The 55,905-nt window shown below is 62.6% G+C and carries 53 protein-coding genes and 1 pseudogene (2 of these 54 cut by a window edge); 28 read left to right on the forward strand and 26 right to left on the reverse strand.

The genetic code is table 11. The features are described 5' to 3' along the window. Positions 1-1,234, reverse strand: partial view of a sulfatase-like hydrolase/transferase gene (locus tag KVP10_RS14445; RefSeq protein ID WP_217965319.1) — the 5' portion only. The gene continues 338 nt to the left of window position 1, outside the view; only the first 1,234 of its 1,572 coding nucleotides appear in the window; it begins with the start codon at positions 1,232-1,234; the stop codon falls past the left edge of the window. A 225-nt stretch (positions 1,235-1,459) separates the two neighbouring features. On the opposite strand from KVP10_RS14445, the gene KVP10_RS14450 reads away from it, so the two are divergent. After that, positions 1,460-2,398, forward strand: coding sequence for a bifunctional helix-turn-helix transcriptional regulator/GNAT family N-acetyltransferase (locus KVP10_RS14450; RefSeq protein WP_217965320.1), 939 nt, complete (start codon positions 1,460-1,462; stop codon positions 2,396-2,398). 20 nt (positions 2,399-2,418) lie between these two features. On the opposite strand, the gene KVP10_RS14455 is transcribed toward KVP10_RS14450, so the two are convergent. Both KVP10_RS14455 and KVP10_RS14460 read right to left on the reverse strand, forming a co-directional pair. After that, positions 2,419-2,967, reverse strand: a complete 549-nt coding sequence (locus tag KVP10_RS14455; RefSeq protein WP_217965321.1) for a GNAT family N-acetyltransferase — start codon at positions 2,965-2,967, stop codon at positions 2,419-2,421. Positions 2,968-2,992: 25 nt separating this feature from the next. After that, a pseudogene (locus tag KVP10_RS14460) lies at positions 2,993-3,262 on the reverse strand (cupin domain-containing protein); the annotation flags it as partial. 69 nt (positions 3,263-3,331) lie between these two features. Between KVP10_RS14460 and KVP10_RS14465 the strand changes: the two are divergent. Further along, positions 3,332-4,255, forward strand: coding sequence for an alpha/beta hydrolase family protein (locus tag KVP10_RS14465; protein WP_217965323.1), 924 nt, complete (start codon positions 3,332-3,334; stop codon positions 4,253-4,255). Positions 4,256-4,441: 186 nt separating this feature from the next. Here KVP10_RS14465 and KVP10_RS14470 read toward each other — a convergent pair whose 3' ends face one another. The 5 genes from KVP10_RS14470 to KVP10_RS14490 form a co-directional block, all read right to left on the reverse strand. Continuing rightward, entirely contained in the window at positions 4,442-5,437 is a 996-nt protein-coding gene (locus tag KVP10_RS14470) for a Bug family tripartite tricarboxylate transporter substrate binding protein (protein ID WP_217965324.1), read from the reverse strand. A gap of 126 nt (positions 5,438-5,563) precedes the next feature. Continuing rightward, entirely contained in the window at positions 5,564-6,610 is a 1,047-nt protein-coding gene (locus KVP10_RS14475; protein ID WP_217965325.1) for an iron-containing alcohol dehydrogenase family protein, read from the reverse strand. Positions 6,611-6,612: 2 nt separating this feature from the next. Further along, positions 6,613-6,954, reverse strand: coding sequence for a MaoC family dehydratase (locus KVP10_RS14480; protein ID WP_343218746.1), 342 nt, complete (start codon positions 6,952-6,954; stop codon positions 6,613-6,615). A gap of 10 nt (positions 6,955-6,964) precedes the next feature. Then, complete coding sequence (locus KVP10_RS14485; protein WP_246600695.1) at positions 6,965-7,327, reverse strand: hotdog family protein; 363 nt, start codon at positions 7,325-7,327, stop codon at positions 6,965-6,967. Between the two features lie 106 nt (positions 7,328-7,433). Further along, positions 7,434-8,615, reverse strand: coding sequence for a CaiB/BaiF CoA transferase family protein (locus KVP10_RS14490; protein ID WP_217965328.1), 1,182 nt, complete (start codon positions 8,613-8,615; stop codon positions 7,434-7,436). Between the two features lie 245 nt (positions 8,616-8,860). Between KVP10_RS14490 and KVP10_RS14495 the strand changes: the two genes are divergently transcribed. Beyond that, on the forward strand, positions 8,861-9,622 hold the full coding sequence (locus tag KVP10_RS14495) for an IclR family transcriptional regulator (RefSeq protein WP_217965329.1): 762 nt from the start codon (positions 8,861-8,863) through the stop codon (positions 9,620-9,622). Between the two features lie 94 nt (positions 9,623-9,716). Here KVP10_RS14495 and KVP10_RS14500 read toward each other — a convergent pair whose 3' ends face one another. After that, on the reverse strand, positions 9,717-11,171 hold the full coding sequence (locus tag KVP10_RS14500) for an efflux transporter outer membrane subunit (RefSeq protein WP_217965330.1): 1,455 nt from the start codon (positions 11,169-11,171) through the stop codon (positions 9,717-9,719). Positions 11,172-11,439: 268 nt separating this feature from the next. Between KVP10_RS14500 and KVP10_RS14505 the strand changes: the two genes are divergently transcribed. From KVP10_RS14505 to KVP10_RS14515, 3 genes are all read left to right on the forward strand, one after another. After that, positions 11,440-11,955 carry a MarR family winged helix-turn-helix transcriptional regulator gene (locus tag KVP10_RS14505; RefSeq protein ID WP_217965331.1) on the forward strand — a complete coding sequence of 172 codons (516 nt, stop codon included), beginning with the start codon at positions 11,440-11,442 and terminating at the stop codon, positions 11,953-11,955. Positions 11,956-12,156: 201 nt separating this feature from the next. After that, a complete protein-coding gene (locus tag KVP10_RS14510) occupies positions 12,157-13,236 on the forward strand; it encodes an efflux RND transporter periplasmic adaptor subunit (RefSeq protein ID WP_343218747.1) in 1,080 nt (359 codons plus the stop codon). Positions 13,237-13,248: 12 nt separating this feature from the next. After that, entirely contained in the window at positions 13,249-16,404 is a 3,156-nt protein-coding gene (locus KVP10_RS14515; protein WP_217965333.1) for a multidrug efflux RND transporter permease subunit, read from the forward strand. Positions 16,405-16,562: 158 nt separating this feature from the next. On the opposite strand, the gene KVP10_RS14520 is transcribed toward KVP10_RS14515, so the two are convergent. Together KVP10_RS14520 and KVP10_RS14525 are read right to left on the reverse strand one after the other, a co-directional pair. Beyond that, the gene (locus KVP10_RS14520; protein WP_217965334.1) at positions 16,563-17,423 is read right to left on the reverse strand and encodes a class I SAM-dependent methyltransferase; all 861 of its coding nucleotides are present in this window, start codon (positions 17,421-17,423) and stop codon (positions 16,563-16,565) included. Positions 17,424-17,482: 59 nt separating this feature from the next. Further along, a complete protein-coding gene (locus KVP10_RS14525) occupies positions 17,483-18,670 on the reverse strand; it encodes an MFS transporter (RefSeq protein ID WP_343218750.1) in 1,188 nt (395 codons plus the stop codon). Between the two features lie 263 nt (positions 18,671-18,933). Here KVP10_RS14525 and KVP10_RS14530 point away from each other — a divergent pair, with 263 nt between their 5' ends. Beyond that, on the forward strand, positions 18,934-19,509 hold the full coding sequence (locus tag KVP10_RS14530; protein WP_217965336.1) for a TetR/AcrR family transcriptional regulator: 576 nt from the start codon (positions 18,934-18,936) through the stop codon (positions 19,507-19,509). Here the strand turns inward: KVP10_RS14530 and gph are convergent, their stop codons facing one another. Then, positions 19,510-20,235: a phosphoglycolate phosphatase gene (gene gph / locus KVP10_RS14535; protein ID WP_217965337.1), complete on the reverse strand. Its 726-nt coding sequence runs from the start codon at positions 20,233-20,235 to the stop codon at positions 19,510-19,512. It lies immediately after the preceding gene. A gap of 267 nt (positions 20,236-20,502) precedes the next feature. Here gph and KVP10_RS14540 point away from each other — a divergent pair, with 267 nt between their 5' ends. After that, on the forward strand, positions 20,503-21,582 hold the full coding sequence (locus KVP10_RS14540; protein WP_217965338.1) for an Ldh family oxidoreductase: 1,080 nt from the start codon (positions 20,503-20,505) through the stop codon (positions 21,580-21,582). Between the two features lie 109 nt (positions 21,583-21,691). On the opposite strand, the gene KVP10_RS14545 is transcribed toward KVP10_RS14540, so the two are convergent. The 3 genes from KVP10_RS14545 to KVP10_RS14555 are packed head-to-tail and all read right to left on the reverse strand — an operon-like array spanning position 21,692 to position 23,315. After that, positions 21,692-22,708: an aldo/keto reductase gene (locus KVP10_RS14545; RefSeq protein WP_217965339.1), complete on the reverse strand. Its 1,017-nt coding sequence runs from the start codon at positions 22,706-22,708 to the stop codon at positions 21,692-21,694. A gap of 27 nt (positions 22,709-22,735) precedes the next feature. Continuing rightward, positions 22,736-22,963 (reverse strand): tautomerase family protein, encoded by a 228-nt coding sequence (locus tag KVP10_RS14550; protein ID WP_217965340.1) that lies wholly within the window; start codon positions 22,961-22,963, stop codon positions 22,736-22,738. Positions 22,964-22,988: 25 nt separating this feature from the next. Further along, positions 22,989-23,315 (reverse strand): carboxymuconolactone decarboxylase family protein, encoded by a 327-nt coding sequence (locus KVP10_RS14555; protein WP_217965341.1) that lies wholly within the window; start codon positions 23,313-23,315, stop codon positions 22,989-22,991. Positions 23,316-23,574: 259 nt separating this feature from the next. Here KVP10_RS14555 and KVP10_RS14560 point away from each other — a divergent pair, with 259 nt between their 5' ends. The 5 genes from KVP10_RS14560 (at position 23,575) to KVP10_RS14580 (ending at position 28,744) form a co-directional block, all read left to right on the forward strand. Continuing rightward, positions 23,575-24,468 carry a LysR family transcriptional regulator gene (locus KVP10_RS14560; RefSeq protein WP_217965342.1) on the forward strand — a complete coding sequence of 298 codons (894 nt, stop codon included), beginning with the start codon at positions 23,575-23,577 and terminating at the stop codon, positions 24,466-24,468. A 536-nt stretch (positions 24,469-25,004) separates the two neighbouring features. Next, on the forward strand, positions 25,005-25,781 hold the full coding sequence (locus tag KVP10_RS14565) for an enoyl-CoA hydratase/isomerase family protein (protein WP_217965343.1): 777 nt from the start codon (positions 25,005-25,007) through the stop codon (positions 25,779-25,781). Between the two features lie 44 nt (positions 25,782-25,825). Further along, positions 25,826-27,037, forward strand: a complete 1,212-nt coding sequence (locus tag KVP10_RS14570; protein ID WP_217965344.1) for a CaiB/BaiF CoA transferase family protein — start codon at positions 25,826-25,828, stop codon at positions 27,035-27,037. A 29-nt stretch (positions 27,038-27,066) separates the two neighbouring features. Beyond that, on the forward strand, positions 27,067-27,507 hold the full coding sequence (locus tag KVP10_RS14575; RefSeq protein WP_217965345.1) for a MaoC family dehydratase: 441 nt from the start codon (positions 27,067-27,069) through the stop codon (positions 27,505-27,507). A gap of 40 nt (positions 27,508-27,547) precedes the next feature. Beyond that, positions 27,548-28,744, forward strand: a complete 1,197-nt coding sequence (locus KVP10_RS14580; protein ID WP_217965346.1) for a CaiB/BaiF CoA transferase family protein — start codon at positions 27,548-27,550, stop codon at positions 28,742-28,744. 124 nt (positions 28,745-28,868) lie between these two features. Here the strand turns inward: KVP10_RS14580 and KVP10_RS14585 are convergent, their stop codons facing one another. Further along, a complete protein-coding gene (locus KVP10_RS14585; RefSeq protein WP_217965347.1) occupies positions 28,869-30,014 on the reverse strand; it encodes an acyl-CoA dehydrogenase family protein in 1,146 nt (381 codons plus the stop codon). A 185-nt stretch (positions 30,015-30,199) separates the two neighbouring features. Between KVP10_RS14585 and KVP10_RS14590 the strand changes: the two genes are divergently transcribed. Next, on the forward strand, positions 30,200-31,870 hold the full coding sequence (locus KVP10_RS14590) for an FAD-binding protein (protein WP_217965348.1): 1,671 nt from the start codon (positions 30,200-30,202) through the stop codon (positions 31,868-31,870). Between the two features lie 37 nt (positions 31,871-31,907). Here the strand turns inward: KVP10_RS14590 and KVP10_RS14595 are convergent, their stop codons facing one another. Beyond that, on the reverse strand, positions 31,908-32,663 hold the full coding sequence (locus KVP10_RS14595) for a FadR/GntR family transcriptional regulator (protein WP_217965349.1): 756 nt from the start codon (positions 32,661-32,663) through the stop codon (positions 31,908-31,910). A 390-nt stretch (positions 32,664-33,053) separates the two neighbouring features. Here KVP10_RS14595 and KVP10_RS14600 point away from each other — a divergent pair, with 390 nt between their 5' ends. The 7 genes from KVP10_RS14600 to pyrF all read left to right on the forward strand — a co-directional run bounded on the left by KVP10_RS14600 (position 33,054) and on the right by pyrF (position 41,084). After that, positions 33,054-34,169: an ABC transporter substrate-binding protein gene (locus KVP10_RS14600; RefSeq protein WP_217965350.1), complete on the forward strand. Its 1,116-nt coding sequence runs from the start codon at positions 33,054-33,056 to the stop codon at positions 34,167-34,169. A 7-nt stretch (positions 34,170-34,176) separates the two neighbouring features. Then, entirely contained in the window at positions 34,177-35,901 is a 1,725-nt protein-coding gene (locus KVP10_RS14605; protein WP_217965351.1) for an ABC transporter permease, read from the forward strand. 33 nt (positions 35,902-35,934) lie between these two features. Beyond that, positions 35,935-37,044 carry an ABC transporter ATP-binding protein gene (locus tag KVP10_RS14610; RefSeq protein WP_217965352.1) on the forward strand — a complete coding sequence of 370 codons (1,110 nt, stop codon included), beginning with the start codon at positions 35,935-35,937 and terminating at the stop codon, positions 37,042-37,044. A gap of 468 nt (positions 37,045-37,512) precedes the next feature. Next, positions 37,513-37,800 (forward strand): co-chaperone GroES, encoded by a 288-nt coding sequence (locus tag KVP10_RS14615; protein ID WP_217965353.1) that lies wholly within the window; start codon positions 37,513-37,515, stop codon positions 37,798-37,800. Between the two features lie 29 nt (positions 37,801-37,829). Then, positions 37,830-39,470, forward strand: a complete 1,641-nt coding sequence (groL, locus tag KVP10_RS14620; RefSeq protein ID WP_217965354.1) for a chaperonin GroEL — start codon at positions 37,830-37,832, stop codon at positions 39,468-39,470. A 217-nt stretch (positions 39,471-39,687) separates the two neighbouring features. After that, the gene (locus KVP10_RS14625; protein ID WP_217965355.1) at positions 39,688-40,071 is read left to right on the forward strand and encodes a diacylglycerol kinase; all 384 of its coding nucleotides are present in this window, start codon (positions 39,688-39,690) and stop codon (positions 40,069-40,071) included. Positions 40,072-40,268: 197 nt separating this feature from the next. Continuing rightward, positions 40,269-41,084 carry an orotidine-5'-phosphate decarboxylase gene (gene pyrF, locus KVP10_RS14630; protein ID WP_217965356.1) on the forward strand — a complete coding sequence of 272 codons (816 nt, stop codon included), beginning with the start codon at positions 40,269-40,271 and terminating at the stop codon, positions 41,082-41,084. Here pyrF and KVP10_RS14635 read toward each other — a convergent pair. The 6 genes from KVP10_RS14635 to ribBA all read right to left on the reverse strand — a co-directional run bounded on the left by KVP10_RS14635 (position 41,068) and on the right by ribBA (position 45,466). After that, positions 41,068-41,574 carry a CinA family protein gene (locus KVP10_RS14635; protein ID WP_217965357.1) on the reverse strand — a complete coding sequence of 169 codons (507 nt, stop codon included), beginning with the start codon at positions 41,572-41,574 and terminating at the stop codon, positions 41,068-41,070. The genes pyrF and KVP10_RS14635 overlap by 17 nt on opposite strands. Continuing rightward, positions 41,571-42,098, reverse strand: coding sequence for a phosphatidylglycerophosphatase A family protein (locus KVP10_RS14640; protein WP_217965358.1), 528 nt, complete (start codon positions 42,096-42,098; stop codon positions 41,571-41,573). Before KVP10_RS14640 ends, KVP10_RS14635 begins: the two co-directional genes overlap by 4 nt. Before the next feature lie 70 nt (positions 42,099-42,168). After that, positions 42,169-43,131, reverse strand: coding sequence for a thiamine-phosphate kinase (gene thiL, locus KVP10_RS14645; RefSeq protein ID WP_246600697.1), 963 nt, complete (start codon positions 43,129-43,131; stop codon positions 42,169-42,171). A gap of 145 nt (positions 43,132-43,276) precedes the next feature. Next, positions 43,277-43,774 carry a transcription antitermination factor NusB gene (gene nusB, locus KVP10_RS14650; protein WP_376810991.1) on the reverse strand — a complete coding sequence of 166 codons (498 nt, stop codon included), beginning with the start codon at positions 43,772-43,774 and terminating at the stop codon, positions 43,277-43,279. Beyond that, entirely contained in the window at positions 43,758-44,273 is a 516-nt protein-coding gene (ribH, locus tag KVP10_RS14655) for a 6,7-dimethyl-8-ribityllumazine synthase (protein WP_217965360.1), read from the reverse strand. The genes nusB and ribH overlap by 17 nt, the downstream gene beginning before the upstream one ends. Beyond that, positions 44,270-45,466, reverse strand: a complete 1,197-nt coding sequence (gene ribBA / locus KVP10_RS14660) for a bifunctional 3,4-dihydroxy-2-butanone-4-phosphate synthase/GTP cyclohydrolase II (protein WP_217965361.1) — start codon at positions 45,464-45,466, stop codon at positions 44,270-44,272. The genes ribH and ribBA overlap by 4 nt, the downstream gene beginning before the upstream one ends. A 138-nt stretch (positions 45,467-45,604) precedes the next feature. Between ribBA and KVP10_RS14665 the strand changes: the two genes are divergently transcribed. After that, the gene (locus KVP10_RS14665) at positions 45,605-46,459 is read left to right on the forward strand and encodes an IclR family transcriptional regulator (RefSeq protein WP_217965362.1); all 855 of its coding nucleotides are present in this window, start codon (positions 45,605-45,607) and stop codon (positions 46,457-46,459) included. A 137-nt stretch (positions 46,460-46,596) separates the two neighbouring features. Further along, the gene (locus tag KVP10_RS14670) at positions 46,597-48,276 is read left to right on the forward strand and encodes a CYTH and CHAD domain-containing protein (RefSeq protein ID WP_217965363.1); all 1,680 of its coding nucleotides are present in this window, start codon (positions 46,597-46,599) and stop codon (positions 48,274-48,276) included. A 67-nt stretch (positions 48,277-48,343) separates the two neighbouring features. Here the strand turns inward: KVP10_RS14670 and ftsY are convergent, their stop codons facing one another. After that, positions 48,344-49,639: a signal recognition particle-docking protein FtsY gene (gene ftsY, locus KVP10_RS14675; RefSeq protein WP_376810990.1), complete on the reverse strand. Its 1,296-nt coding sequence runs from the start codon at positions 49,637-49,639 to the stop codon at positions 48,344-48,346. A gap of 61 nt (positions 49,640-49,700) precedes the next feature. Here ftsY and KVP10_RS14680 point away from each other — a divergent pair, with 61 nt between their 5' ends. From KVP10_RS14680 to KVP10_RS14695, 4 genes are all read left to right on the forward strand, one after another. Then, positions 49,701-50,303 carry an RsmD family RNA methyltransferase gene (locus KVP10_RS14680; RefSeq protein WP_217965364.1) on the forward strand — a complete coding sequence of 201 codons (603 nt, stop codon included), beginning with the start codon at positions 49,701-49,703 and terminating at the stop codon, positions 50,301-50,303. A gap of 241 nt (positions 50,304-50,544) precedes the next feature. Continuing rightward, a complete protein-coding gene (gene coaD / locus KVP10_RS14685) occupies positions 50,545-51,054 on the forward strand; it encodes a pantetheine-phosphate adenylyltransferase (RefSeq protein ID WP_217965365.1) in 510 nt (169 codons plus the stop codon). Between the two features lie 145 nt (positions 51,055-51,199). Further along, complete coding sequence (locus tag KVP10_RS14690; protein ID WP_217965366.1) at positions 51,200-51,478, forward strand: YfhL family 4Fe-4S dicluster ferredoxin; 279 nt, start codon at positions 51,200-51,202, stop codon at positions 51,476-51,478. Between the two features lie 105 nt (positions 51,479-51,583). Continuing rightward, entirely contained in the window at positions 51,584-51,826 is a 243-nt protein-coding gene (locus KVP10_RS14695) for a hypothetical protein (RefSeq protein WP_217965367.1), read from the forward strand. Between the two features lie 36 nt (positions 51,827-51,862). Here the strand turns inward: KVP10_RS14695 and KVP10_RS14700 are convergent, their stop codons facing one another. Both KVP10_RS14700 and KVP10_RS14705 read right to left on the reverse strand, forming a co-directional pair. Then, positions 51,863-52,291, reverse strand: a complete 429-nt coding sequence (locus KVP10_RS14700) for an MOSC N-terminal beta barrel domain-containing protein (RefSeq protein ID WP_217965368.1) — start codon at positions 52,289-52,291, stop codon at positions 51,863-51,865. Continuing rightward, the gene (locus KVP10_RS14705; RefSeq protein WP_217965369.1) at positions 52,288-54,906 is read right to left on the reverse strand and encodes an AsmA family protein; all 2,619 of its coding nucleotides are present in this window, start codon (positions 54,904-54,906) and stop codon (positions 52,288-52,290) included. The genes KVP10_RS14700 and KVP10_RS14705 overlap by 4 nt, the downstream gene beginning before the upstream one ends. A gap of 273 nt (positions 54,907-55,179) precedes the next feature. On the opposite strand from KVP10_RS14705, the gene KVP10_RS14710 reads away from it, so the two are divergent. Continuing rightward, positions 55,180-55,905: the 5' portion of a bifunctional O-acetylhomoserine aminocarboxypropyltransferase/cysteine synthase gene (locus KVP10_RS14710; protein WP_217965370.1), read on the forward strand. The gene runs 552 nt beyond the window's last position; the window shows 726 of its 1,278 coding nt (coding positions 1-726); the start codon lies at positions 55,180-55,182; its stop codon lies beyond the right edge, outside the window.

The raw sequence follows: 55,905 nt of genomic DNA on the forward strand, positions 1-55,905 counted from the left end.
CGCGCCATGCCTCGGGCGCGTCGCCGCGGGTAAGCGGCAGCAGCGAGCACCCTTCCACCCGCTCTTCGCGGCGCAGCAGGCCCAACGCCTCGAGCACTGTCGGCACGGTGTCGATAGCCTCGACGAAACGTTCTTCACGCGTACCGCGGCGGGCATCGGCCGCCGGATCGGGGTCATAGAGCAGGTACGGCACGCGCTGCACGGTGTCATAGAAATGCTCTTTCTCGCCCAGCCAGTGGTCGCCGAGAAAATCGCCATGATCGGAAGTAAAGATCACCAACGTGTCTTTCCACCGGCCCAGCTTTTCCATGGTTTCCCACAAGCGGCCGAGCTGGTCGTCGATTTCCTGCACCAGGCCGGTATAGCGGGGCCGCACCTGGGCAATGACCTCGTCGCGCATGAAGTTGATGTTCTCTTCCTGCTGTCGGTAGGCGGCCAGCACCGGATGCTGGTGCGCCAGCTCGTCGGGATGGCGCGACACCGGCAGGCACTGGTCCAGCGTATACATGGCGTGATAAGGCGCCGGCGCGATATAGGGCCAGTGGGGCTTGATGTACGAAAGGTGCAGCGCCCAGGGCTCGTCGCCGCGTGCGTTCAGGAAATCGATGGCGGTGTCGGTGATGTAGGCGGTCTCGGAATGTTCCTTGGCGATGCGCGCCGGCAGGTGGATGTTGCGCAGGCGATGGCCCGAGACGCGCTCGCCGTGCTCGTCCAGCGCGCTGGTGACGAAATCGTTCCAGGGATTGGCGCTGTCGTAGCCATGGGCGCGCAGATAATCGGCATAGCCCGATTCCTTGCCGGGCTCGACGTGCCCGTCGTAGCGGTCGATTTCGACGAAACCGCCCGCACCCAGCATCCGGCCCAGGGCCGAGTCGCCTTCGATAGACAGTCGTCGCATCGCCGCGGTGTCGGCGCGCCAATGAGTCTTGCCGGCCAGGGCCAGCATGCGGCCGCTGTCGTGCAGGTATTCGCCCAGCGTCAGCTCGCCGATAGGCAGCGGCACGCTATTCCAGGTGGCGCCGTGCGACGAGGCATAGCGCCCTGTATAGAACGACATGCGCGAGGGCCCGCACACCCCGGACTGCACGAAGGCATTGCGGAAGTTGACGCCGCGCGAGGCCAGCCAATCGATATTGCGTGTGCGCAGATAGGGATGGCCGTTGCAGCCCAGGTGGTCGAAGCGCAACTGATCGCACATGATGAACAATACGTTGCGGAGGTGCGCGGACGGCATGGCTTTACACCTGCTGGATTTGGCGGTGAGGCGAAGGGGGAAATCCGACGCGGGAAGGATCGCGACATTGTATCCCGCGCCTGGCCAGCCCCGCGGGACGCCCCTGGGCCACAGCGAATGGAAATGCTCGCCTTTATGGCTTTTATGGCTCGTAAATTGTCCGCCATTCCGCACGGTGGCCAGACCGCTATTGACAGCGCATATTTATCTGACTAATGTCAGATAATGGGCACGCACGACGAACAGCTACAGCAAGTCCGCCGCTTCAACCGGACGGTTACGCGCCGGGTAGGCGCGCTCGATCATGACTACCTCGGCAGCGGCCGCCCGCTCGCCGAAGCCCGCCTGCTGTTCGAGATCGGCGCGCAAGGCGCCACGGTGCGCGAACTGCGAGCGCGGTTCGGCCTGGACTCCGGCTACGTCAGCCGGCTGCTGCACAAACTGGAAAGGCAAGGCCTGCTTGCGACGCGGCCCGATCCGGGCGACGGGCGCGTGCGCCGCGTCGGCTTGACACCTGCCGGGCGCAAGGAATGGCGCAGGCTCGACCGGCGCTCCAAAGACCAGGCGGCCGCGCTGCTGTCCACCCTGGGTGCCTCGCAGCGCACGCGCCTGCTTGCAGCGATGGCGGAGGTGGAGCGCCTGCTGCGGGCGGCGGCCGTCACGATCGAACCGGCCGACCCTGCGGGTCGCGAAGCCCGGGCTTGCCTGCAGGCATACTTCGATGAGCTGTCGCAGCGCTTCGAACAAAGCTTCGACCCGGCGCGCGGCCCGTCGGCCGATCCGGAATCGCTCGTGCCGCCCGCAGGCCTGTTTCTCGTGGCCAGGCTGGACGGCATGCCGGTCGCCTGCGGCGCGATCAAGCTCATGGATGCAGGCTTCGGCGAGATCAAGCGCATGTGGGTGGACCCGGCCGCGCGCGGCCTGGGCATCGCCCAGCGCTTGCTCGAAGCCCTGGAAAAACACGCCGTATCGGCGGGGCTCAATGTCTTGCGGCTGGACACCAACCGCAATCTCACCGAGGCGCGCGCGCTTTACGCCAACAACGGCTTCGTCGAGATCGCGGCATACAACGACAACCCTTACGCCCACCACTGGTTCGAAAAACGAGGCTTGCGGGGCAATCGGGCCGTGCGCCCCACCACTCGCCAGCGGGCCGATCGCTGACGCAAACCTCGGCTGTCGGCTCAGCCGTCCTGCGGCTGCCGCGGCATCTGCAAATTGAGTTGATAGAAGGCAGCGTCCAGCCAGCGTCCGAACTTGAAACCCGCCTGCTCTATGGTGCCGGAGTGCTTGAAGCCCAGGCCGGTATGCAGGCGGATGCTGGCGGAATTGGCGGCGTCTATGCAACCCACCAGGACATGCACCTGCGCCTCGCCGGCCCGGCGTATCAATTCATGCATCAAGAGCTTGCCCAAGCCGTGGCCGCGCTGCCCGGGATGCACGTATACGCTGTGCTCCACCGTGTACTTGTAGGCGGGATACGCGCGAAACGTGCCCCAACTGGCAAAGCCCAGCAGCTCGCCCGAAGGATCCACCGCCCCCACCACGGGAAAGCCGTGGGCGCGCTTCGCGGCAAACCAGTCCGCCATGGCCTGCGCAGGCCTGGGGACATAATCGTACAAAGCCGTCGAATTGACGATAGCCTCGTTCAGAATCGCCAGAATCGACGAGGCATGTTGCGCCTCGTCGCAATCGATCAGGCGCACGCCATCTACCGATGCAGGGGAAGTCATGGAAAGTCCTGTGAGTCGCGGAAAGTCAGGTATTGCCCGTGCCGCCCGCCGCTTGTCCATCGCAGATGGCCACGATGTAGTGCGCCGGCACGGACGCCGGGTTGCTGAACAGCAGCGGCTGGCCCAGGCGCATGGCTAGGCAGTCGCCTTTATGCAGCTCGTAGCGCTGGTCGCCGAGCGTGACATCGATGCGGCCCCGGATAACCCAGAGCTGTTGCTGCACCGACGCTTCCCTGGCGCCGGTTTCGTAGGCCACGCGCGCGCCCGGCGGAAACTCGACTTCCACCAGTTGAATAATAATAGATATTAAATCAAGCAATTTCCCTCCAGCACATCGCTACCCGGCAAGCCGATTCATCTATTCATGACCGCCATCTCCATTCCCGCGACGGACGGCTATCCGCTGGGCGCGACGATACACAGCGCAGACAATGGCGGACATCCCACGAACGTGGCCATCATCAATAGCGCCACAGGGGTCAAGGCCTCGTATTACTCCAGGTACGCGCGTTTCCTGGCGGCACATGGCTACATCGCCATTACGTACGACTATCGAGGCATAGGGGCATCCCGCCCCGAATCGCTACGCGGACTGAAAGCCAGTAAATTCGACTGGGGCAACAAGGATTTCGAAGGCGTGCTGAACTGGGCGGCACAGGAATTCCCTTCTGCCCGCATTGTGGTGGTAGGCCATAGCATAGGCGGCGTGGTGCCGGGATTCAGCCCATCCAACTCTCGTATCGACCGCATGCTGACAGTGGGCGCGCAATACGCGTACTGGAAAGACTATGCCCTGCCCGCGCGCTACTCGATGTTTCTGAAATGGCATGTCTTCATGCCCCTGCTGACTCGGCTGCTGGGATACTTTCCGGGGCGCCGTCTGGGCTGGCTCGAGGACCTGCCCGCCGGGGTAGCCTACGAATGGGCCTTTCGCAAGGCCACGCTCGAAGCACAAGCAGGATCGGGCCCAATTTTGCGCCCACACGTGCAACGCACCGCGGGCCTCACTCGCTACTTTCCTTCCTTGCGATGCCCCATGCTGGCCTACGGTATTACCGATGATCCGTATGCAACCCCGCCCGCGGTATTACGCCTGCTGGCGTACTACACCGGCTGCGAGCGTTCGTATGTGCAGGTGCGCCCCGACGAACTGCAACTGCCGCAAATAGGCCATTTCGCGTTCTTCCACGACCGCTTTCGCGACACCCTGTGGCGCGAAACGCTGGTGTGGCTGAACAGCGGCAAAGTGTCGCGCGCCGTCACCCGGCATTTTGCCGCCGGGCAATAAGTGACGACGGATCGGCGAGATCCAGCCAGAGAGGCGCGGAGCCCATTCCCCGCAAACCCCGACTGGATCGACAGCTCTCTCGGCAATCGAGAGTTGCGCACGCACTCTCCCGGGATGGAGCGCCGGCCGCTAATGTCCGCATAGCGAGCGGGCTGCATCCAGACGGCAATCGGCCCGCGCCACGCCTCAGTTCATATGAATGTTGGCAGCCTTGGCGACCTTGCCCCATTTCACATATTCGCTGTGGAAAAACTTGTCGAACTGTGCCGGGGTCCCGCCTTTCACCTCCATGCCTTGGGCAGCGATGGTTTTCCTGAAATTCGGTTCTGCCATTACCGCATCCAATGCGCGAGACAGTTTTTGAACTATCGCGTTGTCGGTTTTGGCAGGGGCCAGCAAGCCGAACCAGGTTTGCGCGTCAAAGCCCTTGATGCCCGCTTCGCTCATAGTCGGTATGTTGGGCAATTCCGGCACCCGGCTTTGGGACGTCACTGCCAGCGGCACGAGCTTGCCCGCCTGGACCAGAGGCAGAGAAGTGACGAGCACATCGAACATCATGTCGATTTGTCCGGCCATCAATGCCGTCAAAGCGGGGGCGCTTCCCTTGTAAGGGACGTGAACGATATTCACCTTGGCCAGAGACTTGAAGAGCTCTCCCGCCAGATGCGCGGCGCTGCCCACCCCAAACGAGCCGAAGGTGAGCTTATTCGGGTTCTTCTTCGCATCGTTGATGAGCGCTTGCACATTCTTGATGCCCGACTTCGGGTTGACGACCAGCAACAGCGGAGCGGTAGCTACCAGCTTGATAGGCTTGAATGCGTGTAGCGGGTCATATGACAGCTTCGAGTAGCTATGAGGAGTGACGGTCAGGGGCCCCGCGGCGCTGAAAAGCAGGGTGTATCCATCCGCAGGCGCATTGGCCACATGGGCATGTGCGATCTGGCCTCCGGCGCCGGGCATGTTGACGACCACGAATGGCACGTTCAGCTTGTCGCTCAGCCCCTTGGCGACCAGCCGTGCGGTGGAGTCCGTGGAGCCCCCCGCAACATACGGCACTATGAGCCGCACCGGTCGATCGGGGTATTTCCCCGCCGCGGCTGCGGGCGTAGACATCCCGAACCACATCGCGCTGGCCAGCGCGAGCAATCTCACGTACTTTGAGACGGTATATGTATTCCACATGGTTGCTCCTTTGGTGATATGACATAGAGGGTGCCTTGGCCCCGCTCATCGACGCGACATCGAGGCGTGTCTTCGTGCCGATGTTGTGAAATGCCCGGCGGCCGAGGCATACTGCGGCGACATAGCCTAGGTGGATCCGGTAAATATGGCGTGCATCAGCTTGCTGGCGTGATCTTCGTCCAGCACCGCAGGGTTGTTTTTCAAGTGATGGGCCGTCATCAGCGCTTTTACCAAGGGCTCGACGAGGTCCATGGATACATGCAGCTCCTGCAGGCTTCGGGGTAACTCGAGCCTGGCGATCAAATCGCTCGCGCTCTGGATCAGATCGTCGACGGACAGGGCCTGTTCGGTGGCCCTGATTGCAGCGGGAGCGATTTCACGATTGAGGGCTAGCGTTTTGGGCAGCGCAATCGCATTGACGAGCCCATGAGTCAGCCCGGTCGCAGCCCCCACCACATGGCAAACCGCGTGGTGCAGGCCCAAGCCGCAAGCGTTGATGGCGAACCCTGCCAGGCTTGCCGCCTCGAATAGTGTTTCCGCCAAGGCCTGGTTCTGTTCGCCCGATTTGGCGGCCGTCAGCAACTCCGGCCACATGTTGCCGCCTCGCGCCGCTGCCGCTTTCCCGAACCAGTGCTGTTTTCGGCTATAGAACGCTTCGATGCAATGCGCCCAAGAATTTATTCCGCTCGCAGCGAGCTCCTGAAGAGGCAGGCTGGCCAGGAGGCCGGGATCGTAGATGACCTTTTTAGGCAGATACTTCAACCCGCCTTTGCCTTCTTTGGTACCCCGCTGAGTGCGGATACCATATACATTTGTCATTTCCCCGCCCCCTAGCGAGGTGGGTATGGCAATGAACTCGGCCGAGATGGAATCCAGCACTCCTTTTGCCAGATCGATGGCGCTGCCGCTGCCGATGGCAATCAAAGTATCGGGGCTGAAAGAATGCGCGATTGCCGAACACTGCGCCAATACTGCCTCGGGGCTGTGCGGCAATGAACCGTCGAATATGGCGACTTCTTTCCCGGGAAACAGGCCAGCCCAGTCGAACAACTCGGCGCTACGCTTAGAACCTATGACCAGAACCCGCTGCCCGCCCAGCCCATTTAACAATTCCGCGCAATTACCCCGCAGCAGGAGCTGCGGAGGGAAATGCATTTTGAACGGAGCATCCATTTTTATTGCTCCGCCAGCCTGGCGTGGCCCACCATGGTAATGCCCTGATCGACTTTTCCTTCGATCTCTCCGTCATCGCGCAAGCTAACGGTTAAATTGTCGCCAGGGCAGACAGGTGCAATCCATTTGGTGTAAAGCTCCCCCTTGGTGTACCAATCTGCGCCGTAACGCCGCGCCGCCAGGCCGGCGGCGTAGCCCATGACATTCAATCCATGCGCCAGCGTGCCCCGAAACCCTCGTCTGCTGGCGAGATCCGCGTCGTAGTGAATAGTGTCGTTGTCGCCATTGATCGCTCCGTATTGATCGATAATGGCCTGGGTCATTTTGATTTTCTTTTCCATCACAGGGGCCTCTTTATTCGGGTAGATTCAAGGTGTGCTGAGCGCTGGCTATGGGCTTGCCGTCCGCCCTTTCGAATTCCGCGGCGAACCGCAGCCATTTACGCCCGCGGCGTTCGAATTTTTCCGTCACCTTGCCTTTTGCCACTATTTCCGTGGTTTCATCCGCGAAAATGGGGTTATGCCAGCGCCATAGCTGGTCATAAACGACGATGCCCTGAATGGGGGGATAGCGCCGATACAGCACCGCCAGCAGATATACCGAGAGGACATTCGGTGCGCATACTTTGCGGCCATCCAGGACATAGCATTCGGCGTCCTGTTCGTCGATAGCCGCCAGATATTCGTCGTTGATCTCCGGGGTTATGGAAAATCTCATTTCCGGCAGAATTGCTCCCTCCTGGAAAGCCGAATAGGGCGTACCGGGCTGGTCTCCCTCACGGGGCTTGACTTCGCTTGGGCGTGTCATCTGTTTACCTCCTTGGTTAGAAAATGATTTCGTCTCTCTTCAATTGAAGAAGTCTCTCTTCGCTGTACCCGCACAAGTCCTTGAGGATTGCGTCGGTATCGCCGCCCAGTTTCGGGGGGTAGCCCAAGCATCGGGACTGCGAATATTTGAAAGGGTTGCCCATGAAGTCCATCGGCTGCCCCGATGCCTCATGCGTGAGGGTTTCGACCATCGACCGTAAAAGCGCCAATGGTTGCCCCAGGGCTTCTTCGACGTTCAAGACGGGGGCCGCCGGAATACGTGCTTCGAACAGCTCCGCTGCCCATGCATCACGTTCTTTTTTCTGGAATTCCTGGGCAAGCACCCGGGACAATTCCTCCACATTTTTTATACGGTCGGCTGCTTTGGCAAAACTCGGATCGTCACGCAGGTCGTCCCGGCCTATCGCTGTGCAGAAGCGGCTCCAGAACATTTCGCCCGTCGGGGATATGGCAAGCGGCTTGCCGTCCTTGCACCGGAAAGTTTCACTCGGCGCGATCATGGGATGGCGAGACCCATGCGCAGCAGGGACTTCCTTGGACAGGAAATAATTCTGCGCCTGCCAGGTGAGCAACGCGAGCTGGCAATCGAGCAGTGAAACCTGGATTGATTTGCCTTCTCCCGTACGAAAGGCCGACAGCAAGCCGGCCAGGGTTCCCAATGCCAGATAAAGCCCCCCCGCCAGATCCGCAATCTGGTATCCGCTGCGGACCGGCTCGCCTCCCTCTTCGCCGGTAATACTCATGAAGCCGCCCATGGCCTGCACTATCAAGTCGAAGGCGGGCGCATTTGCATACGGCGGCTGGTCATGAAAGCCGATTAGCTGGCCCACGACAATTTCTTTGTTTATCGATTTCAGCGACTCGAAATCTATTCCCAGCTTCTTGGGAACATCCGGGGCAAAGCCATAAATCACCGCGTGGGATTTCCGAACCAGGTCGTGCAAGACCGCCAGGCCGTCCTGCTTCTTCAAATTCAGGGCAATGCTTTGTTTGCCCCGATTCACGGATAGGAAAAACGACGAGTCATCATGGAAAAAATGCGGCGGAATATTCCGCGACATGTCTCCTTCCAATGGCTCGACCTTGATGACTTCAGCGCCGAGTTGTGCAAGCAACTGCCCGCCGAAAGGCCCGCCGAGGACCCAGCTCAGATCCAGTATCCGGATGCCTTCGAGCATGCTAGGACTCTCCTGTGATGAGAGGTTAATGAAGTGAAGCAGCGTGCCGTTCCCTCTTCATGGCGTTCTTGCGCCAGAGGGTATCGCGTTCGATGCCGGCGTATTAAATATTTCACTATATGAATTTTTATGAGACAATAGATCATCTTGAATAGCATGTCTCTTATTCATACTATAGCTGTGGCATAGCGTTTTCAATTAACGTTACAATGCTATATAGTGGAATATTAGATCGAGGCCATGTAATGACAGCATCTGGAGAAGTAGCAGGAACCCAAGTTGTGAGGCGTATCGGCCTTTTGTTGCGTGCGATTGCCACACGCAACCGAGACGGCGTCCGGCTGGTAGATCTCGTCAAGGCGGTAGAACTGGACCAATCCACTGCCCATCGGCTTTTGAAGGCCTTGGCGGTGGAAGGCATAGTGCGCCAGGATGCCGAGTCCAAGCGCTATCATCTCGGGGCTTTGATTTATGAATGCGGCTTGGCCATCAAGCCGGAGTTCGATATCCGGCTCGCGGCAAAAAACGCGCTCAGGCGCATCGCCGCGTTTACAGAGGACACCGTATATCTGGTCGCACGGAACCAGCATGAGTCGGTCTGCCTAGACCGGATAGAAGGCAACTATCCGGTCAAGGTACTCACCCTGGACACTGGAGGCAGGCGCCCTCTCGGTACAAACGCCTCCGGGCTGGCGATCCTGGGCTCTTTGCGGCAAGATGAAATCGACCTCATCATTGCGCACAACGAATCGGCTTATTCCAAATACGGAGACATGAACGCGCAGCGCGTGCGACGGGAACTGGAGGCCTTCTGGCAGCGTGGCTATGTGTCCATCACCATAGCCGCGGGTACCGCGACCGTGGGACTGCCCATTCTTGCACCTGGCGGCGACCCGCTCGCAGCCATTGCCGTTGCGGCGATTGAAAGCCGTATGTCACCAGAACGACAGGAACAAATCGCGAAATTCGTGCGCAAGGAAATCGCTGGCATTGGCGTCCCCGCGTAAACCGCGGGGATATGCCATCGAAGTCGCAGAATAGGACATGCCACTCACCGACTCGGCGCGGATGTCCGAATCGAAGCTGCCGGGCAAAGCGTATTCAGTGCTTCGCCTGGCTATCGCTCGCCAGGGCCAGGTGATCGGCCGACCAGCCGCCGCCCAAGTCGCCGATCAGCGAAACCGTATCGAGCAGGCGCTGCTGGTGCACGCTCAGGGCGGCTTGCTCGGTGCTCAGTTGGGTTGCCTGGGCGACTGCGACCGTGGTGAAGTCGGTCGTACCGGCCGCATATTCGTTGCGGGCGATCTCGGTGGCGCGCCTGGCGTCCTGCACGGCGCCGTCGAGCACTTCGGCCCGCTGGGCAAGGATGCGCAGGCCCGCCAAGTCGTCCTCGACGTTCCGGAACGCGGTGAGGACCGTGCCGCGATAGTTCGCCACTGCGGCTTCGTATTCGGCCTTGGCGGCGGCGACCCGGCCGTGGCGCGCGCCGCCTTCGAACAAGGTGACGCCCAGGTCGGCCCCCAGCGACCAGACATGGTTGGCGATGTTCAGCAGCCCGGCAATCGGCGATTGCGTAAAGCCGTCGGCCGCCGACAGTGACAGATTGGGGTAGTACGCCGCCACGGCGACGCCGATCGCGGCGTTTTGCGCGGCCATCTGGCGCTCGGCGATAGCGATATCGGGACGGCGCTGCAGCAGCGTCGAGGGCACGCCCACCGGAACATTCGGCAATGCGGGCAGCGCCGTGCTGTGCGGGATGTCGAGCTCTTCGGGGTTCTTGCCGACCAGTACGGCGATCGCATGCACGTACTGGGCGCGGGCAACGCCCAGGGCGATCAGGCTGGCCTGCGCGTTCTTGAGCTGCACGCGCGCGCTGATCACATCCGAGGGCGGCGCGGTGCCGGCCTCGCCCTGGTCGGTCACTACGCGCAGGGATTCGCGATAAGCGTCCACCGTCTTTTGCAACAGGTCGATATTGGCATCGGTGATGCGCAATTCGATCAACGCGGTCGCAAGTGCGATCTGCTCGGACAAAGTGGCATTGGCCAGCGTCGCGGCGCTCGCCTGAGCATTGGCCTTGTTCTCTTCCACGCTGCGGCGCACGCCGCCCCAGAGGTCCGGCGCCCAGCTCACTGCGCCTTCGATCGACCCGGAATTCACTACGGACGGGCCATTGCCCCCGCTGCGGCTCGATGTGCTGTTACTGCGCTGCCGGGAAACAGAGCTGGAAAGGCCTATGGTGGGGAACAGCGCGCTGCGCGCCACCTTGACTTCGGCCAAGGCCGCCTGGTAGTTGGCGTAGCTCTGCGCCACCGTCTGGTTCGAGACGGCCACTTGCGGCTCCAGCTCGTCCAGCAGCGGGTCGCCGAAAGCCGTCCACCAAGCGCCCTTGGGCGCCGCCGCCGAGGCCGGCGTGGCCTGGGTCCAGCCCGGCAGCTCTTTGTAGTGCGCCGGTGTGGCCACTTGCGGGCGTTGATAATCGGGACCAACCGTACAGCCTCCGAGCGCCAAGGCCAGTGCAAATGCGAGCGGCGCGCAGCAGATCTTCGTCTTCATGAAATCGTATCCAGGGGATGCTGTGGCCCATGCATAAGCCACAGGCAGAACCTTGCGTTCGCAGGCGAGCGCCCGGATGCGCCCTGTACAACCTGGACTCGTGCGCTGCCTACCAGCATCTTGTTTCGCGGCGGGATAGTAAATGTAGAAACGGGGAAGTCCCGCGTGGGAACTAGCATCCAAACCGACCGGTCAAAATCGACTTGACCGGTATACAAAGTGCTTAATATACTAACATTTCATTGGTTAAATATCTATCAGCTAAGCAATGAGCGATCTGGCGCTACATATGCAGAAGATGGAGGCCAGCCTGAACCTCGTCTCTCGCAATGTGGCGGATTTCCCATTGCAAGATGCGGCGCTGGGCGGTTGGCTGAATCTGGTTGCAGGCGGGCTGGCCGATTTGTCGAATGCGACATTGGGCCCCTACGGCATGCACCAAAGCGACTTTCGCGCGCTGGTATATCTGTTTGTCAATGCCGACAATCCTGTTTTTCCAAATGAGCTATCCGCTTATCTTGCGCAGACTCCGGCTAACGTCACCCGCATTGCGAACCTGCTCGTCAAGCGCGGGCTGGCAATGCGCAACAACTGCACCAAGGACCGGCGCCGGGTCGAATTGAGAATCACGCACAATGGCCGCCAATTCGTTCTCAAGCTTATGCCCCAATTCCTGCCGCGCTTGCGCAAGGCATTTTCCTGCTTCAGCGATACAGACAAGCACGAACTGCAACGCCTGCTGCAGCGGCTCGCCGAATCAATGGATACCGTGATTGGCTCCTGAGACGGACACGACACCCCACGCCGCCGACCTGAGCCAGTCACCCAGGCACTCTTGCCGAGCGGTCGGCCACACAATGACTTCATAACCCCCATGAAAAATTTTGCTTTACGCGCAGCCCCATTGTGTCTGGCGCTGCTGTTGACGGCCTGCGGCAAAAGCGGGAACCAGGCACCGGCGGCAACGCCGCCGATGGTAGGCGTGGTGACCGCACAGCCCGAGAGCACGCCGCTCGTCAAGAACCTGGTAGGCCGCTTGTCGGCGTTTCGCAGCGCCGACGTGAACGCCCGGGTCGCGGGCGTCCTGCTCAAGCGCGCCTATGTCGAAGGCAGCGAGGTAAAGAAGGGCCAGTTGCTGTTCGAGATCGACCCGGCCCCCCTCAAGGCGGCGCTGGCCAGCGCCCAGGCGCAACTGGCGAAAGACCAGGCGATCCTCGGCCAGTCGCGGGCGGACTTCGCCCGCTACCAGCGGCTGCACCAGCAAAAGTCGATAGCCGAACAGACCTACACCGACCAGAAGTTCCTGGTGCAGCAAAACGAAGCAACGGTCAAGGCAGACCAGGCCAGCGTGCAAACCGCGCGCATCAACCTGGGCTATGCCTATGTCACGTCGCCCATAGACGGTCGCGCCGGCCAGCAGCAGGTCACTGAAGGCGCTCTCGTGGGGCAAGGTTCCGCGACCCTGCTCACCACGGTAAGCCAACTGGATCCGCTGTATGTCAATTTCACCATCGGCGTGAATGATCTCAACGAGCTGCAAACGGCCGCCGAACGTGGCGACATCCAGCTCGCCGAGCCCAACAAGACCACCGTCAAGATCACGCTGCCGGACGGCACGCCCTATTCCGAGTCGGGCACGGTGGACTTTTCCGCCCCCACGGTCGATCCGTCCACGGGGTCGATCACCTTGCGCGCGCTGTTGCCCAACCCCAAGTTCAGGCTGCTGCCGGGCACTTACGTGACCCTGAAAATGGCGATGGGGGTACGCCACAATGCGTTCCTGATCCCGCAAGCCGCCGTGCAGCGCGACATCACCGGCACCTACGTATTGGTGGTCGGCAAGGACGGAACGGTCGCGCACCGCAACGTGACCACCGACGGCACTCACGGGGTCGATTGGGTCATCACTTCCGGCCTGAATGCGGGCGACCCGGTGATCGTGTCCGGATTGCAGACGGTGCAGATAGGCGGGAAAGCCAAGACCGAACCCTGGCAGCCTCCGTCGTCGGCCGCAAAAGCCAAGGGCGCCGCTGGCGCATCCGCCACAGCCTCCGGCAGCAAGTAACGGGATTTCCGCATGTCGAATTTCTTTATCGATCGACCCATTTTTGCGTGGGTGATCGCGATTCTGATCACTCTGGGCGGCGTGCTCGCGATCGACAACCTCGGCGTCCAGTCATACCCGAACATCGCGCCGCCGCAGGTTTCGATCGTCGCCCACTACCCCGGCGCAAGCTCCAGCACGGCCGAGGGCTCGGTGACCCAGGTGATCGAGCAGCAGCTCACCGGCATCGACAACCTGCTGTATTTCAACTCGTCCACGAGTTCCAGCGGCCGCGTGGCGATCACGCTGACCTTCAAGCCCGGCACCGACCCCGACATCGCTGCGATGCAGACGCAGAACCAGGTCACGCGCGCCGAACCACGCTTGCCGCCGGCAGTGCTTTCGCAGGGCATCATCGTCGCTAAGGCCAACCCCGACACGCTGATGGCCATTGCGCTGAGTTCGAGCGACCCCACCATCGGCCGGGACCGCCTCAACGACATCGTCGCTTCGCAGGTGCTGAACCCGATCTCGCGCATACCCGGCGTCGGCACCACGAACCAGTTCGGCGCCGAATACGCCATGCGGATCTGGCTGAACCCGGAAAAAATGCACGGCTACGGCCTGTCGGCAACCGACGTGATCAACGCGCTGGAAGCGCAGAACATCCAGGTGGCGGCCGGTACGCTGGGCGCCGACCCTGCGGTCAAGGGCTGGGGTTTCACCGCCAACGTGGCCGGCGAAGGCCTGTTCTCGACGCCGCAGCAGTTCCTCGGCATCATCCTGCGCGCCAACGCCGATGGCACCGTGGTGAAACTCGGAGATATCGCGACCGCGGACTTCGGGCCGCAAGGCTATGGCTTCAACACCCTCTACGACGGCAAGCCGGTCGGCGCATTCGCGATCCAGACCCTGCCCGGCGCCAACGGCCTGGCCGTCGCAAAGGCGGTGCGCGCCGAGATGGCGAAGCTGCAGGTGGGCTTCCCGGAAGGGGTGACCTGGTCCGTTCCCTACGACACCACGACCTTCATCACGATCTCGATCCACGATGTGCTGGTCACCCTGGTCGAAGCCCTGGTGCTGGTGTTCCTGGTGATGCTGGTTTTCCTCCAGAACTTCCGCGCCACCATTATCCCGGCCATCGTGATTCCCGTGGCGCTGCTCGGGGCGTTCATCGGCATGGACGCGCTCGGATTCTCGGTGAACCAGCTCAGCCTGTTCGGCATGGTGATGGCTATCGGCATCGTCGTGGACGATGCGATCGTGGTGATCGAGAACATCGAGCGCATCATGACCGAGCAAGGCCTTTCGCCCAAAGAGGCCGCGCGCAAAGGCATGAGGGAAATCTCGGGCGCCGTGGTCGCCATCACGGCCGTGCTGCTGGCGGTGTTCGTGCCCTCGGCCTTGCAGACAGGCTCGACCGGGATCATCTATCGTCAATTCGCCCTGACGATCGCGGTATCGATGTTCTTCTCGGCGTTCCTCGCCCTGACCTTCACACCGGCCCTCTGCGCGAAATACCTGCAGCCGGAACACGAACGCAAAAAGAACTTTTTGTTCCGCAAGTTCAACGACATATTCGACTGGACGCACAACACCTATGTCGGTCATGTGACGCACGCCGTGCGCCACGCCCCGCGCTGGATGATGGTGTTCGTCCTGGTAGTGGTGATGTCGGGCTTTCTCTACGTCAAATTGCCGGGCAGTTTCATACCGCAGGAAGACCAGGGCTACTTGCTGGCCATGGTGCAGTTGCCGCCGGGCGCCACCAAGCAGCGCAGCGAAGCGGTAATGAGCCAGATATGGAACACGCTCAAGAAAGACCCCGAGATCGAGCACATGATGCAGATCATCGGCTTCAGCCCCGTGGGCTCGGGCGAAAACAACGGCATGGCCTTCATACAGCTGACAGACTGGGAAAAGCGCAGCCTGTCAGCGGAACAACTGATTCCAAAGCTGAATGCGCAACTGCATAAAACCATCCGCGACGCGTCCATCGTCGTCGTCAACCTGCCCACGGTGCATGGCCTCGGCCAGTTCGGCGGCTTCGACATGTACCTGGAAGACACGGGCGGCCTGGGGCGTACTGCGCTCGACCAGGCGCTGAAAACCGTACAGGCCAAGGCCAAGGATAACAAGATACTGGTCAATGTGCGGGCCAACCAGTTGCCGCCGGCGCCGCAACTCGATTTCAAGATCGACCGCGTACAGGCAGCCTCGATGGGGCTTTCGGCGACCGACGTGGCCAATGCTGCCAGCCTGATGCTCGCCCCCACCCAGGTCGGCCAGATGTTCGCCGAAGGGCGCGTCAAGTTCGTGATGCTGCAGGCCGATGCGCCCTACCGCATGAGCCGCTCGGCGTTCAACGATTTCTACACGCCCAGCAGCACGCAGAAGAACGCGGACGGCACCCCGGCGATGATTCCGATTTCCAGCGTCATCAATAGCCATTGGGATCTGGTCTCGCCTTCGCTGTCGCGTTTCAACGGCAACCCGGCGATCGAAGTCGTGGGCGACGCCGCCCCCGGCTACGCCTCGGGCGAGGCGATGGACGAAATGCAGAAAATCGTGATGAACGACCTGCCGCACGGCTTCAGTTTCGACTGGGCGGGCGAGTCGTTCCAGGAAGTGGCGTCCAGCAGCGGCTCAACCATGCTGATGGCCCTGTCCATCCTGGTGGTGTTCCTGGCGCTGGCCGCCCTTTATGAAAGCTGGTCGGTGCCCATCGCGGTGCTGCTGATCGTGCCGCTCACGCTGCTGGGCACGGTGCTGTTCACGATGGGGCGCGGGCTTTCCAACGACGTGTTCTTCAAGATCGGCCTGGTGACCGTGATCGGCCTGGCCGCCAAGAACGCCATCCTGATCATCGAGTACGCCGTCGCGGCACAGGCGGAAGGCAAGACCTTGCGCGAAGCGATCCTGACCGCGGCCCGGCTGCGCTTCCGCCCCATCCTGATGACTTCGTTCGCCTTCATTCTCGGCGTGTTCCCGCTCTTCATCTCCACCGGCGCCGGTGCCAACGCGCGCCACGCCATCGGTACCGGCGTGATCGGCGGCATGCTGTTCGCCACGATTTTCGGGCTGCTGCTGATCCCGGTGTTCTTCGTGGTCGTGCGGCGCATAGCGGGCGACAAGCTCGACGGGACGCACGCGGCAAAAGACAAGCCACCGGAGACGCATCCGTCCTAGCGCAGTCGCCGGCTAGACGGTTTGTCTACAAGCAAAGGGGCCGAGTTTTGCTCGGCCCCTTTTGCGTTCGGCGCCAGCCTGCGCATGCGCTGCACGCAGGATCTTCACTCGGCCAGCCGGAACCCCTCGCGGCCAGCCGAATTCCCCTCGCCCCTCTTTCAGACCCTTGCCACCAGCAATTCCTCCGAATTCCTGGGTGGACGCAAATCATCCGCTCTCCCCGCAAAGTAGCGCTCCGCCAGGGCGGATGCCGACACGTGCTGCACTTTCTGGAACCCTGCCTCGGTGGCAAGAGCCATGATCTCGTCCGGCTTGAAGAAGCTGATCCAAGGCGTGCCGCTGGCCCGCGCACCTGCCGCGGCGCGCTCTACCCCGATGCGTATCTCGGGATCGAGCATCTCGATCGGGCACAGGAACGACATGACGAATATGGAGCCTGGCACAAACGCCGCAATCCGGCGCAGGGTCGCCATGACGGCGTCTCGAGTCAAATACATGCTGACCCCCGTCGATGCAATGACCGCCGGGCGCTGGACATCGAATCCCGAGGCGACCAATCGACTTAGCCAGTCGTCGCCGGCCTCGAAGTCCACGGGTACGAGCTCGAGGTTGCCGGCAATACCGAGGCCCGTAGCCACAAGGCGCTCGCGCTTCCATGCCTGGGACTCGGGCTGGTCCAGCTCGAAAATGCGCAGCCGGGATGCGAACTCGGGCCGGCGCTGAGCAAACGAATCCAGCCCCGCGCCGAGAAGAACATACTGGCCCACGCCGCGCGACACCTGCTCTTCGACCAGATCCTCGATGTAGCGAGCGCGCGCCAGAATGGCCGCGCGAAAGGGCTTGGTAAACGGACTCATGTCGGGGCGATCGCGCCAATCGTCATCGGGCGCGACCAGTTTCAATCCGACCTCGTCTTCGAATACATGCGGCGGCGCATCCGCCTGTACATGCAAGGCCCGCCACAGCGCAGTGCGTACGGCAGTGTTGTCCGGTATTTCAGCTTCCTTGTCGTGTGCCATGTTTTATCTCCTTTGATTGCCGGGCGATTCGCTCAGAGGCCGGCGGCGCATCGAGCCGGCTACTCTTTGCCGACGCGTGCCACGGTTGAGCCTTGCTTGTCGGCTGAGCCACGGCTTGTCCCCGGTTCCGTCAGCCAAAACAGGAAAGCAATGCCCCCGAAAGCGCCGCCCAGCCATGCAACAGCGGTCCAGCCGGCCAATTGATATAGATAGCCCGTCAGCACCGAGCCAATAACGCCGCCGAGGAAGAAACAAGTCATGTACGCGGTCGTGATGCGGCCGCGCATCTTCGGGTTCAGCTCGTACACCACGCTCTGGTTGAGAATGTGCTGGCCTTGCTGGCCGAGATCCAGCAAGACCACGCCCACGACGATCGCGGCCAAATAATTTTGGAAAAACCCCATGATGGCAAATGCAAGCACAATAACCGCCAAGAACACACCGGTGCCGGTGTGCGCTTTGCCGCGATCATGCAGCCGGCCGGCAGCCATGGCGCACATCGCCCCCGCCGCCCCAAGCAGGCCGAACAATCCGACGACAGTGTCGCCGTAGTTGTAGGGCGGCCGCGTGAGCAGGAACGAAAGGCCTGTCCACAGTGTCGTGAAAGCCGCGAAACCCAAAGCGCCATAAACAATGCGCCGCCTCAGCAGCGGCTCTTCGCGGAACAGTTGCACCACGGAAAGCAATAGCGGGAAATAGCGCAAAGATGTCTCGTTACGGAACTGCGGCAGCACACGCGACAAGACCCACGCCTGTATCACCATGAAAGCCGCCGCTATATCGAAGACAGCGCGCCAGCCCAGCACGTCGGCGACAAAGCCCGAGAACGTACGGGACAGCAGGATGCCAAGCAGCAACCCGGCCATTACACGGCCGACGACTTGCCCGCGCTGATCGTCCATGGCCAGGTGGGCGGCGAAGGGCACGAGCACCTGCGCGGCCGTTGCCGTGATCCCGATGATCATGGACGCCACAAGGAAAACGCCGATACTGGACGCCGCGCCGGCAAGCACCAAGGCCGCAGCGGTGCATGCCGAAAGCACGGTCACCAAGCGGCGCAGCTCGAAGAAATCACCTAATGGAACGACCAGCACCAGGCCGAAGGTGTAGCCCAGTTGCGTCATGGTCACGATCAGCCCTGCCGTGCCGGTCGAAACGAGGAAATGGCGCGCCAATGTATCCAGCAGCGGCTGCGCATACCAGATGTTGGCTGCCGCAATTCCCGTGGCCACGGCCATGACCTGCACCAAGGCCGAATTGCTTGCGACCGACCCGGCGCGGGCCAGCGCCTTGTAGCCGGTGCTACCCAGTTTTCCCATCAGAGAGTTCCCAATTTTGACTAGAATATTGTTCTAGATTTTTATTCTAGAATTAGAATAATATTCTAGTCAAGCATATAATCGCGTCGGGACAAGCAAAGAAATAGATCGAGATGACTCGCACATCAGCCACATCAGCCAGCAAAGCCACACTCAAGCACAATCGGCGGCAAGCGATCGGCGAAGTGGCAATGACCCTGTTTCGGGAACGCGGCGTTGCGGCCACACGTGTAGAAGATATCCTCGAACGTGCCGATGCCAGCAATGGCAGCTTCTATCACCATTTCGGCAGCAAGCTCAACCTGGCCGTCATCTTGTATCTGGAAACGCTGCAGCGCTTCCAGGGCGACCTGCTCGACGAGCTCGAGCGGCACGAGGGCGCCCGGGATGGCATCGAGAGCGTAGTGCGGCGTTATCTGCGCTGGGCGGCGGAAAACCCCACCGCGATGCGCTACATGATGCATTGCCGCGAGCCATCGGTCGCCAGCGCCTCGGAAGGCAAGGAAGCCGCGCTGAACAAGCAATTTTACGAACAGCTTATACGCTGGCTGCAACGCCATATAGATGCCGGCGAAATCGTAAGGCTGCTTCCCGAGCAGTACTACGCCTTGTGGATCGGGCCGGCGCACCAACTGGTGCGCAGCGCAATCAACGAACTGGACTACTTCGCCAAACCCGACCCCGAAAGCTACGTCCGGCATCTGCAGGAATCCGAGCAGCCCCTCGTGCACGCGGCCTGGCAGGTTCTCAAGAAGCCCGTCGGCTGATCAGGCCACCGCAGCACCGGGCTGCTGTTTCGCCACAGAGCCGTCCAACAGCCCAGCGCAGGCTTCCACCAGATCATCGAAGCGATGCAGCAGGAAGTCCGGCTTCAGTTCGGCAACGGGGATTTCGGTGTAGCCGAAATCGACCAGCACCACAGGCACTCCGGCAGCCTTCGCGGCCCCGGCATCGGCGTCGGAATCGCCCACCATGAGCGTGCGCGCGAGGTTGCCGCCTACGGCCTGCACCGCTTCGATCAAGTGCGCGGCATTGGGCTTGGCCGCCGTGACGGCATCGATGCCCACCACGCCTTCGAACAGCTCCAGCACACCCAGCTTGGACAACAGGCTGCGCGACAGCCCTGTGGGTTTGTTGGTGCAGACGACCAGCGTGGCACCTGCCGCCTTCAGGGTTTTCAGGGCATCGTCCACGCCCGGAAACAGCCTGCTCTGGTCTGCGACATGGTCGCCGTAATAGCTCAGGAAACGGTCGAAAACGGCAGTGGCGCGGGCGGCCGGGTCTTGTTCTCCGGCGAGCTCGAAGCCCCACTGCAGCATCCGCCGGCCTCCGCGGCTGATGAGGCGCCTGCCTTCGTCATAAGCCAAGGGCTGCACGCCTTCTTCGACCAGGATGGCGTTCACGGACCCGACCAGGTCGGGGGCCGACTCGACCAGGGTGCCATCGAGGTCGAAAGCTATGGTTGCTTCGTTAAAGGCGATGAGATCTGTCACAGCGTGGGGCTCCTTCCTGGGCCGAAGAGTTCGGCCCAATCATGCGCCATAGCTTAACGCTCGCAAGCGTCTTTGTCGCATACCGGATTCCTAGGTCGATTACGGCACGACCGCTTGCGGTTCGGACGCTGCGTCTTTGGCCAGGAGATGGGCAACAGCCCCTACCTGCCATAATTACACTATGGCCCATAGACTATGGCTCCGAACGCACTATAGCCTGCGGGTTTGCGCAGCGAACGGAACAGACATCCACATCAGGAAGACAGCGTGCAGAATTCAACAGCGCAGCAACCCGGCTACCGCCGGGTAGATCCCCAGAAACTGAGCACGTTCGTGAGCGAGGTCTATTGCAGCACCGGCGTGTGCCGGGCCGACGCCGCGGTCGCCGCCGACGCCCTGGTGCAGGCCGACCTCTGGGGGCACCAGTCGCACGGCGTTATGCGCCTGCGCTGGTATTACGACCGGCTCAAGTCCGGCGCCATGAAGACGGTCACCGACGTGCGCACGGTCGTCGACGCCAAGGCTGCCGCCGTGCTGGACGGCGGCGACGGGGTAGGCCCGGTAGTGGCCAAGCGGGCCACCGAAGAAGCGATAGCCCGGGCCCGCGAGTACGGCGTCGGCGCCGTCTCCGTGCGCTATTCCAACCACTTCGGCACATGCATGTATTTCTCGCGCATGGCAACCGAGCAGGGCTGCATCATGCTGCTGATGACCAACGGCGGCCCGGGCATGGCTCCATGGGGCGGACGCCGCAAGCTGGTCGGCACCAACCCCTGGTCGGTGGGTGCGCCGGCGGGACGTCATGCCCCGATGATCATGGACGTCGCCAACACCGGCGTGGCACGCGGCAAGATATTCCTGGCCAGGCAACGCCACGAGTCTATCCCCGAGGGTTGGGCCATCGACGCCGACGGCTATCCCACCACCGACCCGCGCAAGGCTCTCGAAGGCTTTGTTCTCCCCATGGCTGGACACAAAGGCTACGCCATAGGCGCCATGGTCGATGTCCTGTCCGGCGTCCTGTCGGGCAGCGGCATACTCGACGAGGTGCACAGCCCTTACGACCCGGTCAATCGCAGCGGCGCCGGCCATTTCTTCCTGGCGCTCGACATCGCCGCTTTCCAGCCGCTGGCACAGTTCAAGGCGCGCATGGAAGAGTACATCGCCAAGCTCAAGGCCGCCCCCGTGGCCGCGGGCCACGACGAGGTCTACTACCCGGGTGAAATCGAGGCGCGCAACGACCTGCGCCAACGCGCCGACGGCTTGTATTTGCCCGAGGACACCCTGGCAGACCTGCAAAAGACCGCCGAGGCCACCGGGGTGGATCTATCGCCTGTCTTTGGCTGATCTAGCCGCAGTTCCCACGATTTCAGCCGCGCTCGGGACTCATGCGGCCCAGGGGCAGGCGCGACACTCCAAGGCCAGCTCAAAGCCAGGCCGACATATGACAATGCGATCAGGCGCCTGCCTTGCCAAGCGGGGCCTCGCGCCCGACCATGGCCTGCTGCTGCGGGGAATAGCGCTCGCCTTCGATGGGAATCCGGGCGGCGGCGGCTTCGATGTCGCGAAGCTCCGCGGCCGAGAACTGGATCTTGGCTGCGCCGAGGTTTTCTTCCAGCCGATGCAGCTTGGTGGTGCCCGGGATCGGTGCGATGTAGGGGCGCTGAGCCAGCAGCCACGCCAATGCAATCTGTGCGGGTGTCGCACCCTTGTCGTCAGCAACCCGTTTCAGCAGCTCGATAAATGCCTGGTTCTTGGCCAGCGCTTCAGGCGAGAAGCGCAGCACCGATTTGCGGAAATCGCCATCGCCCAGTTTGAAGTCCTTGCCCATTGCGCCGGTGAGAAAACCCTTGCCGAGCGGGCTATAGGGCACAAGACCGATACCCAGCTCGTCGCACGCAGCAAGAATGCCGTTGTGCTCGACGGCGCGCCACCACAATGAATATTCGTTCTGCACGGCAGCAACCGGCTGCACGGCATGGGCGCGGCGCAGCGTCTGCACGCCCGGTTCGGACATACCGAAGTGCTTGACCTTGCCTTCGGCAATCAGCTCTTTCACGGTGCCGGCGACATCTTCAATCGGCACATTCGGATCCACACGGTGCTGGTACAGCAGATCGATGGCGTCGATGCCAAGGCGCTTGAGCGAGCCTTCCACCGCCTGGCGAATGCGCTCGGGGCGGCTTGAGACACCACGGTTCTCGCCGGTTTTGAAATCAATGTCGAAACCGAACTTGGTGGCGATCACCACCTGATCGCGCAAAGGCCGCAGTGCCTCGCCGACCATCTCTTCGTTGGTGAAGGGACCGTAGACTTCGGCGGTGTCGAAGAAGGTCACGCCGCGCTCGACAGCGGCGCGAATCAGCGCCACGCCATCTTTGGGCGATAGTTTTGTGGCATAGCTGAAACTCATGCCCATGCAGCCGAGGCCGATGGCGGAAACGTCCAGATTGCCAAGTTTACGTGTTTGCATTTTGTGACTCCTATGTGAGGTTGCGGTTCACATCGCGTAATCGGGTTTCTTGTACAGCCTTTCCACGTGTCCGACAATGTCCGGCCTATAAACCTTTTCGGCCCAGTCTTTGGCGTCGATTTCCTCCATCGCGACGGAAACGGATTCCTCGCCATAGCCGAAGACACGTGTGACGTCCTTGGTGATGGCATCCGCGAGCTGCTGCTTTTGCTGCTCGGACTTTCCGGGCCAAAGCTTGACGATGATGTGCGGCATGATGCCCTCCCGATGGCTTGCGCTGTTATGCGCCGGAGTCTTCGAACACGCGCCGCGCAATCTGGAGCGCGGTACTTGCGACTGGCCAACCCGCGTAGAACGCCATATGCGTGATCACCTCGATCAGTTCATCGCGGGTGACGCCATTTTCCAGCGCACGCTTGAGGTGAAAGGGCATTTCGTTGACGCGATAGAGCGCGACCAGACACGAAACGGTAACCAGGCTGCGATCGCGCGGCGAGAGTTGCGAACGTTTCCACACATCGCCGAACAACACCTTGTCGGTATAGTCGGCCAGCGCGGGGGCGATATCCGCAAAGGGATTACGCGGCGTGGACGCTTTGTCGATCATGACAATCTCCTTTTCAAATGGTCAAAGAGTCTGGACTCGGCTCGCACGAGAGCTCGCAAAGGCCAGAAAGGCGGCAACCAGCAACAGGATGGCACTCGCCGTGTCGCGGCTGACACTGTCGGCGCTCACGGGGACGTCACAGAGGGTAGTTGTCATTTCCATGGCCGACATTATCCCGGCCATGGATAACAATGACTAGCTACTTTAATCTTAATGGCGTTATAAGATAAGCTAATTAATTACTCATGGGCGCCGAATCGTGGCAAGACATAATCTCAACGAGCTGCTGTACTTCGTAACGGTAGCGCGCGAAGGCAGCTTCACCCGCGCCGCCGCCTCGCTTGGCGTGACCCAGTCGGCAGTCAGCCAGACCATCAGCGGGCTGGAGAAGCGCCTGCGCATCCGGCTGCTCACGCGCACCACGCGCAGTGTTTCGCCCACGGAAGCGGGTGAACGCCTGGTGCAGGCGATCGGCCGCCGCTTCGATGAAATCGAATCGGAACTGGACGCACTGACCGCCATGCGCGACAAGCCTGCCGGCACCGTCCGCATCACCTGCGGCGACCGCGTATTGAGCAGCAACATATTGCCGAAGCTCACGCCATTGCTGCGCGAATATCCCGACATCAAGATGGAGTTCGACGTGAGTTACGGATTCCGGGATATCGTCGCAGACCGCTTCGACGCCGGCGTGCGAATGGGCGAGAGCGTCGACAAGGACATGATTGCGCTGCCTATCGGCCCCAAGCTGCGAATGGCCGCGGTCGCCACAGCATCCTATTTCGCTGCGAACCCGGCGCCGAAAACGCCGCGTGACTTGCTGTCACATCGCTGCATCAACCTACGATTTCCAACCTACGGCGGACTCTACATCTGGGAATTCGAACGCCGCGGCCATCCGTTGAACGTCCATGTGGACGGGCAGCTTACGTTCAATACGTCGCCCGCGATCGTCCAGGCGGCGCTGGCGGGGCTGGGCGTGGCATTCCTGCCCGAAGACGAGCTCCTGCAGCATGTCGAACAAGGGAGCCTGGTTCGCGTGCTTGAAGATTGGTGTCCGCCCTTCCCCGGCTATCACTTGTACTACCCGAATCGCCGCCTGCCTTCGCCCGCCTTCAAATTGGTGGTGGAAGCGCTTCGGTACCGAGGCTGAAGGGCGCGGCCATGACATCGCTTCAGGCACTTCATCTATATTCGCGCTTTCGCCATCAAGGCATCTCACAGCGCCTGGTCATTCGCACGATCCAGCCTATGCGCTGAGATTCTGAAGCGGATTTGCCCCCATAACCCCGGCCCCGGCATTGACAATGCGAGGTTTGGATGTAGTATTACAACTTTACTAATAGTTGTCACCATCACGGCAGCGAGAGCGTAATTACGGACATCGGATCGGTCGGCGACCAGATCGAGGCAGATGCATTCGCTCAGCTCGAACTAGCGGATGGAAGATTGTTGTAGCATGGGAATGCCCACTGCGGCGTCAGATGACGGCGGCGCGCCAAAGCGCCGATTTTCAGCAGATGGACGATGCGCATTTGCTACAGCGTATAAGCCGGCGCCAGGCCGGCGATGGAAGACTGATTCAATCGATCACGCCGACTTATTGGGCAAGCCCGACGACGGAGTAGAGATCACGACGCGATCGCTCGAGAAAACTGTTTGAACCACGAGCATGCGGAGTCAACCAGCATGGCAGTATTGACCACGGAAAGGCGAGGCAGTGCGCTGATCTTGACGATGAATCGTCCGGATGCCCGCAATGCCTTATCCAGCGAGCTCGTGCACGCGCTGTTGGACGGCGTGCAAGCCGCGCAGTCCCAGCGGAATCTGCGCGGCATCATCATCACAGGGGCTGGCGACAAGGCGTTTTCGGCTGGCACGGACCTGAAGGAACGCGCCAAGCTATCTCAAGAAGGCAAAGCCGCCCAAAGCCAGGCGCTGTTGACCTTGAGCAAGGCCATCTGGCGCTCGCCCAAACCCGTCATTGCAGCCGTATTCGGCTGGTGCCTGGGCGGCGGCAGCGAGCTGGCGCTTGCGTGCGACCTGCGCATTGCCTCGGAAGACACGCGTTTCGGCTTCCCGGAGATGACGCTGGGCGCCTATCCCGGCAGCGGTGGGCCCGTCACGCTCACGCGCCTCGTGGGCGCAGCGCGCGCCAAGGACTTGCTGTTCACGGCAAGCGGCTTCGACGCGCGCCAAGCCGAGAAAATGGGCATCGTGCAGCGCGTGGTCAAGCGTAAAGAACTGATCGACGCAGCCGTGCAATGGGTCACCGAGATGGAAGCAACCAGCCCACTGGCCGTGGCTGCGCTCAAGCAGTCGATCAACCAGGGCCAGTCTATGTCGATGACTGACGCAGCCGAGCTGGACCAGCTTCTGCGGCGCCCGCTTGATGCGACACAGGATTATGCAGAGGGCATGCGTGCGCACTTCGAGAAACGCAAGCCGATATTCAAGGGCGAATAGGCATCCAATCTTCGCCCGCATCGTACAACAGGGATTTGCTCACCATGGATCAGCCCGCCACGACTGGCAAACCATTGTCCGGCATACGTGTCGTCGATTTTACGCGCTTCTTTGCCGGCCCCTACTGCGCGCAACTGCTCGGCGACCTGGGCGCGGAAGTCATCAAGCTGGAACTACCCGGCACCGGCGACCCGTTGCGCCTGCAGGGGCCGCCTTTCTTCGCCGGCAACGGCATTACCTGGTACGCAACCAATCGCAACAAGCGCTCGATCACTATCGATCTACAGAAACCGGAAGGCCAAGAAGTGGCGCGGGATCTGTGCCTCAAGGCGGACGTGGTACTGGAAAACTTCCGTCCGAACGTACTGAAGAAATTCGGCCTGGACTACGAAACCCTATCGAAGGAATCCCCGAAATTGATTTATGCGTCGATTTCCGGCTTCGGCCCCGACGGCCCTGATGCCGACCTCGGCGCATTCGACCTGACTATACAGGCACTAGGCGGCTACATGGCGATCACCGGCGACCGCGACGGCGCACCGATCAAACTGGGCACGTCGGCCTTCGACATGTTGGCCGGCATGAACTGCCAGTCGGCCATCCTCGCTGCGCTGTTCCAGCGAGCTTCCTCCGGAGCCGGGCAAAAGGTGGAGACCAGCCTGCTGGAAAGCGAAGTGGCGTTCCTGGCAAATGCTGCGCTCGAGTACCTGATCACAGGCAAGGAACCGCAGAAGTGGGGCTCAGAGCATGCACAGCAGGTGCCCTACAAGGCATTCAAGACATCCGACGGCTGGGCAGTGATCGGGGCGGGCTTCCAGAATTTCTACGAGGCCTTCGTAAAGATCCTCGGCTGCCCCGAACTCGCGACCGATCCACGCTTCAAGGAAATGAACGGGCGAGTTACGCATCGCGACGAGCTCTATGCACTGCTAGATGCCGAAGTGCTGAAGTTCACGACAGCAGATATCATCGCCAAACTGGAGGCGGCCCGCGTGCCTTGCGCACCAGTCAATAACATGGCCCAGGTGTTCGGGCATCGCCAGGTGAAGCATCGCAAGCTGGAGATGGACTTGAACCACCCGTCCTACGGCAAGGTGCCGACGCTGGGCCCGGCCGCATGCTATTCCTCTTTCGACATTACTGAAGGCTGGACTGCGCCCCCCGTACTGGGCGAGCATACCGATGCAATCCTCAAGGAATGGCTGGGCTATGGCGAGGATCGAATTTCCTCCCTGCACGAATCGAAGACCCTCTGACGATACAACTGACCGGTAGCGCGCACACCATGGAAGAACTCGAGTACTTCAAATCAGAGGCTGGCAAGATAGAGGAAGTGCCAATCGGCGCCAGCATCGTTTTCACCAAGACGGTGTCGGAGTCCGATGTCTATCTCTACGCGGGCATCACCGGCGATTTCTCGCCGAACCATATCGACCACGAATACATGAAGACTGGCAAATATGGCGAACGCATCGCACACGGCACGCTGCTGTTGGGTTTCATGTCGGCGGCCTCTGCGCGGATGCGCGTAGGGCGCACCGTATCGCTTGGATATGATCGGGTTCGTTTCACAGGGCCCGTGCGATTCGGCGATACCATCAAGACCACCTATACGTTGTCGTCGGTCGACCTCGCCAAGCGCCGTATTCATGCCGAAGTGAAGTGCGTCAACCAGCACGGGGAACTAGTCGCCACGGCCCTCAACATCCGTGCCTACGTGGGCTGATCCAGACAGCGCGTACGCCACCAGCAGCGATAGCCACGCCATGCCCAACAAGCCGTTGACTGGCATCAAGGTAGTCGACTTCACGCGCGTGCTCGCAGGTCCCTACTGCGCCATGTTGCTCGCCGACCTGGGTGCGGACGTGGTCAAGGTAGAGATGCCAGGTAGCGGCGACGCGATACGCCGCCAGGGCCCGCCTTTTTTTCATGGCAATGGCATGACCTATCTTGCCGCCAACCGCAACAAGCGCTCGCTCGGCCTGAATCTGAAAGCCGACCGCGGCAACGCGATTGCACGGCGGTTATGCATGGCGGCCGATGTGGTCATCGAGAACTTTCGCCCCGATGTGATGCCGCGCCTGGGGCTGGGCTATGACGAACTGTCGCAAAGCAATCCGCGCCTGATCTACGCGTCGATCTCGGGCTTCGGTGCGACGGGGCCAGACAGTGTGACGGGAGGCTTCGACCTGACCGTGCAGGCGCTGGGCGGCTATATGAGCGTGACGGGCGCGGCCGACGGCAGGCCGATCAAGCTCGGCACTTCCGCATTCGACCTCATCGCAGGAATGAACTGCCAGGCCGCGATCATGGCGGCGCTACTGCAGCGGATTTCGACAGGCCGGGGCCAGAAAGTCGAGACCAGTCTGCTGGAGGGGCAAGTAGTCTTCCTCGCCGACCAGGCGTTGGACTATCTGATGCATGGCACACTGCCGCGCAAGCACGGTGCAGCCCATGCCAACCGGGTGCCATGCAAGGTGTTCCGGGCTGCCGATGGGTGGCTACTGATCGACGCCTCCAGACAGGACCGTTTCGTAGCGTTGCTCGGGATACTGGGCCGCAGCAAGCTGGCCGACGATACCCGCTTTGCCGACGCCCTCGCCCGCTCACGCAACGCCGAGGCGCTCTATGAGATGCTCGATGCCGCGATCGCATCGCGGACCTGCTCGGAATTGCGGGGCGAGCTCGACGCGGATGCTGTGCCGTGCACACGAATCAATGACATTGAAGCCGCACTCGCGCATTGTCGCGCAACGCAACGCGACATGATCCATATTGTCCGGCATCCCGTCTATGGCGAATTGCCGCAGGTGGGCTCTGCGGCAAGCTATTCAGCGTTCGACATCCATGCCGGCTGGACAGCGCCGCCGCTGCCCGGCGAACACAGCGCGGAAGTGCTGCGAGACTGGCTGGGCATCAGCCAGAATGAGGTCGATGTGCTGGCGGCAGATCGGATCATCTGACCCTTTAAGCCAATCGGCCCGCTCGTTGCGCGGTTCCAGGCATCGCCGATGCCGCACATACACGGCGGCAGACGTCTCGGACAGCCAACGACGGAATACACGCTCGCGCACGGCATTGATTCGTTCAGTGGAAAGCATCGATGCCGGTTAAATAACGGCCGATTATTAGCTGGTTGATCTGCGTGGTTCCATCCGGGATCGTCAGCATGCGCGCATTCCTGAAATGGCGTTCGAGCGGCAGATCGCGGGCAATGCCGGCCGCGCCATGCACCTGGATCGCGCTGGATGTAATGCGTTGCGCGGCCTCAGTTGCAAATGATTTGGCAATCGAAGCCTCCAGATCGCATCGTCGCCCCTGCGACATAAGCGACAAAGCACGGTATACCAGCAATTGCGAGGCGGAAAAGTCGGTCGCCATCTGAGCCAGCAAACCCTGCACCATTTGATGGGCGGCAATAGGCTTGCCGAACTGCATTCTTTGCTTCGCATAATCAACCGAGGCATCCAACGCCGCCTTAGCGATGCCCAGCGCCAATGTCGAAACAAAACAGCGTGAACGGGCAAAGCCCTTCATCGTCTCACGCAGCCCCGCGCCGGGCGCACCCAGCATGTATTCCTCCGACACCAAGACGTCATCGAAGCGTATCTGCGCAAGCGGCCACCCGTTCAGGCCCAGCTTGTCGATTTCATGCACTTCAAAGCCATGCTTTTCACGATCGACCAGGAACATGGAGAACTCCTGGTCGGCTGTTTTCGCCATTACCAGAACGAAATCCGCCACAGCGGCATTCGAGATCCACAGTTTTTCGCCATTCAAGCGATAGCCACCACCTGAGCGGACGGCCGTCGTCCGCATCTCACGCACGCTCGAGCCGATACCGGGCTCGCTGATCGCCGAACAGCCGATTAGTTCGCCACCCATGATTCCTGGAAGATAGGCTTCCTTGATCGAGGGCGAGCCGTTGCTATACACCTTCAACGCTGCGCCTTCAGCGACCCAGGCCAGCCCAGCCACATCCGGAGATACATAGGCCAGCGCCTCGAACAGCAGGCCACTGGTCAGGAAATCCAGCCCCATGCCGCCGCCATCTTCCGGCAACCAGCCGGCACCCACCCCGAAAGGCACCATCTTCCTTATCAAGGCATGCGCCATCTCACGCGTCATGGCTTTATCGTGGAACGACCGCACTATGGGCGCGATTTCTTGGCCGATAAAGCGAGTCCAGCCATCGAGCGCTTGGCGTTGATCTTCGCTGATTTCAAAATCCATGGTCTTGTACAGTGTGAAGAATAGAATCGGAAGTTGTAATCGCCATTTTCAGCCCGTGAAAGGCCCTTCGGCGCCTGTGCATCTCTTCAGTATTCATGCTGTGCCCCGTCGTTGACAATGCATGGTGAGTATGACAAAGTCATCAATAAGTTGTTATACAAGCTAATTTGCCAGGAGGCCAGCAAATGAGCAATACCAGCGCCCGCCGAACGGCGCGAAAGCGTCGAGCCGTCGAGGTGCGTACGAGTGATGTGCTCGTTTTGGGCTGTGGTGCGGCCGGCTACCAGGCAGCGACCACAGCGGCGCGCTCGGGCGCCAAGGTCGATATCGTGGGGTGGGCGCGAGGGGCGTCGCCATTCATTCTCGGTTTCAATGCCAGCCTGCCGCAGGGCACGCCGGGAGATTCGATCGAACAATTCTACCGGGACACCTTCGAGGGCGGCTACAAATTGGGCGAGCCGGATATGATACGGGCGCTCGCCGAGCATGCCGCGGTAGCATTCGAGGAGCTTCAACGCCTGGGCGTGCCGTTCGAAATACGGGACAACGGCCCTGCTCTGCGGCATTTGTCGGGTTCCCGGTATCCTCGTTCTGTGTACGTGGCCAAGGGAACGGGCAATGCGGTCTTGCGCGTCATCACTGGCGAGGCGAAGGCTTTGGGCGTTGGCGAATACCTGGGGTTGAAAGTGTTGGCCCTGTTGGTGTTGGACGGGCGTGTATGGGGCGCGCTTGCTGCGGACTCACACACAGGCAAACTGACTGCATTCCTGGCCGCGAATACGGTTCTGGCTATGGGCGGCATAGGCGGCATTTATCGCGATTCAACCTATCCGGCGGATGTCGATGGCAGTTCCTACACGCTGGCACTCGATGCAGGCGCCGTATTGCGCGACATGGAGTTCGTGCAATTCGAGCCCACGGTGGTCGCGACGCCGCCTGGCGTGCGCGGAATGGAAATGCCCACAGCCATGATTGGCGACGGCGCCCTGCTGAAAAATAGCCAGGGGGAACGCTTCATGTGCCGTTACCACCCGGACGGCTGTGAAAAGCAAATCGAGAAGGCGCGAATGGCGCTTTTCATACAGAAAGAAATCGACGAGGGCCGGGGCACTTCAGCTGGCGCCGTCTATTTCGATGCAACCGCCCTCCGCCCCGAGGTTCTCAACGATTATGTGTCGCACCGCCGGCGTTTGCTGAAGGCCGGCATTGATCCGCAAGTGCAGCCGGTAGAGGTCCACCCCGCTGCACATAGCCTGATGGGGGGCGTGCGTATCGACGCCCAATGTCATAGCGATGTCCCGGGCCTGCTGGTTTGCGGCGAGGCGGCGGGCGGCCTGCATGGCGCCAGCCGCATTGCCGGCAATGGTGCGGCCGACGCCATCACTTTCGGCCGAATGGCGGGCATTTCCGCCTGCACAGGCGATATGCAGCTAAGCGCCACGCAACGAGCACGTATCGAGGAATTGGCGCATGGCCTCGCTGAAGGCACTGATGGCGCCAATGAAAACGGGGCTGCAGCGCAGCGATATGCCGACAAGGTGGCGGAAATCATGTCGACCGACTTCGGTATCCGGCGCACGGGCGCGTCCATGCAAGAAGGAGGAGATCGGCTGGAGTCCTTATACGAAGAGATCTGCAGCCGGTGGACTGGTTCGCTTTTTGACCCGCTCGCCCGGGCCCGCAGCGTAACACTGGTGGCTTTGGCAGTGGCGCGCTCGGCGATCGCCAGGCGGGAGAGCCGTGGCGCCCATTTCAGAATCGACTATCCCGAGCGGGATGAACTGCACTGGACGTGCTCGAACTTTGTGCGTTTGGCCGATGGCGGGCGCCTTACCATAAATACTACGGCGGGCTGATCGTCGGGCGAGCGGGCCTGCGTGCTGGGCCCGATATTCATGACTTGGTGTCAGGGTCAGGCTCGACGCTGTCGGTCAATACCCGGTTACGGGCGTTGTCAATATGCTTGCGCATGAGCTCCCTGGCCGCGACCTGGTCTTGCGTCTCGATGGCTTTGTAGATGGCCAGATGCTCTTTCTGCACCAGTTCGAGCCGCGCCAGATTCATCTGCAGCGAAAGCTTGCGCGCGACCGTCATGCCGGAAAAAATCAGTGTGGACAGAGAAGCCATGGTGGAGACGAACAGCTCGTTCTTGGTAGCGGCTGCGATAGCAGCATGGAAGTCTATGTCGGAACTAGTGGCGATGGTACGCGAAGCGACGGCGTTATCCATGTCGTGCAGCGCATCGCCGATCCGCTTGAGGTCGATATTTGTGCGGCGTCTCGCCGCCAGCCACGCGGCTTCCCCTTCGAGCGCGATTCGGTATTCGAAGCAGCGCACGAGGTCGGCCACGCCGCCCATAGGCGCAAAGTCGAAAAATTCTTTCTTGGGCCGCCGCAGGATGTAGGAGCCCGAACCATGTCTGGAAATGATGATTTCATCGGACCGCAGGCGCAGCAGGGCTTGACGGACGACGGGGCGAGACACGCCAAACTGCTTGGCCAGGCGTTCTTCTGAAGGAAGCCTATCCCCTTCTTTCAGATCCCCAAAAGTGATCCAGGACAGCATATTTTCGTAAAGCTTATCGGCCAATTTGCCGTGCGTGACAGGAACGGCGGAGATGTTCGCTGCGCTTACTGTAGGCGGTTTCATGTGCGTATGCGGTGTTGGTCAGGCCGATATTATGGGCTGTATACACGCTGCCGTGATGCTTGCTTTTTCCCCTTCAGGAACTATACTTGTAATAAAGTTGTTAAGGCAATAGAGACTGCCCTTCTACGTTGTAACTGTGCTTCAAAGTTTTTGCAAGGGACACACGGCGGCGGATTTTCTACATCAATGCAGGGGCTGTCCCGGGTCTCCCCCGAATCGCCCTCAGGCAATGAATGCGCCGTATACGACCCTCTACGCAATTTGTGACGCTCCAGACTCTGATGCACCTATGGTCATGCCTGCACCCGGCAGCGACAAAGGGGCAGGCCCTCGTGCAACAAGTTACTCAACGTTGTTGTTTGGTTGTGTGGATATCAGGAGGATGACAATATGAAACGCACAAATGTAGTAGATGTAGCGGATCAGGCTGGCAATGGCAGTGTGAACCGGCGGCGGTTTCTTACCACCCTGGGCGGCGGGGCCATGGTGCTCGGGTTCCCGTTCATCGCGACATCACGCAAGGCGCTCGCAGAGGGCACGGACAATGCACCTCTCGACATGAATGCCGCACGCAAAGAGGGCCCATTATTGCTCTGGCACGGCGACCAAGAGGCCGATGTCGTCAAGTTCAATAAAATCTTCACGGACAAGACCGGCATTCAAGTAAATCAGCAGCGCCTTCTGCCGGGAGCCGCGTGGCCCAAGCTGTATGCCGAATTGCGCGCGGGCAAGGCCGATGTCGACGTCTATGACACCTCCGACCTCGGCACGATGGACAAGATGCGCCAATTGGGACACTTGCTGCGCTACGAATTCGAGGACCTGGATGCCTACGATCCGCGTGCGGTGAGCAACCCTCGCGGGTACTGGGCAACCTATTACATCAATGCGGGGCCGATCATGTACGACCCCCGCTATGTCAAGAAAGAAGAGGCGCCCAAGTCTCTGGTTGATCTCCTGAATCCGCTCTGGAAAAACGGCATTGGCTTCCAGAATGCCGCTGCGGGTACTTCGTATGGGATGTGGTTCGTACTGCGCAATATTCTCGCGAAGGATTACTGGACCAAGTTGGCTGCACAAAAACCCAGGGGGTATTCGTCCTCGACGCAGATCATGAGCGACATACACCGCGGGGACCTCAAGCTGGGCGGGCGCGTCAGCATCTTCCAATACCTGAAGTCCAAGCGCGACAAACAGCCCATCGAGATGGTTTTCCCCACTGAAGGCACGCCGGCAGTGAATCAGGTCACAGCGGCCTTCAAGACAACGAAGCGCCCCAACGCTGCCAAGGCTTACGTCAAATTCCTGCTTTCCGCCGAAGGGCAGAAGATATGGAATGAAATCCAGGGGTCTTATTCCGCTCGCAAAGATGTCAACATCGAGGGCCTGCCACCCCTGTCATCCATCAAGCTGCTATTCCCGACGCCGAGCGAGCTAGCGGAATACGCGTCGGAAAAGCTGCATTCCGAATACCTGAAAGTCTGGAACAACATGGTCGGATTGTAAAAGAGCCATGGCTGCCAACACCCCTGCCCCGCGGGCACAAGGCCACGCTGTTTCCAGTCGCCCACGGGGGCGCTTCTCTCTTAGGGTGTGGTTGCCCCTGTTGTTCATACTGGCCTGCCTGGGCTACCCACTGCTACTGCTGATTACCAGTGCGTTCAATGTGGGTGACCCGCAGGCCCTTCCTGCGGTCGAGTATGGCCTGGCGAATTTCGCCGAACTGGGCAAGCACCTCGACTGGATCGGCAATACCCTGCTGGTATCGTCGCTGGCTACAGTGCTGGCCACCGCCATTGCAATCATACTGGCGTGGATACTGTATCGGACCACAGTCCCGGGACAGCGCGTCTTCGAAGTCCTTATTTCCATTCCGTATCCGCTAGGGCCGCTGGTGGGTGCATTGGCATGGAGCGCGCTGGCCTCGCCGGGCGACGGGATACTGAACCGTATTTACATGAGTGTCACTGGCGCCACGGGACCATTGCTCAACATTTATACGGTTCCGGGCATTATTTTTGTCATGGCCATCTTCGAGGCGCCGGTGGCGGTTCTCATGATCGGAGCGGCCATGCAGCGCATGGACTCGTCGCTGGAGGAGTCTTCTGCCATTTTCGGTGCAGGCAAGCTCCACACCGCATTGCACATCACGCTGCCCTTGCTGCTGCCGGCCGTCCTGAGCGCGGCGCTGTTTCTCTTCACCTCGATGATGGGCGCGTTCGCGATCCCCACCATGCTGGGAACCAATGCCCGTTTCTATGTGGCGACCACGGCCATCTATGTGATGTTCCAGAGTTACCCGCCGAACTATCCATTGGCGGCGGCCATAGGTGTGGTGCTGATTGCGATTGCCGCTCTAAGCGTATGGCTGTATACGCGGGCGGTCAAATCCCGGTCGTTCGCGGTTGTCAGCGGCAAGACCTATCGTTCACGCCGACTCAATATGCGCGGCTGGACGCCCGTGCTTTTCGGCATCGAGTGTCTTTACGTGTTGGTCGCGCTAGTGTTGCCTATCGGGGTTCTGGTATTGGCGTCCCTGCAGAACAGCGGCGATATCACACTTATCCCCTCGCACTGGACGCTCAGCAACTTCCATTATGTGCTGATCGATTTCCCGACCACGCAGCAGGCCATCGGCAACAGCCTGCTGCTGGGGGTGGGGACGGGCACCATAGGGGTTGCCCTTGCCACAGTTATCGCCTGGACGGTCTATCGCTCAAACAGCACAGGGCGGCATCTGCTCGAACAGGTGACGATGCTGCCGCAAGCATTTCCACGGCTGATTTTCGCCTTTGGCTTCCTGTGGATGGTGCTTTCCCTGCCAGTGTCGCTGTACGGAACACTGTGGGCTGTGCTGCTGGCCTACATCATAGTATTTCTGCCGCTGGCATATCGAGGCATGAGCGGGGTCATCGTACAGATTGACCGCTCCCTGGAAGAGGCTGCCCGGGTGGAAGGCGCAGGCTGGTCCAGAATGATGCGCACCGTTACGGTGCCGTTGCTCAAGAGCGGAATCGTTGCGAATTGGGCACTGCTTTTCATGATTTCGGTGCGCGAGGTCAGTGCCTCGCTGTTCCTGTCTGGTCCGGGAACACAGGTGCTGGGTCCGGCGATTTTCAGTTTCTGGGATTCAGGCGGATTGCCGAAAGTGAGCGCGCTGGTCGTGGTGCAGGCGGCCATCATTATGGTCTGCCTGATCGTCGTACGCCGCATTACCCGGGACAAAGTACAAAGCTGATCTTCGTGTCGCGCGGATCCGAGAGGAATAACGATGGGTGATATAACACCGTATATTGAAGTGCGCAATCTGACGGTCGCTTATGGCGACAAAGTAGTGGTTCATGGGATTTCGTTCAGTGTGGCGCCGGGAGAGCATCTGTCGCTGCTTGGGCCTTCCGGCTGCGGGAAATCCACGACGCTGCGTTGCATTGCAGGCCTGGAGACACCCACCGAGGGCGAAATCGTGATCGACTCGCGAGTGGTTTTCTCATCAGAGCGGGGCATCAACATCCCGACCGAAAAGCGCAATCTGTCTATGGTGTTCCAGTCGTACGCGATCTGGCCGCATATGACGGTATTCGACAATGTCGCTTATGGCCTGCGCACTCGCAAGCAGCGCGACGTGGATATCGACGCTCAGGTCATGTCTGCGCTCGAAATGGTCGGAATGAAGGATCTGGCCTCGCGCCCCGCCACCGATCTCAGCGGCGGCCAACAGCAGCGCGTCGCGCTCGCGCGAAGCTATGCGTGTCGTCCGAAGGTTATTCTGCTCGATGAACCACTCTCGAACCTGGATGCCAGGCTGCGCACACGCATGCGTGAAGAAATGAAAGAGCTGCAGCAGCAGTTCGCGGCGAGCACGCTGTATGTCACGCACGATCAGGAAGAGGCGATGGCCATGTCGAACCGCGTGATCGTGATGCGCGAGGGCCATATCGAGCAGGAAGGCCCGCCGCTCGAGATCTACAACCAGCCGCGCAGCCGCTTCGTGGCCGACTTTATTGGCGCGGCCAACATCATCACCGGAAAGCTGGCTGATTCTTCATCCGCCCGCCCGGTTCTCGATGTGGGTGGCGGCATTCTATTGTCTTGCGCTCCCCGAGACTCCATGCCCGAACCGGGCCCCGATGGCAAGCATACCGTTGCCGTGCGTTCGGTCTACGCCGAGCTGAGCACCCAGCCAACGCCTGCGGCTCAGAACCAGTGGCCGGCAACGATCGAACAGCGCATCCTTCTCGGCGATATCGTTACATACTTTATACGCTGGCCTGGCGGCCTCATCCGTGTACACGGATTCCCGGGGGCGCTGCTGGAAGAGAAGGCTTCGGTGTTTCTGACCATACCGCCGGAACGGGCAATACTCGTAGACGGAAATGTCTGAACGGCGTATCAAGGCTTGTAGCGAGTCCACGAGCGACAAGAATGCCTCCCCTCGTCTACAGGCGAGGCGCCGCGCGCGGCCGGACTGCTTGTCTTGCGAACAAGAACAACGCAACATGCGGGCGCGGGGGCATTCTTGTGAACGCGCGATAGTCCAACAGGACTAGTCCGTCGCAGGCTCTTCTTGTGATTCGACGCCTGAACGACTTCTTTCTTTGTCCTTCTCCAGAATCGTTCAAGCTACGCAGCCTGTGTGGCTGCAAATTGCCGCGCTGAATGTCGTATAGCCAGGCCCATAAAAATTGACAGCGCAGCCCGGCAGCACAGTCCAAATGTAACAAATCTTTCCGCCCCACTTGAACAAAACGCCTCCGCCCCTATAATTAGCACTCGAAGGGGATGAGTGCTAACAGTCACGTACCCCTCGTTCCTATCCAGTTTCCAATATCTATTCAACAGGAGTTCCTCCATGGCACTGCGTCCTTTGCACGATCGCGTGATCGTCAAGCGTTTGGACAACGAGCGCACCACCGCGTCGGGCATCGTGATTCCCGATAGCGCCGCCGAAAAGCCCGATCAAGGCGAAGTCGTCTCTGTCGGCCCCGGCAAGAAGACCGAAGACGGCAAAGTGCTGCCGGTCGACGTGAAAGCTGGCGACAAGGTCCTGTTCGGCAAGTACGCCGGCCAGGCCGTGAAAGTGGACGGCGAAGAACTGCTGGTCATCCGCGAAGAAGAAATTCTCGCCGTCATCCAGTAATTACACGAATCAAGCAAGGAATCTGACAAATGGCTGCTAAGCAAGTACTTTTCGGCGACGACGCGCGTGTGCGCATCGTTCGCGGCGTGAACATTCTGGCCAACGCCGTCAAGACCACCCTGGGCCCCAAGGGTCGCAACGTGGTCCTGGAACGTTCGTTCGGCGCCCCCACCGTCACCAAGGACGGCGTGTCGGTTGCCAAGGAAATCGAACTGAAGGACAAGTTCGAGAACATCGGCGCCCAACTGGTCAAGGAAGTCGCTTCCAAGACCTCCGACAACGCCGGTGACGGCACCACCACCGCCACCGTGCTGGCCCAGGCCGTGGTCGAAGAAGGCCTGAAGTATGTGGCCGCCGGTATCAACCCCATGGACCTGAAGCGCGGCATCGACAAGGCTGTCGCCGCCGCCGTGGAAGAGCTGAAGAAGCTGTCCAAGCCCTGCACCACCAGCAAGGAAATCGCCCAGGTCGGCTCGATCTCGGCCAATAGCGACAGCTCGATCGGCGAAATTATCGCCAACGCGATGGACAAGGTCGGCAAGGAAGGCGTGATCACCGTCGAAGACGGCAAGTCGCTGGAAAACGAACTGGACGTCGTGGAAGGCATGCAGTTCGACCGCGGCTACCTGTCGCCCTACTTCATCAACAACCCCGACAAGCAAGTTTCGGCCCTGGAAGATCCGTATGTCCTGATCTACGACAAGAAGATCAGCAACATCCGCGACCTGCTGCCCGTGCTCGAGCAAGTTGCCAAGTCCAGCCGTCCGCTGCTGATCATCGCCGAAGACGTCGAGGGCGAAGCCCTGGCGACCCTGGTGGTGAACAACATCCGTGGCATCCTGAAGACCACCGCCGTCAAGGCTCCGGGCTTCGGCGACCGCCGCAAGGCCATGCTGGAAGACATCGCCATCCTGACCGGCGGCAATGTGATCTCGGAAGAAACCGGCATGTCGCTGGAAAAGGCCACGCTGAACGATCTGGGCCAAGCCAAGCGCGTTGAAGTCGCCAAGGAAAACACCACGATCATCGACGGCGCTGGCGACAGCAAGTCGATCGAAGCCCGCGTCAAGCAAGTTCGCGTGCAGATCGAGGAAGCCACTTCCGACTACGACCGTGAAAAGCTGCAAGAACGCGTGGCCAAGCTGGCCGGCGGCGTTGCCGTGATCCGCGTCGGTGCTGCGACCGAAGTCGAAATGAAAGAAAAGAAGGCTCGTGTGGAAGATGCGCTGCACGCCACTCGCGCTGCCGTGGAAGAAGGCATTGTCCCCGGCGGCGGCGTTGCACTGATCCGCGCCAAGGCGTCGATCGCCAAGGTCAAGGGCGACAACGCCGACCAGGACGCCGGCATCAAGCTGATCCTGCGTGCGGTCGAAGCTCCCCTGCGCACCATCGTGGCCAATGCCGGCGATGAGCCCAGCGTGGTGGTCAATGCCGTGGCCAACGGCAAGGGCAACTACGGCTACAACGCGGCCACCGGCGAGTACGGCGACCTGGTCGAACAAGGCGTGCTGGACCCCACCAAGGTGACCCGCACTGCCCTGCAGAACGCTGCCTCCGTGGCCAGCCTGCTGCTGACGACCGAAGCCGCCGTGGCCGAAATCGTCGAAGACAAGCCCGCTGCTCCGGCCATGCCGGACATGGGCGGCATGGGTGGCATGGGCGGCTTCTAATACCTGCCTGCCGCGCCGGCCCGACGGCCGGTGCAGCACCCATCCAGGAAAATCCCGGCCTCGCGCCGGGATTTTTTTGCCTGCCCGCGACGCCGGCATATGGCGCCGGCATTTTCCCCCGGGCATGATGTACCATGCCGCAAGACGCGAACGATACCTAAGTAATACGCAAGCGAAGCGGCAAGATCTCGAAGCCTGCGGAGAGCGACACACCAGCATGAGCACACATTCCCCCTACAAGAGCCGCGGCGGCTTCGGCCGGCTGTTCAATGCCCTGAGCTATTCGGCCAAGGGCCTGCGGGCTGCGTTCCAGCACGAAGCCGCGTTTCGCCAGGAACTGCTGCTGGCTGTAGTGCTGGTACCGGCGGCGTTCTGGGTGGGGCGCGATGCGCTGCAGGTGCTGCTGCTGATAGGCACGGTGGTCTTCGTGCTGGTCGTGGAGCTGTTGAATTCCGCGCTGGAAGCGGTGGCCGATTCGGTGACGCTGGAACACCACCCGCTGATCGGGCGCGCCAAGGACCTGGGCAGCGCGGCTGTGCTGCTGGCGCTGCTGTTCGGGGCCGCGGTCTGGCTGGCTTGCCTGTATCTGCGCTTCTTTTAGCCGCGACACGGGCCGCCGCCTGTCCGAAGGCCAGGCCCTGCCGGGCGGCGCCGACAAGCATGCGCCCAAACCCAAGTAAACTATAGCCCGCACGGTTACAGTGCTTGCACGGATGCCGCCGGCTGCGCTGGAACCCTCGGTTTCACCCCATTCACCAAGCCTGGCGGCCCGTTTGCCGCATCCTCGCACAACCACCCATGAGCTTCATTGCCAAACTCGACCAGTCCTGGACCGACACGAATTCCCTGCTGATGGTGGGGCTGGACCCGGACCCCAAGCGCATGCCTGCCGAGCTGCAGGGGCGCGGCGACGCGGTCTACGAGTTCTGCAAGGCCATCGTGGATGCCACGGCGCCGTACGCCTGTGGCATCAAGCCACAGATCGCCTATTTCTCGGCGCAGCGCGCCGAAGACCAGCTCGAGGCACTATGCCGCTATGTGCACTCGGCCTACCCCGGCCTGCCCATCGTGCTCGACGCCAAGCGCGGCGATATAGGATCCACGGCCGGGCAATACGCCCGCGAGGCCTTCGAGCGCTATGACGCCGATGCCGTCACGGTCAGCCCCTACATGGGCTTCGACACGGTCCAGCCCTATCTGGAATGGAAGGACCGCGGCGTCATCATCCTGTGCCGCACCTCGAACCCGGGCGGCTCGGACCTGCAATTCATCGAGTCGGCCGACGGCACGCCGCTGTATCTGCATGTGGCCGGCCTGGTGGCCGAGCGCTGGAATACCACGGGCCAATGCGCCCTGGTGGTGGGCGCTACGTTCCCGGAAGAAATCGCGCGTGTCAGGCAGCGGGTGGGCGACATGCCCCTGCTGGTGCCGGGCATAGGTGCGCAAGGCGGCGATATTCCGGCCACGGTCCAAGCCGGGCGCGACAGCCGCGGCAGGGGGATGATGATCAATTCCTCGCGCGCGATTCTGTATGCGGGCAGCGGCGACGACTGGCGCGTTGCGGCTGCGGCCGCGGCCCGGGCCACGCGCGACGCAATCAACGCTGCGCGATGAACTCCAGCGCGGTGCGCAGCGCGTAATCGACAGCCGAACGCCGCACCTCGCCGCGCCCCCCTTCGAAGATCTTTACCGCGGCACGCGTGACGATGCCGTCGGCCGCGCGCCGGGCGAAACCGAAGCACACCATGCCTACGGGCTTGCCCGGGGTCGCGCCGCCGGGCCCGGCAATGCCGGTGGTGGAGATGGCGAATTGGGCGTCGCGCACTTCGGCCAGCACGCCCGCGGCCATTTCCATGGCGGTTTCTTCGCTGACCGCGCCGAAGCGTTCCAGCGTGTCGGCGCTGACCCGCAAATGCTGCATCTTGGCGGCATTGCTGTAGGTGACGAAGCCCCGCTCGAACCAGACGCTGGACCCTGGCAGTTCGGTCAGGGCAGCGCTCAGCAGGCCGCCGGTGCAGGATTCGGCACAGGCCAGCATCCAGCCGCGCTCGGTCAGCAGGCCGCCGAGATCGCGCAGCAGGGCCTCGGGTTCGTTCAGGCTCATAGTAGTAGCAACTCCAGTCGGACCAGGATGGCCATCACCAACAGCGCATAGGCCGCGGCGACGATGTCGTCCCACATCACGCCGAAGCCGTTCTTGAAGTGACGGTCGAAAAAACCGATGGGTGGGGGCTTGACGATGTCGAAGGCGCGAAAAAGGATGAAGGCGGTCAGCTGCGCGCCCCAACTGCCCGGGGTCAGCCACAGCACCAGCCAGAAGGCGGTGATTTCGTCCCAGACCATGCCGGAATGGTCCGGCGCGCCCAGTTCCTTGCCCACGCGATGGCAGCACCAGCAGCCGTAGGCAAAGGCCAGGACCAGCACGGCGGCGACCGCCGCGTCGGGCAGCCGCCCCACGACCAGCACCCACAACACCCATGCCGCCAGGGTGCCCCACGTGCCGGGAGCGGGCCGCAGCAGGCCGCTGCCGAAGCCGAACGCCACGACGCGCGCCGGCTCGTGCCACAACCAGGCGAACGAAGGCTCGAGCGTGCGCGCGCCGCCCGATTCGGGCTGGGGGCTGGACATAGGAGGCTGCTTGGGATCGTGCATGTAGCGTGTAGTGTAACGGCTCGGGCAGCGGCCCGTGCAAGAGAATTCAGTTGAAATGATCGAAGCCCGCTGGCAGCGGCGCTATGGGCCGGCCGCCCTCGTCCAGCACCTGCAGCGCGCCCGGCCCCGCGGTGATGCAGCCGATGCGCGAAACCCGCGAACCGCAACGGCGTGCCAGCGCCAGGATCTCGTCGCGCCTGGCCGCAGCGGCGGTAAAGCATAACTGGTATACGTCGCCGCCGCCCAAAACGGCTTGCCGCTGCAGCGCCTGCGGCAGCCCGGCCAGCGCCTCGGCCACCGGCAAGGACGCATAGTCGAGCTGCGCGCCGCAGGCGCTGGCCTTCAGGATGTGGCCCAGATCTTGTAGCAACCCATCCGAAATGTCCAGGGCGGCATGGGCCACGCCGGCCAGGGCGGCGCCCAGCTCCAGCGGCGGTTCGGGGCGTTCCAGCGCGGCTCGGGTAGCGGCCAGTAGTTGAGGATCGGGCGGCAATTCGCCCGCCAGCAATCGCAGCGCGATGTCCGCGGCGCCGAGCGTGCCCGAGACCCAGATATCATCGCCCTCGCGCGCCGCATCGCGGCGCAGCGCCTGGCCGACCGGAACGTGGCCCAGCACCGTCACGCTGATGACGATACACGAGGGACTGCGCGTGGTATCGCCGCCCACCAGCGGGCAGCCCGCGGCATCGGCCAAGGCATAGTAGCCGTCGGCAAAGGCCTCGAGCCAATCGGGCCGCAGCTCGGGCAGCGACAGGCCCAGCAGGCAGGCGACGGGCCTTGCCCCCATGGCGGCCAGATCCGAAAGATTGACGGCCAGGGCCTTGTGGCCCAGCGCACGCGGCTCGGCGTTGGAGAAGAAATGCCGCCCTTCGATCAGCAGATCGGTACTGGCGGCAAGCTCCATGCCCGGGGCGGGCGGCATCAAGGCGCAATCGTCGCCCACTCCGAGGTACGCAGCAGGCGCGGGCCGGGAAAAATAGCGCGCGATGAGATCGAATTCGTTGGTCAAGGCACCCTCATGCGTAGCCTGCGCGAGCCGGCCGGACCGCCGGCGCCTGGCCTGTCGATGTCCGCGGAACCAGGCCCGCTGGATTGCACGCGCCGCGACAGGCGCGAGCCTGTCGCAGAGCCGGCCGGCGGCAGGCCAGGGAAATTCAGCGGCGCGCCGCTGCCTGGACTTCCGTGGCGCGCACATCGGCGGCCATTTTGTCGAGCACGCCGTTGACGAACTTGAAGCCGTCGGTGCCGCCATAGGACTTGGCCAATTCCACGGCCTCGTTGATGGCGACCTTGTAAGGCACTTCGATGTGATGCACCAGCTCGTAGCTGCCTATGAGCAGGATGCCGTGTTCGATGGGCGAGAGTTCTTCCAGCGGCCGGTCGACATACGGCATGAAGCGCTCGCGCAGGCCGACGGCCTCGCGCATCACACCATGCAGCAGCGTCTTGAACCAGGCCGCGTCGGCTTCCTGGAATTCTTCGTCGTCACGAATATGGGCATCGATGGCGCCGGCTTCCTGCGTGCCGTCTTCGCCGCGCAGCAGCCAGGCGTAAATGCCCTGCAAGGCGAATTCGCGCGCCCGGCGGCGGGCGCTGCGCCCGGCCGGCCGGGATGCGCCCGCGGCGCCCTGAGGCTTATTCTTGCTCGTCAAAATCTTCGTCCTCGTCGTCATCATCGTCATCGTCGGTCTCGGGCTCGAGAGCGGCGATCAGATTGGCCATCTCGACGGCGACGCGGGCGCAATCGCGGCCCTTGCCGGCGGCACGCGCCTGGGCCTGTTCGTCGGTATCGGTGGTCAGCACGCCATTGGCCACCGGAATACCGGTTTCCAGCGACACGCGGCTGATGGCCGCGCCGCTTTCATTGCTGACGAGTTCGAAATGATAGGTTTCGCCGCGGATGACTGCGCCGAGCGCTATCAGGGCGTCGAACTCGAAGGTCTCGGCCATTTGCGCCAGCGTCACGCCCAGTTCGAGGGCGCCGGGCACCGAGACGACCATGACGTCGCGCTCGTCGACCCCAAGTTCGGCAAGCTCGGCGAGGCAGGCTTCGAGTTCGGCCTGGCCGATTTCTTCGTTGAAACGGGCGCGCACGATGCCCAGATGCAGGCCCTCGCCGTTCAGATCGGGGGACACGGTGTATGGATTCATTGCGGGCACTCCTGTGGGGGTGGATTGAGCGACTCACGATTGAGCGGCTCACTATCGTAACCCGTGATGGCAAGCGAGAAGCCCGCCATGCTGGGCATTTTGCGCGGGCGCGCGAGCAGGCGCGCCCGGCCGACGTTCAGGTCGCGCAGGATCTGCGCGCCGATGCCATAGGTACGCAGGTCGAAGCGCGTATCGGTGCCTTGCTGGACTTCGCTTTCTTGCCCCCAGGCCGCGAACTGGCTGAACAACAGTTCGGCCGAGCCCTGGCAATTGAGCAATACCAGGACGCCGGAACGCGCGGCCGAAATCGCCGCGAGCGCGTTGGAAACGCTCCAGCTATGGCCCGTGTCGCCGCTGGACAGCACGTCGAGCATGCTGGTGGGTTCGTGCACGCGCACCAGCGCTTCGACCTCGGGCTCGATGACGCCGTGCACCAGCGCCAGATGGGGCTCGCCGGCGGCCTGGTCGCGGTAGGCCACTGCCCGGAAGCGGCCCCAGGGCGTCTGCAGCTCGCGTTCGGCGACACGCTCGATCATGGATTCATGTTCGCTGCGGTACTGGATCAGGTCGGCGATGGTGCCGATTTTCAGCCCGTGTTCGCGCGCGAACACTTTGAGGTCGGGCAGGCGCGCCATGGTGCCGTCGGGCTTGAGGATCTCGCAGATCACCGCCGCCGGGGCCAGCCCGGCCAGCGCCGTCAAGTCGCAGCCCGCTTCGGTGTGGCCGGCCCGCACCAGCACGCCGCCGCGCACCGCCTGCACCGGAAAGATGTGGCCCGGCTGCACGATGTCTTCCGGCCTGGCGTCGCGCGCCACCGCCGCCTGGATGGTACGCGCGCGGTCGGCGGCCGAAATGCCCGTGCCGACGCCCTCGGCGGCCTCGATCGACACAGTGAAATTCGTGCCGTAGCGCGTGCCGTTGCGGCTGGCCATGAGCGGCAACTGCAATTGGCGGCAGCGCTCTTCGGTCAGCGTCAGGCAGACCAGCCCGCGGGCGTGCGTGACCATGAAATTGATGGCCTCGGGCGTGACGTATTCGGCGGCCATGACCAGGTCGCCCTCGTTCTCGCGGTCTTCCTCGTCGACCAGAATGACCAGGCGGCCGGCACGCAGCTCGGCGACGATCTCGGGGACGGAGGCAATGTCTTGGGAATGCGGCTCTGGAGCCGCGGCGGGGTCGCGAGTTTCGCTCATGATGATGGCTTGTATGGGGATAGGGACGCATTTTAACTCGTGGCGGCCCCGGCGCCGCGGCCGCGTCGCTGCGGCCCGAGCCCTATGCTGTCACAAAACCCTAGTAATATGGGCGTGCTTTTCACGACCCGCGCTTCCATGCAAGAAAAACCGTCCGTTCCGGGCGCCCACGACGGGCGCCGCAGCATCCAATCGGTGGAGACCGGCTTCCCGCTGCTGGCCGCGCTGGTCGACGCCGGGGTGCCGCTGACGCTGCGCGACCTTGCCGGCCGGGCCGGCATGACCTCGGCCAAGGCCCACCCGTACCTGGTCAGCTTCGTACGTGTCGGCCTGGTGCAGCAGGACGCCGCCAGCGGCCAGTACGAACTCGGGCCTTTCGCCCTGCAAATGGGGCTGGTCAGCCTGCAGCGCCTGGATCCGGTGCGCATCGCCCTGCCCCACGTGCACCGCCTGGCCAGCGAAATCGGCCACACCCTGGCCATCGCCGTCCTGGGCTCGCACGGGCCGACCATGATCTACATCTGCGAAGCCAGCTATCCGGTGCATGTGAACATGCGCAAGGGCACGGTGATGTCGATGCTGCATACCGCCACCGGGCATGTCTTCGCGGCATGGCTGCCGCCGCAGGTGGCTCGGCACTACATAGAGCGCGAAGCAGGCGACCAGGCCGTGGTCACCAGCATAGGGCAGCGCCAGCTCAGCGAGCAGGCCTTCGACGCCCTGCTCGACGAAGTGCGGCGCCACGGCATGGCGCGCGCCTTGGGCAACCCGCTGCCGGGCATCGACGCGCTGTCGGTGCCGGTATTCGACCACACCGGCGGCGTGGTGCTGGCATTGACCAGCCTGGGGCCGAGCACGCTGTTCGACGCCGGATGGGACAGCCCGATCGCGCATGCGCTGAAGGACTGCGCCGGCGCCATCGGCCTGCAACTGGGTTTTCGCGCGGACAGGGCCAATGCCGCGGCGCCGCGCCAGGCGGGCGGCGTGGCCTGAAATTTATATTCCACGCCACCACCTTTTCCGCCCGCCTCGCGGCCCGCATGCCGCCCGGTTTCGCCAGGCGTGGCACCCCTTTTATTTAGTGTGAACAGGCCCTAGGCCTGTTGCTCCTAAACTCTGCGAGGCCGGACATGATGGAAAGGGAACTCAAACTGCACGTGCCGGCCGCGGCGCAAGCCGCCGTGGAACAGGACTTGCGGGGCTGCGGGGCCCACGGCCAGGTGCTGCGGGCGCTGTATTTCGACACGCCCGGGCGCGAGCTGGCGCGCGCCCGCGTGGCCCTGCGGGTGCGGCAGGAAGACGGGCAATGGGTCCAGACCCTGAAGATGCCGGGCGGCGATGCCCTGAGCCGCATCGAACTGAACCACCCGCGCGCCGAGCCCGTGCCAGACCTTTCCCTGTATGAAGACCCGCGCCTATGCAAGCTGTTCGCGGGCCTGCGCGAGCCCCTGGCCCTGCGCTACGAGACCTATGTCGAGCGCCTGCTGCTGCTCCTGCGCGGCCGCGGCAGCCGCGTCGAAGTGGCCTACGACCGGGGCGTAGTCAGCGCCGCCGGGCGCGAACTGCCCATCAGCGAGATCGAATTCGAACTGTGCCAGGGCTCCATGGCCGCAGTATTCGTCCTGGGCAAGGCCTGGACGCGGCGCTACGGACTGGTGCTCGACGTGCGCAGCAAGGCCGAGCGCGGCGACATCCTGGCGGGCGCGATGCCGCCAGCCGTCGACGCCGGACACACGGATCCGGCGGAAGAACATCCCATGGCGGCGCAGGCTTGCGAAGCATGGGCGCCGCCCCGCAAGGCCGCGCAAGCAGCGCTGGATTCCGACATGGATCTCGGCCAGGCCGCCAGCGCCTGCGCGGCCGAATGCCTGGACCAGGTCGTGCGCAACGCCACGTTCGCGGCCGGAGTGGATACCGGCATGGCGGAGCCGGCGCTGCGCGCCGAGTATGTGCATCAATTGCGCGTGGGCATACGCCGCCTGCGTTCCTGCCACAAGCTGTTTGCCGGCGACATACGGCCGCTTGCGCCGCGCATCAAGGCCGCACTGCGCCGCAGCTTCCTGGTCATGGGCGCCTCGCGCGATGCCGAAATCGTGCGGCGCGAGATTGCGCCGCGCCTCGAACTGGCCGGCATGCCCATGGGGCGCGCGGGGCCAAGCCCGCGCAAGCCGGAACCCGATGCGGCGGCGGCCCTGGCCGCGAGCCCGGGATTCCAGACCTTGCTGCTGGATTTGATGGCAGCGGCGGTGCTCGCAGGGCCGGACATTGCGGGCGAGGCCGATGCCGCAAGCGGGCAGGACGGCGAACCTGACGGGCAGGGTGGCGGATCTGGCGGGCAGGACGGCGAATCCGGCGTGCGGACGGCGCCGCCGCAAGACCCCGATGCCGCTCCCCCGGATGCCGAAGCGCCGCCCGAGGCACGCAAGGCCCTGGCGCGCAAATTGGACAAATGGCTGCGCCAGATCGTCAAGCCGGGCCAGGACTTTGTGTCGCTGGACGCCGAGGCCCAGCACAAGCTGCGCAAGAGGGCCAAGCGCCTGCGCTACGGCCTGGGCTTCGCCGCCGCCTTCCTGGACAAGCCCAGGCAGCGGCGCATCGTGGCGGCACTGGCCCGGGTCCAGGCCACGCTGGGCGAATTGAACGACCTCTATGTGGCCGAACGCTATTACCGCAATATGGCCAAGGCGCGCCCCCAGGCCTGGTTTGCGGTGGGCTGGCTGCGCGCCATGCAGCATCAGCAGAAAGACGCCGCGCAAGAGGCTTTCGCCGCCCTGGCCGCGGCCGGCCGCCTGAAGGGCGGGAAGCACTAAGGCCTACACTAAGCGCCCGGCGCCTGTTTGCCCGTCGGGGCGACACCTTTTTTAGTGCAAACAGGCGCTAAGCCACCAGCGCCGCGGCGAATTCGCGCGCCACGAAGGGCTGCAGGTCGTCCAGGCCCTCGCCCACGCCTATCCAGTACACGGGTATGGGGCGCACGCCCTGGCTGCCGGCGGCCACCGCCGCCAGCGTGCCGCCCTTGGCGGTGCCGTCCAGCTTGGTCACGACCAGGCCGGTCAGGCCTATGGCGGCGTCGAAGGCGCGAATCTGGGCGATAGCGTTCTGGCCGGTATTGCCGTCTATGACCAGCAGCACTTCGTGGGGCGCCGCCGGATCCGCCTTGCCGATCACGCGCCGGATCTTCTTGAGTTCTTCCATCAGGTGCAACTGCGTGGGCAGGCGCCCGGCCGTGTCGATCATGACCACGCCGGCCTGCCTGGCGCGGCCGGCGTTCACGGCATCGAAGGCCACGGCCGCCGGATCGCCGCCATCCTGCGCGATCACGGTGACGTTGTTGCGCGCCCCCCATTCCACCAGTTGCTCGCGCGCGGCGGCGCGGAAGGTGTCGCCCGCGGCCAGCAGCACGCTCGCCCCCTGGCGCTGGAAGGTATTGGCCAGCTTGCCGATGGAAGTCGTCTTGCCGGCGCCGTTGACACCCGCGATCATCACGACCAGCGGCTGCACGCTGCCTAACGGAAAGGATTTTTCCAGCGGCGCCAGATGCTCGGCCAGGAGGTCACGCAGCGCCGCCTTGACCTGCCCGGCGTCTTCGATCCGGTCTTTACGCACGCGGGCGCGCAAGGCCGCGATCAGGCGGCCGGTGGCCTCCATGCCCGCATCGGCCATGATCAGCGCCGACTCCAGGTCTTCGAACAGGGCCTCGTCGACCTTGACGCCGACGAACAGGCCGCCGATGCTCTGGCCGGTGCGCGACAGGCCCTGCTTGAGGCGCGAGAGCCAGGATTTTTTGGCCGCAGCCGCCGGGGCCTGATCCGCCGGAGCGGGCTCGGCAGGCACAGGCTCGGGCTCCGGCGCCACGGGCAACGCGCCCATGACCGGCACTTCGGGGACGAGGGGTACATCCGGCTCGGCGATGGGCTCGACATACCCCGCCGGCGCGTCGGGGGCCGCCAGCGTCGAGTCCTGGAGGCCAGCCACGTCGGGCATGGCCGGCGCGGCATCCGCGGCGGATGCATCCGTTGCAGGCGCATTCGTGGCGGGCGTGTCCGCGACAGGCGTGGCCGGCGCATCGACCCGCGCGCCAGCGGGGGGCGTTTCGGCCGCCGCCGGCGCGGCAGGGGCGGCCTCGGGCGCGGCGGGCTCTTGCGGCCGCTTGCGCTTAAAGATACTGAACATAGGCTTTACACTATTCCGGATTGCGATTCGTCATGCCCCGCACGGGATTTACGCCCCCTTCATGAGCAAGCACACTATCCGTATTGTAGGCGGTGATTACCGCCGCACGCCGATCCCGGTCGTCGCCGCGGCGGGCCTGCGCCCGACGCCCGACCGGGTGCGCGAAACCCTGTACAACTGGCTGCAGCACTTCTGGGGGCACGACTTTTCGGACAAGCGCGTGCTGGACCTGTTCGCAGGCTCCGGCGCCCTGGGCTTCGAAGCGGCCTCGCGCGGCGCGGCTCACGTGCAGATGGTCGAATCCAACCCCGAAGCGGCCGCGGCGCTGCGGGCGCTGCGCAACCGGCTTCGCGCCGAGCACGTGCGCATCCATGCGGGGGACGCGCGCACCGTCATAGAACGCCTGGGCGCCGCGCCCTTTGACCTGGTGCTGCTGGACCCGCCCTTCGGGCAGGACTGGCTGGCGTGGCTCTGGCCCCGGCTGCCGGCGCTGATGAACCCCGGCGGGCTGCTCTACGTAGAGTCGGAAGCCGCGGTCGAGGCGCCCGCGCCTTTCGAGCTCTTGCGCCAGGGTCGTGCCGGCCAGGTTTATTTTCATTTATTGGGTTTTTCCGGATTTGCTGCATCGCAAAAAACAGTCAATAATCCGGGAATAAGCAAATAAACAGTTATCGGGGAAGTTCCGTACGTATGGTCCGGGCCGGATGCGCCCGCCGGGCACTAGGCCGGCGAGGCGTGGTTCGAGGCCGAGACGCCCTCGGCCTCGGGTCGCAACGCCGCAAGCTGCCCAAGGCGGGATGCGGCAGCCGGCCCATCCGTACGAAACTGCCCCGGGAATTCTCCCGTTTCCGGTTCCGACTCGAACCGGCCGATCCATATCTGTCTGACTGATCCTCGGAATTCGCATGATCACTGCCGTCTACCCCGGAACCTTCGACCCACTGACGCGCGGCCATGAAGATCTGGTGCGCCGCGCCGCAGGCCTGTTCGACCATGTGGTGGTCGGCGTGGCGCATAGCCATGCCAAGCGCCCCTACTTCACTGTGGAAGAGCGCGTCGAGATCGCCGAAGAAGTGCTGGGCCACTACCCCAACGTCGAAGTCCGCAGCTTCGCCGGCCTGCTCAAGGATTTCGTGCGCGAACAGAACGGCCGCGTGATCGTGCGCGGCCTGCGCGCGGTATCGGATTTCGAATACGAATTCCAGATGGCCGGCATGAACCGCCACCTGCTGCCCGAGGTCGAGACGCTGTTCATGACCCCGTCGGACCAATACCAGTTCATCTCGGGCACTATCGTGCGCGAGATCGCCATACTGGGCGGCGATGTCAGCAAGTTTGTTTTCCCTTCGGTGGAACGCTGGCTGCACAGCAAGGCCAAGCAACTGCGCAACCAGCAGGGCCAGGAAGCCCAGTAAGCTGCCCACGGGCCGGCCGCCGGCACCGGCGGGCCCCGACCTCACTGACAGCCCCGCCGCGCCGGGCGCACAGCCGCGCCTCGCGCCGCGTGGCCGTTCGTACTACACTGGGCGCAGCACCTCCCGGCAGGAAACCCGACAGATCATGGCTTTGCGCATCACCGACGAATGTATCAACTGCGACGTGTGCGAGCCGCAATGCCCCAACCAGGCGATCTCGATGGGGCCGGATATCTATGAAATCGACCCCAGCCGCTGCACGGAGTGCGTCGGCCATTTCGGCGAGCCGCAGTGCCAGGTGGTCTGTCCGGTGGAGTGCATCGAAATAGACCCCGCCCGGCAGGAAGGCGCCGACGTGCTGATGGCCAGATATCGCCAGTTGGCAGGCCTGGAGCCTCAGACCCAGGACGCCGGAGAAGGCTGAAATCCGCACAACCCCGATACCCGCGACGCCCGACAGGCCCGCAAGACGACCGATTTCCCCGTGCCGCCGTTGCTGAAGGCCGCTATCGCCGAGGCGCCGCAAACCATGACCTCGCGAACCATGACGACTCAAGATGCGACGACACAGGCCTCGGCAGGACAAGCCGACGCGGCGCGGCTCCCGCCCGACATGCGGGCGGACAAGCGGCTACAAGATCAGCCCCCCGGCGCGCCTGCGCCGGCCAGGCCTGCCATCTCGGGCCTATGGAGCGCCATCGTCGTCCTGTGTGCGAGCGTCATGGCAGTGCCCCTGATCTGGATCGTCATGCGCTGGGTGACCCATGATTGAATCCGCCGACGGGCGGCGGCAGGCCTAAGCCCGGGGTCAGGCTCCGGCGGCCTTCCAGGCCACTGCCGGCGCCTCGGGATGCACCTTGTACAGGCGCGCGGGCACCCCCAGGAAGTTCGACATCCAGGCGGCCGCCAGGTCGCCCTCGTCGACTGCATCGACCTGCTGATCGCCCACATATGCCTGGCGGCGCACGCTGTCGTCGTCCTCGATCACGTCCAGCGGAATATCCATGCGCAGCATGCCCGGTGCGCGCATCACCAGATAGCCGTAGCGCAGCGTGACCTCGACTTCTTCGAGACGCGGATGCTGCCCGCGCGACAGCCAGCGGCCTTCGGAGTCGGTCACGAACCAGCGCCGGTCATAGACGGCGGCATCCGGTCCGGCGACGCCGGCGCACGATTCCACGGGGAAATACACAGTATCCGCCTGGCTGGCGGCGGGCTTGCTGCTGGGCTTGCTCATTGGCCTAAGAGTCCTTTCAATGCATTGCCTATGCTTTTCACGGGATTGCCGCTCGACGGCGGGGCCGCGGGAGCGGGCAGCTTGTCCTGGGAAGGCAGCAACCCCTTGCCGACCTTGTTGGACAGCATGTCGAGCAGGCCTCCCTGGAGCGCCCGCCGCACCGCGGCGCTGCCTATGTCTTTCCATTGAACCTGGTAATCGAGCGCATCGAAAGGCCCCGACACGCGTATCGGCACGGACACGCCCATGAAGTCCGTCAGGTTGCCCACGGTCTGGGACAAGGTGTGCAGCACATGCACGTCCACCGTGCAGTCCATCTGGCGGTTGACCAGATCTATGGATGCAGGGCTGCCTATCGTGGTCTTGATCGTGGAGCCGGACAGATTGAATTTCTTGACCGTGCCTTCGCCTTGCGCAAACACGACCGCCGCGTCCAGGCTGGCGAAATTGGTGCGGCGACTGGGATCGTACTTGGCCTGCACGTCGGGCACCTGGCCGCTGAACATATTGTGCACCGCGGAGCTGATCTCGTTGAGCGTCTGGTCGATGTTGATGCCGATGATCGCGCCGTTCTGCACATTGGCCTGCACAGTGCCGTCCAGCCCCGCCACCAGGGCCGCGCTGGTAGTGCCCTGGGAATGCAGGTCCAGCGACACATTGCCCTGCCCGGCCATGCGGCCGTCGGTGCCCAGGCCTCGCAGCAGATCGCCCACGGACACCTTGTTCAGCGCCAGGCGAGCCGCCAGCGTATTGTCGGCATTGGCCGACAGGCTGCCCTTGAGGGTGCCCTGGTACAAAGAGGCCGACAGGGGCGCCACCGTGAGCTTGCCGTCCGCCACGCGCAGACCGGCGTCGAGCTGCTTGGCGCGCAGGCCGCGCACGCGCACATCGCCCACCTTGATGGTGCCGGTCACGTCCAAAGGCTGCAGGAACGAAAGATCGATGGGCTGGGCCGGCGCGGCCGCGGCAGCAGCCTTGGCCGCCGGCTGGGCGGCTGCGGCCGCTTGCGCCTTGTCCTTGGCTTTGTCCTGGCCGGAATCCTGGGCCTTGTCCTGCGCCTTGTCTTGCGGCTTGGCGGCGGGCTTGGGCTGCGCGGGCGGGAACAGCTTATTGAAGTCCAGGCTGTCCGCGTTCAGGTCGAACACCACCTTGGGGTCGGCGAGCCGCGTGGCCTGGATCTTGAAATCCAGCTTGCTGCCGCTGAGCACGGCATTGATTTCGCTGCTGAGCTGGTCTTTCACGAGATCGGCATGCAGGCTGCCTATCATGGGGAATTCGAAGCTGCCGCCGGGCAGCGCCGGGGCCTGGATCTTGACGTCGCCCTTCATGGCCGAGAACTCGCCGCGCTGCCTGATGCTGTTCCAGACCGCCGGCGAAGACAGATTGAATTGCACCAGCCGCTGGCCCTGCTTGAGCCCGCCTTCGACCTTGAGCTCTTTGAGCGTCAGGTGCTGGGCATTGCCGCCCAGGCCGCTGATGCCCAGGGCCAGCCCCAGCGTCTTCTGGCCGCTGAGCTTGACGGTGCCGGTAACCGTGTCGCCCTTGGCCGCCTCGGGAGAAATCGACAGGCTGGGCGCGTCGACCGCGACGTCGAAGCTCTGGTCGGGCAGGTTGCCCTTGGCCCGCAAGGCCAGCTTCTCGAGCTTGAGTTCGGACTGGCTGCGATCGGCCTTGAGCTGCGGCACCGACAGGCTGGCATCCAGGTTCTTGATCGGCGTAGCGCCCTGCACGCTGCCCTGGACGGCCAGGGCCAGATTGGCCGCGGTCAGGGTCTCGGTGTAGTCGCTGTAGGCCAGATTGCCGCGCAGGGTGGCGCTCTTGGCTTGCAGGTCACCCAGTGTGCCGGCCACCTGCACATTGATCTTCTGCGCCGAATAAGTACGTTCGAGCGGGTTGAAGCGCACCACGGCCTGGCCGTCGATATCGGCCTGGGCCTTGGGCGAGACGCCGATCAGCTTGCCCTGCAGCGCCACGTCGAACGGCTGGTCGTACGTGACGCGGCCCGTGTTCACCGTGAGTTTCTCGACCCTGGCGCGCGCGCCGGTCATGTAGTCGCGGTAATGGATCTCGCCGTTCTTCAGGTCCAGCCCGGCGATGTCGATCTGGAAATCGGTGCGCGCCGCCTCGTGGTTGCGCAGCAGCGCCGGCAGCTTGGAGGCATGGCTGGCCGGCGTGCTCTGCGGCGGAGCGGGCGGGGGTTCGATGCCCGGCACCGAATTGTCGAGCAAGTCGCGGAAGTTGAATTCGCCGGCGGCATTGCGCACCACCCAGGCCTTGAAGCCGCTGACCGCCACGTGATCGACCACCAGGCGGTTGAACATCAGCGGCCAGATCGCCACCGCGAAGCGGGCGCTGTCCACAGAGGCGAAGACGTCGGTACTTTCCCGGTCGGACAAAGAGACGTCCTGCAAGGACAGGCCTATGCGGGGGAACAGCGACAGCTCGATATCGCCCTTGACGACGAGGCTGCGGTGATAGCGGTTGTAGACGATTTCCTCGAGCTTGCTCTTGTAGGCATTGGGATCAAACGTAAGCAGGAAGATCGCCAGGCCAACCAAGGCAACGATGACCACCACGACCAAGCCGACCAGTACACGTTTGAACCAAAATTTCATTTCCAGCCTCGAGAACCCGGGGGCTCGTTCCCCCAAAATACCGTCCAGTTCATGCAATACGTGGAATGCTAACCCAAGTACCGCCTAAAAATCAGGCGCGGCGGCGGGCCCGCACGCAGCCCCGCCTCATTGCCACCGGTATTTTTCTCCGGTATTTTTATAGCAGCTGGCTATATGCACATGCCAATAAGAGCCTGTTGCCAAGGACAGCGTACCGGTACCATTGATACTCTTCACCGTTCGGCCGCCAGGCCCAGCTCCAGGAATGCGCCCATGAAATTCGAAACGCTAGCCATCCATGCCGGGTACCAGCCCGACCCCACCACCAAGTCGGTCGCCGTGCCCATTTACCAGACGACCTCGTACGCATTCGACAGTACCCAACACGGCGCCGACCTGTTCGACCTGAAGGTTCCGGGCAATATCTATACTCGCATCATGAACCCCACCAACGCCGCGCTCGAAGAACGGGTGGCGGCCCTGGAAGGCGGCGTAGCCGCGCTGGCGGTCGCCTCGGGCATGGCCGCCGTCAATTACGCCATACAGACCATAGCACAGGCTGGCGACAATATCGTATCGGTCAGCAAGCTGTACGGGGGCACCTACAACCTGTTCGCCCACACCTACCCCCGCCAGGGCATCGAAGTCAGGTTCGCGCCGCACAACGATGTGGCGGCCTTGGAGGCCCTCATCGACGAACACACCAAAGCGGTGTTCTGCGAATCCATAGGCAATCCGGCGGGCAATATCGTCGACATCCGCGCCGTCGCGGATGCCGCGCACCGCCATGGCGTGCCGCTCATCGTCGACAATACCGTCGCCTCGCCCGCCCTCTGCCGGCCCTTCGAACACGGCGCCGACATCGTGGTGCATGCGCTCACCAAGTACATGGGTGGCCACGGCACGACCATCGCGGGCGCCGTCGTCGATTCGGGCAAATTCCCCTGGAGCGAGCACAAAGAGCGCTTCCCCATGCTCAACGAGCCGGATCCGTCCTAT

Source organism: Candidimonas humi, from assembly GCF_019166065.1.
Taxonomy (GTDB): Bacteria; Pseudomonadota; Gammaproteobacteria; order Burkholderiales; family Burkholderiaceae_B; genus Candidimonas; species Candidimonas humi.

Excerpts from the sequence above, each read along its gene's own strand:
- KVP10_RS14700 (WP_217965368.1), bottom strand. The coding sequence starts at position 52,291 with ATGAGCAAGCCCAGCAGCAAGCCCGCCGCCAGCCAGGCGGATACTGTG.
- ribH (WP_217965360.1), bottom strand. The coding sequence starts at position 44,273 with ATGAATCCATACACCGTGTCCCCCGATCTGAACGGCGAGGGCCTGCAT.
- KVP10_RS14505 (WP_217965331.1), top strand. The coding sequence starts at position 11,440 with ATGAGCGATCTGGCGCTACATATGCAGAAGATGGAGGCCAGCCTGAAC.
- KVP10_RS14670 (WP_217965363.1), top strand. The coding sequence starts at position 46,597 with ATGATGGAAAGGGAACTCAAACTGCACGTGCCGGCCGCGGCGCAAGCC.
- KVP10_RS14570 (WP_217965344.1), top strand. The coding sequence starts at position 25,826 with ATGGATCAGCCCGCCACGACTGGCAAACCATTGTCCGGCATACGTGTC.
- ribBA (WP_217965361.1), bottom strand. The coding sequence starts at position 45,466 with ATGAGCGAAACTCGCGACCCCGCCGCGGCTCCAGAGCCGCATTCCCAA.
- groL (WP_217965354.1), top strand. The coding sequence starts at position 37,830 with ATGGCTGCTAAGCAAGTACTTTTCGGCGACGACGCGCGTGTGCGCATC.
- KVP10_RS14495 (WP_217965329.1), top strand. The coding sequence starts at position 8,861 with ATGACAGCATCTGGAGAAGTAGCAGGAACCCAAGTTGTGAGGCGTATC.
- KVP10_RS14605 (WP_217965351.1), top strand. The coding sequence starts at position 34,177 with ATGGCTGCCAACACCCCTGCCCCGCGGGCACAAGGCCACGCTGTTTCC.
- KVP10_RS14640 (WP_217965358.1), bottom strand. The coding sequence starts at position 42,098 with ATGTCCAGCCCCCAGCCCGAATCGGGCGGCGCGCGCACGCTCGAGCCT.
- KVP10_RS14465 (WP_217965323.1), top strand. The coding sequence starts at position 3,332 with ATGACCGCCATCTCCATTCCCGCGACGGACGGCTATCCGCTGGGCGCG.
- KVP10_RS14695 (WP_217965367.1), top strand. The coding sequence starts at position 51,584 with ATGACCTCGCGAACCATGACGACTCAAGATGCGACGACACAGGCCTCG.
- coaD (WP_217965365.1), top strand. The coding sequence starts at position 50,545 with ATGATCACTGCCGTCTACCCCGGAACCTTCGACCCACTGACGCGCGGC.
- KVP10_RS14490 (WP_217965328.1), bottom strand. The coding sequence starts at position 8,615 with ATGCTCGAAGGCATCCGGATACTGGATCTGAGCTGGGTCCTCGGCGGG.
- KVP10_RS14615 (WP_217965353.1), top strand. The coding sequence starts at position 37,513 with ATGGCACTGCGTCCTTTGCACGATCGCGTGATCGTCAAGCGTTTGGAC.
- KVP10_RS14590 (WP_217965348.1), top strand. The coding sequence starts at position 30,200 with ATGAGCAATACCAGCGCCCGCCGAACGGCGCGAAAGCGTCGAGCCGTC.
- KVP10_RS14565 (WP_217965343.1), top strand. The coding sequence starts at position 25,005 with ATGGCAGTATTGACCACGGAAAGGCGAGGCAGTGCGCTGATCTTGACG.
- KVP10_RS14595 (WP_217965349.1), bottom strand. The coding sequence starts at position 32,663 with ATGAAACCGCCTACAGTAAGCGCAGCGAACATCTCCGCCGTTCCTGTC.
- KVP10_RS14545 (WP_217965339.1), bottom strand. The coding sequence starts at position 22,708 with ATGCAAACACGTAAACTTGGCAATCTGGACGTTTCCGCCATCGGCCTC.
- KVP10_RS14520 (WP_217965334.1), bottom strand. The coding sequence starts at position 17,423 with ATGGCACACGACAAGGAAGCTGAAATACCGGACAACACTGCCGTACGC.
- KVP10_RS14625 (WP_217965355.1), top strand. The coding sequence starts at position 39,688 with ATGAGCACACATTCCCCCTACAAGAGCCGCGGCGGCTTCGGCCGGCTG.
- KVP10_RS14515 (WP_217965333.1), top strand. The coding sequence starts at position 13,249 with ATGTCGAATTTCTTTATCGATCGACCCATTTTTGCGTGGGTGATCGCG.
- KVP10_RS14530 (WP_217965336.1), top strand. The coding sequence starts at position 18,934 with ATGACCCTGTTTCGGGAACGCGGCGTTGCGGCCACACGTGTAGAAGAT.
- KVP10_RS14610 (WP_217965352.1), top strand. The coding sequence starts at position 35,935 with ATGGGTGATATAACACCGTATATTGAAGTGCGCAATCTGACGGTCGCT.
- KVP10_RS14555 (WP_217965341.1), bottom strand. The coding sequence starts at position 23,315 with ATGATCGACAAAGCGTCCACGCCGCGTAATCCCTTTGCGGATATCGCC.
- KVP10_RS14475 (WP_217965325.1), bottom strand. The coding sequence starts at position 6,610 with ATGGATGCTCCGTTCAAAATGCATTTCCCTCCGCAGCTCCTGCTGCGG.
- KVP10_RS14680 (WP_217965364.1), top strand. The coding sequence starts at position 49,701 with ATGAGCAAGCACACTATCCGTATTGTAGGCGGTGATTACCGCCGCACG.
- KVP10_RS14585 (WP_217965347.1), bottom strand. The coding sequence starts at position 30,014 with ATGGATTTTGAAATCAGCGAAGATCAACGCCAAGCGCTCGATGGCTGG.
- KVP10_RS14485 (WP_246600695.1), bottom strand. The coding sequence starts at position 7,327 with ATGAGATTTTCCATAACCCCGGAGATCAACGACGAATATCTGGCGGCT.
- pyrF (WP_217965356.1), top strand. The coding sequence starts at position 40,269 with ATGAGCTTCATTGCCAAACTCGACCAGTCCTGGACCGACACGAATTCC.
- KVP10_RS14500 (WP_217965330.1), bottom strand. The coding sequence starts at position 11,171 with ATGAAGACGAAGATCTGCTGCGCGCCGCTCGCATTTGCACTGGCCTTG.
- KVP10_RS14575 (WP_217965345.1), top strand. The coding sequence starts at position 27,067 with ATGGAAGAACTCGAGTACTTCAAATCAGAGGCTGGCAAGATAGAGGAA.
- KVP10_RS14580 (WP_217965346.1), top strand. The coding sequence starts at position 27,548 with ATGCCCAACAAGCCGTTGACTGGCATCAAGGTAGTCGACTTCACGCGC.
- KVP10_RS14690 (WP_217965366.1), top strand. The coding sequence starts at position 51,200 with ATGGCTTTGCGCATCACCGACGAATGTATCAACTGCGACGTGTGCGAG.
- KVP10_RS14665 (WP_217965362.1), top strand. The coding sequence starts at position 45,605 with ATGCAAGAAAAACCGTCCGTTCCGGGCGCCCACGACGGGCGCCGCAGC.
- KVP10_RS14705 (WP_217965369.1), bottom strand. The coding sequence starts at position 54,906 with ATGAAATTTTGGTTCAAACGTGTACTGGTCGGCTTGGTCGTGGTGGTC.
- KVP10_RS14600 (WP_217965350.1), top strand. The coding sequence starts at position 33,054 with ATGAAACGCACAAATGTAGTAGATGTAGCGGATCAGGCTGGCAATGGC.
- KVP10_RS14550 (WP_217965340.1), bottom strand. The coding sequence starts at position 22,963 with ATGCCGCACATCATCGTCAAGCTTTGGCCCGGAAAGTCCGAGCAGCAA.
- KVP10_RS14470 (WP_217965324.1), bottom strand. The coding sequence starts at position 5,437 with ATGTGGAATACATATACCGTCTCAAAGTACGTGAGATTGCTCGCGCTG.
- ftsY (WP_376810990.1), bottom strand. The coding sequence starts at position 49,639 with ATGTTCAGTATCTTTAAGCGCAAGCGGCCGCAAGAGCCCGCCGCGCCC.
- KVP10_RS14450 (WP_217965320.1), top strand. The coding sequence starts at position 1,460 with ATGGGCACGCACGACGAACAGCTACAGCAAGTCCGCCGCTTCAACCGG.
- KVP10_RS14455 (WP_217965321.1), bottom strand. The coding sequence starts at position 2,967 with ATGACTTCCCCTGCATCGGTAGATGGCGTGCGCCTGATCGATTGCGAC.
- KVP10_RS14635 (WP_217965357.1), bottom strand. The coding sequence starts at position 41,574 with ATGAGCCTGAACGAACCCGAGGCCCTGCTGCGCGATCTCGGCGGCCTG.